The sequence below is a fragment of the Janthinobacterium sp. AD80 genome (assembly GCF_002878455.1).
Classification (GTDB): Bacteria; Pseudomonadota; Gammaproteobacteria; order Burkholderiales; family Burkholderiaceae_D; genus Janthinobacterium.
Window position 1 is genome coordinate 55843 of the sequence record NZ_NRDQ01000019.1, and the last position, 55503, is coordinate 111345.

The following is a 55503-nucleotide window of genomic DNA, read 5'->3' on the forward strand; positions in this document are numbered from 1 at the left end:
GATCACGCCCATGCGGGCGATCTGGGCCGGTTTGGCGGCCGTGATGTCTTTCCCATTGAACAGGATCTGTCCGGATGTGGGGACCAGGAATTTGGTGAGCAAGTTGAAACACGTGGTCTTGCCGGCGCCATTCGGGCCGATCAGGGCGTGGATATGGCCCCGTTCCACCTTCAAGTTGACGTCACTGACCGCCGTGAAACCCTTGAATTCCTTGGTCAAATTTCTTGTTTCCAAGATTACGTTTGACATCGTGTCTCCTAGTTGTACTTTTTGTACTACTTAGTCATTTTTATAATACACAACTTAAATTTAACGCACAATACAGTATAACTACGGTCATTTCTGGCCAGCCCGAATGGCGCAAACAGGCGCTTTTAGCCCGTCATTTCCAGGCCGCGTGTATCATTTGCGCCGCCTTTTCCGCGATCATCACGGTCGGCGAGTTGGTATTACCAGAAGTAATGTACGGCATGATGGAAGCGTCGACCACGCGCAAGCCGGCCACGCCCAGCACCCGCAGCTGGCTGTCGACGACGCTCAAGGGATCGCTGGCCAGGCCCATGCGGCAGGTGCCCACCGGGTGAAAAATGGTGGTGCCGATCTGGCTGGCCGCCTGCGCCAGTTCTTCCTCGCTCTGGAAGGCGATGCCGGGCTTGTATTCTTCAGGCGCAAATTTCTGCAGTGCCGGCGCGGCGGCGATGCTGCGCGTCAGGCGCAGGGCATCGGCCGCCACCTTGCGGTCCTGGCCGGTACTCAGGTAATTGGGCACGATCTTCGGCGCCGCATAGCTGTCGGCCGAGGCGATATCGACCCGTCCGCGCGAAGTGGGACGCAGATTGCAGACGCTGGCCGTAAACGCGGGAAACGCATGCAATGGCTCGCCGAACTTATCCAGCGACAAGGGCTGCACGTGGTACTGCAAATTCGGCGTCGCTTGCTGCGGGTCGGATTTCGCGAACGCGCCCAGCTGCGATGGCGCCATCGACATGGGCCCGCTCTGGAACAGCGCATATTGCAAGCCGATCTGCATCTTGCCGAACATATTGCTGGCCATCACATTCAAGGTTTTCACGCCCTGCACTTTAAAGACCATGCGCAGCTGCAAATGGTCTTGCAGATTGCCGCCCACGCCAGGGGCATCGCGCACGGGCTCGATGCCATGCTGACGCAGCAAGGCGGCCGGGCCGATGCCGGACAATTGCAGCAATTGCGGCGAACCGATGGCGCCCGCCGTGAGGATGGTTTCGCGTTTCGCCGTCGCCTGCCACTGCGTGCCGCCGCCCGTAAATACAATGCCCGCGCAGCGCGGTCCCGCTTCTGTCGTTTCCAGTAATAACCGTTCCACGTGGCAACCGATCATGATGGTCAGATTCGGGCGGCGCGCAGCCGGTTTCAAGAAGGCTTTCGAGGTATTCCAGCGAATGCCGCGGCGCTGGTTGACGTCGAAGTACGCGCTGCCGCTATTGTCGCCGCCATTGAAATCGCTGGTTTTAGGAATGCCGACTTGCTGCGCCGCATCGCGAAAGGCGTTCAGGATATCCCACGACAGGCGCTGTTTTTCCACGCGCCACTCACCACCGACGCCATGGTTTTCCGAGGCGCCGCCGTAGTAATCCTCGCTTTGCTTAAAGAGCGGCAAGACCTTGTCCCAGCGCCAGGAAGCATCGTCCGTCAGGTCGGCCCAATGGTCGTAATCGCCGGCCTGGCCGCGCATATAGATCATGCCATTGATGGAAGAACTGCCGCCCAGCACTTTTCCGCGTGGATAGATCAGGCTGCGTCCGCCCAGGCCCGCGTCCGCCTGCGTGGAATATAGCCAATCCGTGCGGGGATTGCCGATGCAATGCAGATAACCGACGGGGATGTGGATCCACACATAGTCGTCCTTGCCGCCCGCTTCCACCAGCAACACACTGGCGTCCTTGTCGCGCGTGAGCCGGTTGGCCAGCACGCAGCCTGCCGTGCCGCCGCCCACGATGATGTAGTCGTATTCGCCTGCCGATTCCAATGAAGCTCCTTTAGGTATGCCATCAAGCTGTCGCGCGGCGTGTCTCCCCGCCGCGTCCCGTTACCAGAGTCTGTATTCGTTCATGCATGCACGGCCGTGCGCTGTGAGTCGCTTGCGAGCCGCAAGCCAGAGTACCACCAGTGCCGTGCCAGGGCGACATTAATCGCATTGCCATGGTTTTGGCGCGACAACAAGGCTGCGGACAGGGAAAAAAAATCGTTTCAGATAAGGGCCATCAGCTGTGGATAACCGTATGGATATCCACAGGTACACAATGTGCGTAAACGAAAATTTTTTTACCTTACTTTTTTTTGTCCAGAAACGGTCCTATGGGCATACAACGCTTACTCAGCGTTTATCCGCGCGCCAAGCGATTGTTTACAAGGATAAATCCGTAGTTATCCACAGAAGTTGTCGGCGTTAACTACTATTACTATGCTTGTATACAAGCTTGTTAAGGTAAACCCGACAACGCTGCGCTTTGCCCTGCTTCGCGCCATGACCGGCTCCAACGTCAACACCACAAAAAAAAACAGCGCGTTGCAAAAAAAAAAATCGCGCCAACAACTGCGCCACGAAAACCGGCACGGCCAACGTCACGCGCACAGCACTGCAAAACCGTTTTGCAATCAAGCAGACGCAAACGGTTCCTGCCAGGCACAGGACTGGCAACAAGATAGGTGTCAAAAGGGGGTTTTTGAAACGATTGTGGATAACTTACTTGATATCCACAGGATGACTTGTGTGTAAACACGAAGTTATGCGCAGGCCCGCATTTTATACAATTTCGCTCCTCGTGTGATACAGCGATTATGCACGCTTTATTTTTCACGTAAACGTTTGATCCTGTTGAAAAAAGGTGACTTATCCACAGAAAAAAACGCGTTTACTATTACTACTATTTTTATATATAGATCTATTGTAAACCGACAAAAAAAGCGGAAGTCCGGGGATACTTGCAAAAAACAGGCATAGAACAGTAAAAAAAAAGTCAAAGGCGACAGCACGACGCACTGCCAAACCGTCTTCCAGGAATTACCTTGATGCCAGCGTCGGTGAAAGAACCGCGCCAGTGAACTGCCGACGTTCTTTGCACCAGCATGCGTATCGCGTCCCGGCAAGCGCCGAGTGGCCTGGATTGCAACAGAAACCCCGATTTTTGCTTGCCGTTGTGGATAAGTGCCTGCATATCCACAGGATGAGATGTGGGAAAAGTCGATCTTTGTCCACAAGCCGATTTTTATCCCAAACAAGTCCGGCGTGGATACAATGCTTGTGCGCCTACTTTTTTGGACGCCAAGTCGATGATTTTTATACGGTATACCGACTTATCCACAAAAAAATAGGCGTTTACTATCACTACTATTTTTATGTATACATCTTTATTTAAAACACAGAGACAAACGCGGACGGTGGAAAAGTCGCCCGAACGGCTGTTAAGCACGTGTTTTAAGTCTTGCAACCTGTAAAACCTGTAAAAACGGCATGTATCCACAAAAAAAAATGCGTTTAGGCATCATCAGTGCCTTGCACGAAGAACAGCAGGGGCTGGTAGAAGCCATGCAAGGCCCCCAGAGGCACTCGCACGGCATGCGCGACTACACCCTGGGAACACTCTGGAATATCGACGCTGTGTGCGTCCTGTCGCGTCTGGGCAAGGTTGCCGCTGCCATGACTGCTTCTATCCTTGTGGAAAAGTACGGAGTTACCCACATCGTCTTCACCGGCGTGGCCGGCAGTGGGGATAAACACGTGAAAGTGGGCGATATCGTGGTCGCGGAAGCGCTGCTGCAGCACGATATGGATGCGCGTCCCCTGTTTCCCCGCTTTGAAGTGCCGCTGACGGGTCTGCAGCGCTTTGCCACGGACCTGGAGCTGAGCACGCAACTGGCCGGCGCTGCGGAAGATTTCCTGCGTAACGACGCTTCCAGCGTGCTGCAGGCGGCCGATATCGCGCAATTTGGTCTGCAGCACGCCAAAGTACATCGCGGCATGATTGCCAGCGGCGACCAGTTCATCAGCAATGCCGCGCACATCCGTCAATTGAAACAGGATCTGCCCGATTTGCTGGCCGTCGAAATGGAAGGGGCCGCCGTGGCGCAAGTATGTTTTGAACTGGGCGTGCCGTTTACCGTCATGCGCACCATTTCCGACAACGCCAACGAAGAGGCGGCAGTCGACTTCATGCGTTTCGTGCAGAGCGTCGCCTCACCGTATGCGTTTACCGTGATCCAGCAACTGTGCCAGCGCCTGGCTTCCTGATTTTCATTCGGCGTGCATAAAAAAAGGGCAGAACCATTGGTTCTGCCCTTTCTATTTCAACACAAGGAAAACTGAAAAATGTTCAGGGTGAGGCGCCTTGCCGCAGGCAGTACGACTGTACGGCCAGGCCAGGCAACAACGCCTGGAGTTTTTCTCAGCGTCCTTTAAACACTCAGCATCATCAGGCTGGCGTTACCGCCGGCCGCCGTCGTATTCACGCACAGCGCCCGTTCGGCGACCAGGCGCCAAAGGGGGATGACACCCTCCTCCGTCGTCTCGATCGTGCCCACCAAGGCGCCTTCCCGGGCCGCCAGCAGCGGTTTGAGCTGGCTGTCGAGCACGGGTTCGATCATGGCGATCTGGAAATCATGCTTGACGGACTCCAGGCTGGTGACGACCTGGATGCGGTCTTTCAACGCCGCCGGCAAGTCGCCCGGGATCAATGCCGGCGATTGCGCCAGCACCAGCGCCTGGTTGCCCGTCGCCAGCACGGCCGCCAGCTGGTTCATCAGCACGCCCGTCGTGGCTGCCGCACACAGAATCGTGCCGCGCGCGGCAAAGCTCAGGGTATTGCGTTCGCCCGTCGGGCCTGGCAAGACGGTGGTGCTGCCCAGCAAGGTCGTACGCGTGTATTCCTGCGCCAGGTGCATGACCTTGTCGTGGCCATGCATCTTCGCCCACACGGTCAGCGCATCGAGCGCCGGTGCCGCCTGGCGCTGGTGCTGCGCGCCGGCCGGCGCATTGCGCTGCAGGCGTTTCAGGTACAGCGGGCCGCCGGCTTTCGGACCGGTGCCCGATTTGCCTTCGCCGCCGAACGGCTGCACGCCCACCACGGCACCGACGATGTTGCGGTTCACGTAGATATTGCCCACATGCGCGCGCTTGGTGATGAAGTCGATGGTTTCATCGATGCGCGTATGGATGCCCAGGGTCAAACCGTAACCGCTGTCATTGATCGATTGCACCAGTTGCGGCAATTCGGCACGCTTGTAGCGGATCACGTGCAGCACGGGGCCGAAGACTTCGTGCGTCAGTTGCGACAGCGACTTGATTTCCAGCACGGTCGGGGCGACAAACGTGCCTTTCACGGTGGGCAGGTCGAGCGAATAATGGTCGAGGGCCACGGTCTTCATCTTGTTGATGTGCGCCAGCAGATTGCCTTGCGCTTCCGCATCGATGACGGGGCCGATATCCGTTGCCAGGCGGTCAGGGTTGCCAACACGCAATTCCTGCATGGCGCCTTTCAGCATGTGGATGGTCTTGTCGGCGATTTCCGTCTGCAGGAACAGCACGCGCAAGGCCGAGCAGCGCTGGCCGGCGCTGTCGAAGGCGGACGACATCACGTCCTGCACCACCTGTTCCGGCAAGGCGGACGAATCGACGATCAGGGCATTCTGCCCGCCCGTCTCGGCGATCAGGGGAATGTCGATGCATTCCGCCACGGCACGCGCGGCCAGGTTGCGGTTGATCAGCTGCGCCACTTCCGTCGACCCTGTGAAAATCACGCCTTTTACGCGCGTGTCGTTGCACAGGCCGGCGCCAACCACTTCACCGCTGCCAGGCAAAAATTGCAGCGCGCCGCGCGGCACACCAGCCGCATGCAGCAATTGCACGGCGCGCCAGGCGATCAGCGGCGTTTGCTCGGCCGGCTTGGCCAGCACGACGTTGCCGGCGGCCAGGGCGGCGGCCAGCTGGCCCGTAAAGATGGCCAACGGGAAATTCCACGGGCTGATGCAGGTAACGGGACCGAGCGCCAGGGTGTTGGGCGCGTGTTCCACCTGCGCCGCGTAGTAGCGCAGGAAATCGACGGCTTCGCGGATCTCGGCGATCGCGTTCGGCAGGGACTTGCCCGCTTCGCGCACGGCCAGGGCCATCAGCTCGATATGGTGTTCCTCGAACAGGTCGGCCGCGCGCAGCAAGGCTTGCGCGCGGATCGACGGCTCCGTGGTCTGCCAGTCCATGGCGTAGGCGCTGGCGCTGGCCAGCGCCGTTTCCACATCCGCTGGGCCAGCTTCGGCGACCTTGCCGACGATATCATCGTGTTGCGCCGGGTTATGGATGACCTGCGTGGGCGCGTTCAGGCTGACGGCGCCATCAATCAGCGGCGTCGCCTGCCATTGCTGCTGCTGTGCCAGGCCGGCGGCCAGGGTGCGCAGGGTGTCTTCATTCGACAGGTCCAGGCCGGACGAGTTCTTGCGTTCGTTGCCAAACATGTCCAGCGGCAGCGGAATCGACGGGTGCGGCAAGCCGCCCTGCAGGCGCGCCAGTTCCAGCGGATCGCGGATCAGGCTATCGATGGCCACGCTTTCGTCGACGATCTGGTTGACGAACGAAGAGTTGGCGCCGTTTTCCAGCAGGCGGCGCACCAGGTAGGCCAGCAGGGTTTCATGCGAGCCGACAGGGGCGTAGATGCGGCATGGCTTGTCCAGGTTGGCCGGGCCGACGACCTGGTCGTACAGGGTCTCGCCCATGCCGTGCAGGCACTGGAATTCATAGTCGGTAATGCCGTCGCGCTTGGCCCAGGTGTAAATGGTCGACAGCGTTTGCGCATTGTGCGTGGCAAATTGCGGGTAGATATCCTTGCTGGCGGCCAGCAGTTTTTGCGCGCACACCAGGTAGGACACGTCCGTGTAGACCTTGCGCGTGTAGACGGGATAGCCTTCCTGGCCATCGACTTGCGCGCGTTTGATTTCCGCATCCCAATACGCGCCTTTCACCAGGCGCACCATGAACTTGCGGTTGCTGCGGCGCGCCAGGTCGATCAGGTAATCGATGGCAAACGGGCAGCGTTTTTGATACGCCTGCACCACATAGCCGATGCCTTCAAAGCCGGCCAGGTCGGGATCGAAGGCCAGCGCTTCCATCAGGTCGAGCGACAGTTCCAGGCGGTCGGTTTCTTCCGCATCGATATTGAAGCCGATGTTGTACTGCTTCGCCAGCAATAGCAGCGCTTTGACGCGTGGCAACAATTCGTCCATGACGCGGGCACGCTGGGCGCGGCTGTAGCGCGCGTGCAGGGCCGACAGTTTCACGGAAATGCCGGGGCCGTTCTTGATGCCGCGGCCATTCGAGGCCTTGCCGATGGCGTGGATCGCCGTTTCATACGAGGCATAGTAGTTGGCCGCGTCTTTTTCCGTCAGCGCCGCTTCGCCCAGCATGTCGTACGAGTAGCGGTAGCCGCGCGTTTCGTTCTCGCGGCTGTTTTTCAGCGCTTCCTCGATGGTTTGGCCCGTGACAAACTGGTTGCCCAGCATGCGCATGGCCAGATCGACGCCCTTGCGTATCAGCGGTTCGCCGCCCTTGGCGATGAGTTTGGTCATGGCCGAGCCCAGGCCCGATTCGCTGCCGGTACTGACCAATTTGCCCGTAATCAGCAAGCCCCAGGTGGCCGCGTTGACGAACAGCGAGGGCGATTCGCCCAGGTGCTTGCGCCAGTCGCCCTTGCTGATTTTGTCGGCGATCAGGCGATCGGCCGTTTGACTGTCGGGTATACGCAACAGCGCTTCGGCCAAACACATCAATGCAACACCCTCTTCCGAGGACAGCGAGAACTCATGCATCAGTGCATCGACGCCGGAGGCGCGTGTGCGTTTTTGGCGCACGGCGGAGACCAGACGGTGTGCCAGGGCCTGGCCTTCGGCCGTTGTTTCATCGCTGCTGGCGCGCACTTGCTGCAACAACCACTGCACGGCGGAAACCTCGTCGCGCCTATAGGCGGCCGTGATGGCAGCGCGTTGTGGCGTCGCTTCGGGCAGGATTTCCGCCTGGAGCGCGGCAAAGGGAATCGGGGTAAAAGCCGAGGGGCCAGCAGGGTGCATAGGAGCTCTTTACAAGGAAAAAGAAGACGAAACTTGCGGTAATTCTTGCCCTTTTTTGGTGCAAAAAAATACAGAAAGTCGAACGTTAAGATGATTCGATTGTAAAGGGGATTCTTATGGATTAATTCTGGTAATACACAGCACTAGCAATAGATAGTTTTTGATGCGACAATTTAACCAAATAATATTTATATGGGGGTGATTCGCATGCTGGACAAGATCAGTAAGAAAATCCTGATGGAATTGCAGAGTGATGGACGCATCAGCAACGTGGAGCTGGCCGCACGTGTGAACCTGTCGCCTGCCGCTTGCCTGGAGCGCGTGCGCAAGCTGCATGAATCGGGCTACATCATGGGCTACACGGCCCAGTTGAACCCGCAGTTGCTCGACGTCTCGTTGCTGGTCTTCATCGAAGTGGTGCTCGATCGCACGACACCGGAAGTGTTCGACGCCTTCAAGCATAGCGTACAAATCATTCCAGAGGTACTGGAATGTCATATGGTTGCCGGCGGTTTCGATTATCTGGTCAAGGCGCGCGTGAAGGATATGGCCGCTTACCGCGAATTCCTCGGCAAGACCCTGTTGCAAAAAGGTGTGCGGGAAACCCACACTTATGCCGTCATGGAAGAGGTCAAAAACACGACCAAATTGCCGATTAAGTGACCCGGGAGTAGTGTCGCCACTTTTGTGATTGAGCTATCGGAACAAATGTTGTAGGGTAGAACTACAATTCTGCTATCCGGTAGCCGCCTGAAACGACGCACAGACGCCAGTTCAGGGTGCAAGGCGGGCAATCGTGCCTCCCCGCATACGGTTACACCACGTCCCCGATGGGGGCGTGACGGTTTCGCGCAGCGGGGGACAAATGAAGCAGTTGCAGCATCAGCTGGTGCGTTTCTTTGTATTCACGATCCTGGCCATGGCCGTGGCCTGTTGCCTGGCCTATCTGCTGCTGCTGCTGTCGGGCGGCGACCATCCCTATCTGATTGCCTGCGTGGCCGCCGCCATCGGCGCCGCGTTGCTGGCGTTTGCCAGCCGTCCGCGCGGCGAGCCGGGCTTGCATCAGTTCGCCGATACGGTGGGCACGGCCATCGACGCCATCATGATCGGCGCGGCGGAAACCTCGTATTTCGTCGACTCCGTCAAACAGAAGGTGGAACTCGACGTGCAGACGGCCAGCGACATCGCCGACAGTTCGGAACAGAACGCGGTGATGACGGAAAAGATCGCCGCCAATGCGGAACGGGCCGCCAAGGTGGCTGCCGGCGTGCGCGTGGAAAGCGTGGCGGCGCGCGCCGAAGTGGACCAGGGCTTGCGGCGCATCAATAGCGCCCGCGAGGAAGCGCAGGGCGCTTCCAGCGCCATGCTGAGTCTGCAGGAAAAATCCAGGCGCATCACGGGCTTTACGGAAGCCATTTCCGATATTTCCGCGCGCACCAATCTGCTGGCGCTGAACGCCGCCATCGAGGCGGCGCGCGCCGGCGAACATGGCCGTGGCTTCGCCGTGGTGGCCGGGGAAGTGCGGCAGCTGGCGCAGCGCACCAAGGAAGCCTCCGATGAGATCAGCGTGATGGTGCGCGAAATCAATGAGCAGTCGGAAAAAGCCGCGCTCGGCATGAGCTCGCTGGCTGCCGGCGTGACGGAAGCGGCGCGCAATGTGGAAAGCGTGCACGCGTCTTTGAGCCATATCGAGGAATCGTCGGGCGTGTCGGAAGACGAGATCGGGCAGATCGCCCGTGCATCGCGCGAACACGTCGACACGACGCAGGTCATTGCCGACGCCATCTTGCAAATCCGTGACAGCATGCTGTCGACCAACGCCGAATTGCCGCGTGCCACGCAATCGGCCATGGCCCTGGCCGAGCGGGCCGAAGTGATCGCCGGCGCCCTCGGTGAATCGAGCGTGGCCACGCCGCACGATGAAATCCGCGCGGCCGCCCAGCGCGCCGCGCGCGACGTGGGCAAGCTGTTCGAGCAGGCGATCGCTTCGGGCCGCATCACGCGCGAAGCCCTGTTCGACCGCCATTACCGGCCCATTCCGAACACCAATCCGCCCAAGCACAACACCAAGTTCGACGCGTTTACGGACAAAGTCTTGCCGGACTTGCAGGAAGGCGTGCTGGCCGCCCTGCCCCACCTGGCGTATGCGGGCGCCGTCGACAACAATGGATACTTTCCAACGCATAACAAGAAATTTTCCCAGCCGCTGACGGGCGACTACGCCACCGATATCGTCAACAACCGGACCAAGCGCATCTTCAGCGACCGCACGGGTGCGCGCTGCGGCAGCAACACCAAACCGTTCCTGCTGCAGACGTATAAACGCGACACGGGCGAAGTCATGCACGATTTATCCGTTCCCATCCACGTCGATGGCAAGCACTGGGGCGGCTTCAGGGTGGGATATCGTTCCAGCAGCCACGCATGATGAACATCTGATTAACTCTACTGCGCGTCGTAATTTGCGGCCTGCGATGCTCACTGTGCCAGAGCACAGTTCCGCTTCTCGGGCCAACGGGGGCGCCGAGCCTTACTTCCGCTCGCCACGATTTTCTCAGACGTTCGTGCCGCTAATTTTGTCACTCTATATGGGGCTTCGGTGCCACGCCGCCGCCGGCCGCCGTGGCGGTGCGCAGGGTGGGCGTGTTCATGCTTTCCAGGTGATTGCGCAGCCATTTGTGGGCGGGGCTGCGCGCGTCGCGCTCGTGCCACAGCATGTCCAGGTGGACGGCAGGCAAGGTCAATGGCAAATCCTTGTACAGCAGCGATTCCGTCATGCCCGTCGAGGCGATCAGATGGCGCGGCAGGACGGTGATCAGGTCGGAATTGGCGACGACTCTGCCGGCCGTGAAGAACTGGTTCACCGTCAACAGGATGCGCCGCTCGCGGTGGATCTGCGACAGCGCCTCGTCGATCAAGCCATGCGCGCGGCCGGAAAAGCTCACCAGCAAATGGTTCGCCGCGCAGTAGTTATCCAAGGTCAATTCCTTGTCGGCCAGCGGATGGCCGCGCCGCATCACGCACACATACTTGCCGGAATACAGGCGTTCATGGCGGATGGGCGAACCCGTCTCGCTCGACAATTGCGCCGCCACGCCGGGAAAGAAGCCGACGGCCAGGTCGATGTCGCCGCGCAGCAGCATCGGGCGCGGTTCGCGCGTGGTCAGCGGCATCATGCGCACGTTGACGCCGGGCGCTTCGCGTTCGATCGAGCGCATCAGGGAAGGCAGCCAGAACGCTGCCGTGGCGTCGGCCATGGCCATGCGGAAGGTGGCGTGGGTTTTCGACACGTCAAAGGTTTCCGGCGTGACGGCCGCTTCCAGGCTGGCCAAGGCCGAACGCACGGAGGGCCACAGGGCTTCGGCGCGCGGCGTGGGTTTCACGCCATACGCGGTGCGGATCAGCAACTCGTCACCGAGGCTTTCGCGCAAGCGCTTGATGGCGTTCGATACCGCCGGCTGCGTCATCGCCAGGTGGCCGGCTGCGCGCGTCAGGTTTTGTTCCGTCATGACGGCGTCGAAAACCCGCAGCAAGTTCAGATCCAGCGTCAGAAAACTCATGGAAAGCCCAGATAAAAGTTGAATTCAAAGTAATGTGTCATGAGTGTAAACCGCGCCGGGCACGAATATTTTCACTCGTTAAAAAATATTACATCTTTCCATTCATGATTCATATAATTGGTATCAAGAAATGGAATTAGATTTATATGTTGCACTGCACTATAGTACCGTCAAATTCTATAATGCACTGGAACAGTATGTCTACCTTCGCCTCCGCCCTGTACGCAGTATCCGCACCCGTGCTGGAGATTTCCCTGCTCAACGCCCTGCAAATCGTACTGGTGATCGTGGCTGCGGGCGCTTTTGCCCTGCTGTTCAAGCCTTTGCTGGTAGGCATTGCCCGCGCCATGGTGCTGGTGGTGCGTCCCAAGCTGAGCCGCGAGCAGCGCCTGGCGCGCCAGCAGATGCGCGAAGCGCAGTCGCTCAAGCGTACCTTGGGCAAGATGGATGGCGTATCGCCAAGCAATGCGGCTGAACTGCGCGCCCTGTCGAGCCGCGCCTAAGTTCGCTATTGCAGCATGACAAGCCGGTGCGAACCGGCTTTTTTTTCGTCCGCGTTGTTGGCTATGCCGTGTCGCCCAGCAAGTGGGCGCGCAACTGGGTGTCGGCCGGATGGGCGCCGATCCAGATTTTCAGCAGCGCATTGTAGAAGGCCAGCTCGGGTACCTTGTCGCCCACCTGCTTGCCGTTCAGCCTGCACAAGGTGCCCTCTTCCGGCAGCCAGTCCACCGTCAGGATATCGCCCTTTTTCAAGCCCGGGACCATTTCGAACATGGCGCCGAACTGCATCGTCTGGCTCAGCAAACGGGTACGGTCGGCCTGGTCGGAACTACGGTTCAAGCCCTGCATGAAGGCCTTGCCCAGCTCGTCGGAGGTGATATCGCGCAACATGACGATTTCCAGGCGCCGCGGACCCGGCAGCGCCAGGATGTCGGCCAGCTGGGTTTTCTTTTCCGGCAGGTACAGGGCGATCGTGTAGACCTTGAAAATGACCTTGTAGCGCACGCCGGCGCCATTGAGTTTCAACTCGCGGCTGGCCAGCTGCACCGTATCGTCGAGCTTGACGCCGCCCACGTCGACGGCCAGGGCCGGCTGCGCCAGAGCGCCGCACAGGCTGGCGGCGGCCAGGCAGCGGGCCAGACGGGATGTGCTTATTTGCATCTTCTACCTCCGTGGATAACCAGGTGCTGCGGAACAGCCAGCACACAGTGTAGAACAGTTGGCAGAAGCTGGCGCCACGGACAGTGGCGTGGAGGAAAGGTTAAGGCTTGGCGGCAGGCAGCTCTGCCTGCAGGCGCTCGTACTTGGCCATCAATTGCTCCGGGCTTTCGCGCCAGGCGGGATTGAACGGGATGCAGCTGACGGGGCACACTTGCTGGCATTGCGGCTCGTCAAAGTGGCCCACGCATTCGGTACACTTGTTGGGATCGATTTCGTAGATTTCCGCGCCCATGTAGATCGCGTCATTCGGGCACTCGGGCTCGCAAATGTCGCAATTGATGCATTCGTCGGTGATCAGTAATGCCATGATTTCACTCTTACTTATTGCGATGAGGCCGCGTTGGCGGCAATCTTGTTTTGCAGCCAGCGGTTAACCGAGGGGAAGACAAACTTCGAGACGTCGCCGCCCAGCGCCGCGATTTCGCGCACGATGGTGCCGGAAATGAACTGGTACTGGTCGGATGGCGTCAGGAACATGGTTTCGACATCGGGCAGCAGGTAGCGGTTCATGCCCGCCATCTGGAATTCGTATTCGAAGTCGGAGACGGCGCGCAAGCCGCGCACGATGACCCGCGCTTCATGCTTGCGCACGAAATCCTTGAGCAGGCCGGAAAAGCTTTCCACTTGCACATTCGGGTAATGCCCCAGCACTTCGTTGGCGATTTCCAGGCGTTCGTCGAGCGAGAAAAACGGTTGCTTGTTCTTGCTGTCGGCCACACCGACGATCAGCTTGTCAAACAGACCCGATGCGCGGCGCACCAAATCTTCATGACCACGCGTGAGCGGATCGAATGTTCCTGGATAAACGGCTACAACCATTGCGGCTCCCTAACGATGCACCAATATAGACGCGCATTATGCCTGAAAATGGTGTCTACTTTGGTGCAGGGCCTCGGGCTGGGGGCTGTTTCTGCTCAATTAACAGGCAGATTCAGGCAGTTGCCGGTACTTTGTTGTAAGTTAGCAAATGATAGTAGACGGTGCCCGCCTTGTCGGCGCGGATGACTTCCCACGGCGCCATCCATTCCGGCATCTCCAGGGCGCTATTCTCGTCGAAGACCAGCGGCAAGCCCGATTCCGCGTAGACCATGCCGCCTTCCTTGAGCAGGTTGGCGCACAGCGGCAAGGCTTTCGCCAGGAAATCCTGCTGGTAGGGCGGATCGAGGAAGATCAGGTCGAAGCGCTGGCCCCGTGCCGCCAGGCCTTGCGCCGTCAGCAGGGCGTCGCCGCGCAGCAGCTGCACGTTCTCGGCGCGCAATTTCGTCTTGTTCTCTTCCAGCTGGCGGATCACGGGCGTATGCGTGTCGACCATGGTGACGGACGCGGCGCCGCGGCTGGCCGCTTCAAAGCCCAGTGCGCCGCTGCCGGCGAACAGATCCAGCACCTGGGCGCTGGACCAGTCGCCGTCGCGCAAGTGGTTGATCCAGTTGAACACGGTTTCGCGCACGCGGTCCGGTGTCGGGCGCAAGCCCAGTGCCTGCAACACAGGCAGCACGGAACGCTTCCACTGGCCGCCGATGATGCGCACCTGGTTCGGTGGCGGCGCGTGGTGGACGGGAACTTTGGCGGGTTTTTTAATCTTCTTTTGCATGGGGATTTCTTCAATTCAATGGCGGCCACTATAGCATATGGCCCCCTGGCCCAGCGCCCGCCCCCCGGCTGGCGCTGGCGTCCAGTTGGCCTTATTTGGGCTGGCTGGCGAGGGAATTGAAATCGTCGATCCAGCCCTGCATGCGCTTGATCGCATGCTCTTTTTGCGCCGGCGTGGCGATCTTGATCACCGTCAGGACCATCTGCGCCGTGCTGCTTTCGTAGGCATCAAAAAAGGCCTTGCGCTCGGAGTGCTCGAGGCGTTCGAAACTGTCCTTGACCAGGGTGTTGATCAGGGCCACGGTGGCGTCCTTGCCGAGCTTTTCCTGCTGCACCTTTTTTACCAGGTTGAGCACATTCTGCTGGCGCCGCATGCGTTCGTCGAGCCAGATCTCATTGTTCAGCGGGCGCGCGTCCGATGCCTTGCGAATCTGCGCTTCCTGCTCGCGGCTGAAACTGCCGAACCACAGCTCGAATTGCTCCATGGCTTTCTTGTAGCGCAGCTGCTGGCGCTTGTCCTGGTCGCCGCTCAGGTATTTCTTGCGGTAATCGTCATTATTTGATTTGAACTTCTTTTCCATCTGCGCGATCTGCTCGGGCTTGAGCGAACGGGCCAGGTCGGCCAGCTCGGGCGCCGCCTTCAACAGCAGCGCCTGGGTGCGGTGCTTGATCTCGCTGTAGTCCGCCATCAGGTCCGCCTGCGTGACGTTGCCCTGCAGCTGTTTCTGGCCCGTGCGCAGGATTTTCACGTAATCCTTCAATTGCGTCTTGCGGTGCCAGTCGAACAGCTTGTCGATATCCTCGCGCACCCAGCCCTTCTGGTCGCGGTCCAGGTCGACGTAGGCGTTGAGCCACCAGTACAGCACGGTGTCGCCATTGTTATACGCGAGGCGCAAGCCGCTGCAGCCGGCGACGATGATGAACAGCATGGCCAGCACGGCGTAACGAAAGCGGCTGGAGAATGGGGGCTGCGTGTTAAACTTTTTCATATTCTTAACTTAAAAAAATTACGGTCTATGAACGTTGTCATTCTCGCCGCCGGTATGGGGAAACGCATGCAGTCGGCACTGCCAAAAGTACTGCACCCGCTGGCTGGCAAGCCGCTGCTGTCGCATGTGATCGATACAGCGCGTAGCCTGGCGCCGTCCCGATTATGCGTGATTTACGGGCATGGGGGCGCAGCGGTGCTGAAGTTGCTCGACGGCTACAACGCCAGCCATGCCGTGCAGATACAAGCCGCGGAACAGGCGCAGCAGCTGGGTACGGGCCATGCGGTGCAGCAAGCCGTGTCCCTGCTCGACGACACGGTGCCCACCCTGGTGCTGTATGGCGACGTGCCGCTGACCAGTGCCGCTTCCCTGCAGCAACTGGTGCAGGCCGCCGGCAAGGACAAGCTGGCCATCCTGACCGTGGAACAGGACGATCCTTTCGGCCTGGGCCGCATCGTGCGCGAGCACGGCGCCATCGTGCGCATCGTCGAGGAAAAGGATGCCACGCCGGACGAGCGCGCCATCAGGGAGATCAACAGCGGCATCATGGTCGCGCCCACCGTTGCCCTGAAAAAATGGCTGGCGGCCCTGTCGAACAACAATGCGCAAGGGGAATACTATCTGACCGATATCGTTGCCCAGGCCGTTGCCGATGGCGTCGCCGTGACCTCCGCGCATCCTGCCGCCGTGTGGGAAGTGGCGGGCGTCAACAGCAAGGTGCAACTGGCCCAGCTGGAACGCATTCACCAGAACAATATCGCGCAAGCGCTGCTGGAACGGGGCGTGACCCTGCTCGACCCGGCGCGCATCGACGTGCGCGGCGAACTCATTTGCGGCCGCGACGTCAGCATTGACGTCGGCTGCGTGTTTGAAGGCCGGGTGGAACTGGGCGACGGCGTGCGCGTGGGACCCAACAACGTCATCATCAACGCCACCGTGGCGGCCGGCGCGTACATCAAGCCCTTCTGCCATATCGAAGATGCCGTCGTCGGCGCTGGCTCACTGATCGGCCCGTACGCGCGCCTGCGCCCGGGTACGGTCCTGGCCGAAGATGTGCATATCGGTAATTTCGTCGAAGTGAAAAACAGCCAGGTCGCCGCGCACAGCAAGGCCAACCACCTGGCTTACATCGGCGACGCCACCATCGGCTCGCGGGTCAACATCGGCGCTGGCACCATTACCTGCAACTACGATGGCGTGAACAAGTTCCGCACGGTGATTGAAGACGACGCTTTCATCGGCAGCGACAGCCAGCTGATCGCGCCCGTCACCGTCGGCAAGGGGGCCACCCTAGGCGCCGGCACGACCCTGTCGAAAGATGCGCCGGCCGGCAAGCTGACCGTCTCGCGCGCCCGCCAATTGACCATCGACGGCTGGACGCGTCCCGTGAAGATCAAGAAGTAAACCGTCACTGCAGTTCTTGCACACAGGCAGGCCATCGGCCTGCCTTTTTTCTTTCTGTGGATAACTATGTGGGTAAGCCCGTCGACAAGTACTGGATAAGCATGTGGGCAAGCTGCGCATAAGCTGTGTGCAAGTTCTCACTCGATGGCCTGGCCTGCGCCTGTCCCCGCTCTTTTCACGTTTCCTGCCAGGGTGTCGCTGCCAGCCATGTGTTTATTCCCGGAATGTGGACAAGTCTGTGTGTAAGCCTGCGGATAAGCGCTGCATAGCGCGGGGACAAGTGGGGATAACTCCTTCCGCACGCGGATGACGTTGACCGTGTATGTGGGTAAGTCTGTGGAAATGCCCGGGATAGGTGGTGGATAGCTGGTGGAAAACTTCGCTGTTTGATGCGCTGTCGTGATCATCCATTTGTTTTCGTGGAGTTCGCTTGCCTGGTGTGCGTCCATCATCGCTGCACGGGCCGCGCCGCCTGCATTGTGCGGCGCTCACGGGCCAGGTTTCGCTGTTGCAAGCGGGTCGAGGCGGGTATCTGTGGATAAGCCTGTCGATAAGTGCCATATAAACTGTTGGCAAGCTGTGTGGAAGTGGTGCACAAGCCCATCTATTTTTCTCTGGATACCGTGCAAGACCCGATAATCGGATGGGATGGGGATATTGCTGGCGCACGCAGGGGGCGGCGTCTGGTCTTGTGTGGCGAAGATCCCTGACAGGCACTGCCTGCCGCACGTACCTGCCCTGTGCATAAGCCTGTGCAGAAGCTGCGTATAGCCAGTGGGAAAGTACCGTATAAGCGGTGGGCAAGCGGTGGGTAACTTGGCCGCAGGAACTCAGACGGCGATGCGCGTTTCGAATTTGCTGCGGAAGGTGGAAAAATAGCTTTTCACGTTGCGTACATTCGCATGCGCGGTAAAGACGCGGTGCGCCAGCGCGTGATAGGCGGGCATGTCGGCCACCTGCACCATCAGCACGAAGTCAGGCCCCGGCGAGACGCGGTAGCACTGCAGCACGGCCGCCTCGTCGGCCACCAGCTGCTCGAATGCCGCCATGCGCTCGGCCGCCTGCACGTCGAGCGTGATCTCCACGATGGCCGTCAGGCGCGCGCCCACCAACTGCGGCGCGACGATGGCCACTTGGCGTTCGATCACGCCGCTTTCCCTCAACTGCTTGACCCGCCGCAAACAGGTGGGCGCCGAGACGTGCACCGCCTTGGCCAGCTCGCTGTTGGTTTGCGATGCATCAATTTGCAAGGCATTCAGGATGCGACGATCGATCTCGTCGAGGGTAATGTTGTGTTCGCTCATGATGGTGATGAATTGGAAAATAAATCCATTCTAAATGAAATAATATTTCACTATGAAATAGCGGTGAAATATTCAGTCAAAAATGCACGGATTTAGAAAGCATATTTCAATCACTCTGCATTAGCATGCGTGCATTGATTAAATTTTAGACAGAGGTTTCCATGTGCGGCATCGTCGGCGCGGTAGCGCAGCGTAATATCACTCCCATCCTGGTCGAAGGCTTGAAGCGCCTGGAATACCGCGGCTACGATTCCTGCGGCATCGCCCTGCACGCCGATGGCCGCTTGCAACGTTCGCGTTCCACCTCGCGCGTGGCCGAACTGGAAAAGCAGATCGCCGAAGAAGGCTTGAGCGGTTTTACGGGCATCGCCCACACGCGCTGGGCCACGCATGGCGCGCCTGTCAATTTCAATGCGCACCCGCACTTTTCCCCAACGGAAGAGAATGCGCGCGTGGCGCTGGTGCATAACGGCATCATTGAAAACCACGACGAGCTGCGCGCCGAACTGACGGCCCTCGGCTACGTTTTCCAGAGCCAGACGGATACGGAAGTGATCGCCCACCTGGTCGAGCACATGTACACCGGCGACCTGTTCGAGACCGTGCAGCAGGCCGTCAAACGCCTCGATGGCGCGTATGCGATTGCCGTGTTCTGCCGCGACGAACCGCACCGCGTGGTTGCCGCGCGCCAGGGTTCGCCCCTGATCGTGGGCCTGGGCAATGGTGAAAACTTTGTCGCGTCGGACGCCATGGCGCTGGCAGGCACGACCGACCAGATCATCTACCTGGAAGAAGGCGACGTGGTCGACCTGCAACTGTCGCGCTGCTGGATCGTTGATGTTGACGGCAAGCCCGTCGAGCGCGAAGTGAAAACCGTGCATGCGCACACGGGCGCGGCCGAGCTGGGCCCGTACCGCCATTACATGCAGAAGGAAATCTTCGAGCAGCCGCGCGCCATCGGCGACACCCTCGAAGGCGTCACCAGCATCATGCCGGAACTGTTTGGCGACGGCGCCTATAAAATCTTCAAGCAGATCGACCGCGTCTTGATCCTCGCCTGCGGCACCAGCTCGTATGCGGGCATGACGGCCAAATACTGGATCGAATCGATCGCCAAGGTGCCCGTCAGCGTGGAAGTGGCCAGCGAATACCGCTACCGCGACAGCGTGCCGCACCCGAACACCCTGGTCGTCACCATTTCGCAAAGCGGCGAGACGGCCGACACCCTGGCCGCCCTGAAACACGCGCGCAGCCTGGGCATGCAGCACACCTTGACCATCTGCAACGTGGCCACCAGCGCCATGGTGCGCGAATGCGCCTTGGCCTACATCACGCGCGCCGGCGTCGAAGTGGGCGTGGCCTCCACCAAGGCTTTCACGACACAGCTGGCGGGCCTGTTCCTGCTGACCCTGTGCCTGGCGCAAGTGAACGGCCGCCTCTCCGAAGAACAGGAAGCGGCGCACCTGAAAGCCATGCGCCACCTGCCCGTCGCCATCGCTTCCGTGCTGGCGCTGGAGCCGCAGATCATCGCCTGGTCGGAAGAATTCGCGCGCAAGGAAAACGCCCTTTTCCTGGGCCGTGGCATGCACTACCCGATCGCCCTGGAAGGCGCGTTAAAACTGAAGGAAATCTCGTACATCCACGCCGAAGCGTATCCGGCCGGCGAACTCAAGCACGGCCCGCTGGCCCTGGTGACGAATGAAATGCCGGTCGTCACCATCGCGCCGAACGATGCCTTGATCGAAAAGCTGAAATCGAACATGCAGGAAGTGCGTGCGCGCGGCGGCCAATTGTATGTGTTTGCCGACGTCGATTCGCGCATCAGTTCCGGCGAAGGCTTGCACGTCATCCGCCTGCCCGAGCATTACGGCGACCTGTCACCGATCCTGCACGTGGTGGCGCTGCAATTGCTGGCCTACCACACGGCGCTGGCGCGCGGCACGGATGTGGACAAGCCACGCAATCTGGCCAAGTCGGTGACGGTGGAGTAAGCTGGCTGGACTGCGCTTTCTCCGGTGGCGCGCTGCTGCCGGAGAGGCGGTCGTCATACAAGGGCTTCAAGCCGCCAGGGCGGTGCGGGCACGATATTGTTCTACCCACTTCACCGACTGCGCAATGCCGCCAAACGGAAAGAAGTGCAGGCTGACCTCGCCGTGTGCCGCTGTCAGGCCGGCGGCCAGGCGATCAACAAACACATCCGGTCCCGCCGTGCCGAACAGCTTGCCGATGGAGACGCCGTACTTCGACCACATCGAGGCGCAGGCGCCCACGCCGCACACTGCGGCGTAGCGCGCCAGCACGGCGATGCTGGCCGGGCCCGGCACACCCACGCGCACGCGATGGTGCATGCCACGCGCGCGCAGCGCTGTCAGCCACGTCAACACGATGTCGGCATCAAACGCGAATTGCGTGACGATCAGGGGCGCCATGCCGCGCGCGCTGATGCTGCGGCACTTGCGTTCAAGTACATCCCACTGTTCTGCCTTGCTCATCACCGGATGGCCTTCCGGGTGGCCCCCCACGCCGATCACCCGCATGCCCGGGCGCTCGAAAACGCCGGTGTCGATCAGCGATGCGCTGTCGCAAAACGGCCCCACCGGGGTGGATGGATCGCCGGCGATGACGAAGCAGCGCTCGACGCCCGCTTCGGCGGCCGCGCGCTTGACGAATGACTCAAACCCGGCGCGCGAAGCGATACGGCGCGCCGACAAGTGCGGCATGGGCTCAAAGCCGAGTTTGCGCACGGCCCGCGCCGCAGCCAGCCGCGCGTCGTCGTCCTCGCGTGGCAGGTAGGGAATGGCGATGGTGGATCCGGGCAATATCCGCGACGCCGCCGCGCTCAAGGCCGCAATATCCTTCGTGCTGACTTCCAGCGAACAGGCGTGCGTGATGTCGCGCGCGGGCCAGGGCTGAGCGGGAGGCATCAAGGGGCTGAGCATCGCTTTACTGCGCAGTAGCGCTGGCAGGCTGGCGCGCCAGCGCGATGAAGGCCTTCACGTAGTCTATGGCCGTGTCCGTCTCGCGTGCTCCCAGGTAGATCTGCTTGGCGATGCCGTGCAGACCCAGCCGCACAGGCACCACGTCCATCTTGGCCGCATATTCCTCGACCAGCCAGCGCGGCAGGGCGGCCACGCCACGGCCGCTGGCCACCATCTGCAGCATGATGTCCGTGGTTTCGATGGCTTTGTGGCGCTTGGGCGTGACACCGGCCGGCAACAGAAACTGGTTGTAGATGTCCAGGCGCTCGATGTCCACGGGGTAGCTGATCAGCACTTCCTGCGTCAGTTGCTGGGGCTTCACATAGGCGGTCGACGCCAGCGCATGGCCCTTGGCCACCACCAGTACCTGCTCGTAATCGAACACGGGTTCAAACTTCAGACCCGGCTTGTACAGCGGGTCGGGCGTGACCAGCAGGTCGATCTCGTAGCCGAACAGCGCGCCGATCCCGCCGAACTGGAACTTCTGCTTGACGTCCACATCCACGTCGGGCCAGGCGGCCAGATAGGGCGACACCACTTTCAGCAGCCACTGGTAGCACGGGTGACATTCCATGCCGATACGCAGCGCACCGCGCTCGCCCTGCGCGAACTGGCCCAGGCGCTCTTCGGCCAGGTCCAGCTGCGGCAGCACCCGGTTCGCCACCGCCAGCAAATACTGGCCGGCCTGCGTCAGGCGCAGGTTGCGTCCTTCGCGCAGCCAGACGTCGGTTCCCAGTTGCTGTTCCAGCTTCTTCATGCTGTGGCTCAGGGCCGACTGGGTCAGGTGCAGCACGCTGGCCGCGGCCGTCAACGACCCTTGTTTCTCGACTTGCTGGACGATGCTGAGGTGGATGCGTTCAAGCATTTGAATGAGCCATATTCATGGATGTATGAAATAAGACCATTATACTTCATCGATCCCCGCCGCTATCATGCACTTCCTTGCTGTCGGCAATTCCCGCCCTCGCGCATCCATCGATATGAAAGCAACAATGACACGTCCCTTGCGTTTAGTCGCGGTATCCGGCGGGCTGCAACGCCCTTCCAAGGCAGCCGCCCTGGCAGAGCACCTGATGGGGCTGATCGCCGACGCCGTCCCGTGCGAGCAGCGCCTGGTCGAACTGGGGCCGCTCGCGCCGCAGCTGGCCGGCGCCGTGTGGCGCTCCCAGCTGCCCGCCACGGTGGAGCGGGAACTCGCCGCCGTCGAGCAAGCGGACATCCTGGTGGTGGCAACGCCCGTCTACCGCGGCGCGTACACAGGGCTGTTCAAGCACTTCTTCGACTTCATCGACCAGGATGCCTTGATCGACACGCCGATCTTGCTGGCTGCCACCGGCGGCAGCGAGCGCCATGCGCTGATGATCGACCACCAGTTGCGGCCGCTGTTCAGCTTTTTCCAGGCCCGCACATTGCCGCTGGGGGTCTATGCGACGGACAAGGATTTCTTCGATTACCGTCTGCAGGACGCGGCCCTGCTCGAGCGCGCCACGCTGGCGGTCCAGCGCGCCTTGCCGCTGCTCGCCTTGCCGCGCCATGCAAGCGCTGCCACCGCCGAGGAATTGCTCGCGGCTTAGTCCGCATTTTTAACACGCGCAATACGCACTATTCATCTATTCGCAGAAATCAGGACACCCGATCACCATGAGCAAAGATTTTGTATTCAGCATCAAGAGCATTGTTTTCGATGAAAACTATCATCCATCGGACAGCACGCGCCTGACGACCAACTTCGCCAATCTGGCCAGAGGAGCGAGCCGCCAGGAGAACTTGCGCAATACCCTGCGGATGATCGACAACCGTTTCAACAGCCTGGCGCACTGGGACAATCCGAAGGGCGACCGCTACGCTGTCGAGCTTGAAATCATTTCCGTCGAATTGAATATCGATGTCGAAGGCGGCAATATCCCGCTGATCGAGATATTGAAGCCAAATATCATCGACAAAAAAACCGGCGAACGCATCGACGGCATCGCGGGGAATAACTTCTCCTCGTACGTGCGCGATTACGACTTCAGCGTGCTGCTGCCAGAGCACAACAATAATCAATCCACGTTTGGCACACCCGAGGATTTCGGCGATTTCCATGGCAAGCTGTTCAAGCACTTCGTCAAGTCGCCTGCCTACCAACAGCGCTTCAGCAAGCCGCCGGTCATCTGCATCAGCGCCTCGAGCAGCAAGGTCTATCACCGGACTGAAAATCAGCACCCCGTACTGGGCGTCGAGTATCAGCAAAATGAATTTTCGCCGACGGATCAATATTTCGAGAAGATGGGGCTGCAGGTGCGCTACTTCATGCCGCCGGACAGTTCCGCACCGCTGGCCTTTTATTTTATCGGCGACCTGCTGGCCGACTACACGAATCTTGAGCTGATCGGCACCATCAGCACGATGGAGACATTTCAAAAGATTTATCGGCCCGAGATTTACAACGCCAATTCCGCCGCAGGGAAATGCTATCAGCCTAGCCTGAAGCACCAGGATTACTCGTTGACGCGAATTGTCTATGACCGGGAAGAGCGCAGCCAGCTAGCTGTCAAGCAGGGCAAATATACGGAAGAGCATTTCATCAAGCCATACAAGAAAATTCTTGAGCAATGGGCTGCGAATTACGCTCTCTGATTCACCTACCTACACGACATCATTCATCATGAAAAAATTATTGCCTACTTCAACCGCCGGCAGCTTGCCCAAACCTTCCTGGCTGGCCCAGCCTGAAAAACTCTGGTCGCCGTGGAAATTACAGGACGAGGAATTAATCGAGGGCAAACAGGATGCCTTGCGTTTGTCACTGCAGGAGCAGCAGCACGCAGGCATCGATATCGTCAGCGACGGCGAGCAGACCCGCCAGCATTTTGTCACCACCTTCATCGAGCATCTGAGCGGCGTGGATTTTGATAAACGCGAGACCGTCAGGATTCGTGACCGCTATGATGCGAGCGTGCCGACAGTTGTCGGCGCCGTAAGCCGCCCGAAGCCGGTGTTTGTCGACGACGCCAAATTTTTACGCCAGCAAACCAGCCAGCCGATCAAATGGGCGCTGCCCGGTCCCATGACGATGATCGATACGCTGTATGACAGCCATTACAAGAGCCGCGAAAAACTGGCCTGGGAATTTGCCAAGATCCTGAACCAGGAAGCCCGCGAACTGGAGGCGGCCGGCGTCGACATCATCCAGTTTGACGAACCCGCCTTCAATGTATTCTTTGACGAGGTCAATGACTGGGGCATTGCCACCCTGGAACGGGCAATCGAAGGGTTGAAATGCGAAACGGCCGTGCACATTTGCTATGGCTACGGCATCAAGGCCAATACGGACTGGAAAAACACGCTGGGCTCCGAGTGGCGTCAATATGAAGAGTCTTTCCCGAAGCTGCAGAAATCGAATATCGACATCATTTCGCTGGAATGCCACAACTCGCGCGTGCCCATCGACCTGATTGAACTGATTCGTGGAAAAAAAGTGATGGTGGGGGCGATTGACGTGGCCAGCAATACCGTTGAAACTCCGGAGCAAGTGGCCGACACCCTGCGCAAAGCGCTGCGCTTTGTCGATGCCGACAAGCTCTATCCTTCCACCAACTGCGGCATGGCGCCCTTGTCGCGTCAGGTAGCACGCGGCAAGTTGAATGCGCTCAGCGCCGGCGCGGACATCATCCGACGAGAGCTTTCCTAGCAGGCCGCTGACATGCCGTCCCGGTGCGTCGTCCGGGGCGGCGTGCCAACTGCGATTCTGATACCCCCCCACATTTTCAGATCCACGATCGTGGCGCCGACAAGTTTACAGAAAACGTGTTTTCCTGGCGAAAGCTGGATTGCTTTCGGTTCTTCATTTCCGCTTAGAACTTGCAGGTTTCTATGGTAAAGGTGTATCCGTTTTCACCGCGTCGCGCAACGGATACATTCCCGTCATCCATGTATACGACTGGTACAGTCTTGTCGAGATTCTTACAAGCGCTACCTGATCGATATTCCATTTCCACTAATACGGTTTTAAGCCATGGCGTCATGACTGGAACAGATGTTGTAGCCGCTTCGACCCCGTACGCTAGCATCCATGCGAGGAGAATCTTTGAAAGTGGCGACATCAGCATCGCGATGTCGAACTCCGAGAGAACCTTTGGAAGTGGAAGGATATTTCCCGGAGGCCGTTTGCCCTTGCTAAGCCTGTACCAGAACATGCGCCGCTTGCTCATCCAGTTTTCACCAAACAATGTGCGTGACTGAAACATCAGAGTACTGCTGGCTGCGAAAATTACTAAAACCAATAGGTGACAGCATGCATATAACGCCATCCCAGCGCCAATGGCAGCGATAAACATCATGGGTGAGTAAAATGCAGTCACAAGTGTGGTGAATTCGACCACATACTTTGTATCTATTGGTGACAATGAATGCACCAGTTGTTTAGCACGTGAAAGAGCAACCATGGTAAGCGCAACGCCAACAGAGATTGCCAGCACTTTGCCAAGGAGCGGACTCCATGCTTTCTGCAGTAATCTTGTCGTCTGCGTCATCATTTCACAAATGCCTGCCGTCGCCAGAATGGCACCGCTCACCCATAAAACTGGCATGGCGTCGCTGACATCGACTACGACGCCCACTGCGGCACTCAGACAGAGGAATGCGAACGCAAGCAAATGGAAAGCCTTGACGATTGGGCTTAAATGAAAGAATTCGCGCCACGCTTTTATGACATACATCTCGTTACGCATCAGTTGGAACCTTAAAGCTTTCCAATGACCCCAGAACCTCCAAAACAACGAGAAGCTGAAAGCAGCGGCAAGCAGACCAACAATCCGTCCTTGCCAGATGGTCCCTTGCGCAAGCTTCATTGCAATCAAGATACCAATCACTGCTGTGACAGTAAATAGCCACTGACTACGTGAGGTGGGCAACCAATTATTTAGTATATTCAAAGTAGGTAACTCCAGTTCAGGGAAATTGCATTTTCCTTGGTCAAGGCCGTTGACGGCGATTAAATTTCACGCAGCGGCTACGTTCCATGCCGCTTCAAACGACTCCCGGAAAATATCGCGCCGGCCCCTCTAGTCATACCGCTCATCGCCACACCCTGGTTAGACGCGGATAGCGTTTGACACCCTAATACGCAATAGGTTCTAAGCCTGCTTCGGCAGCGGCGCTACCTGCCTGAACGCTTTGCTCGCATTAAGGTGGAGCATCGGCGTCAAATACCTTGCCGCACGAAAATATCCGTCATCCATCGCAGGAGTGCGCTAGTCTGTCATTGTTTGCCGTACAGTTAAGCAACTCCCGTACTTCCCATCGTTCCGGCCGTGTGCCGGCATTGCACCGCCGCGCCCGCCGCTACGATGGCGTCTGGATACCACCGTCTCACCTGGCCCATAGGACTGCATGATTTCTTTTCGTACCCCCCTTCCCCGCGCCGCGCGCCCGCACTGGCGCGGCTGGCTGCTGCCGCTGCTATTGAGCCTGCTGCTGGCTTGTTCCTTATCCACCCCCTCCGCCTGGTCGCAACCCGTCGACGATGCGGCCACGGCCGACCAGCGCCTCGATGGCTTGCGCAAGCAAATTACCACCATCCAGAAGGCGCTCGATGGCGAGGCGGAACTCGATGACGCGACCCTGTCGCAGATGAAGGCCGACGCGCTGGCGGCCAGCGCCGAGGCGGACAAGGTGGCCGAGTCGCTGGCGCCCACGCTCACCAGCGTGCAGGCGCGGCTGGCCGAGCTGGGAGCGCCAGCGGCGGGGACGAAAGATGCGCCCGATGTGGCGGCGCAGCGCAGCCAGCTGGACCGCACCAGCAGCGCGCTCGATGCGCAGGTGAAACTGGCGCGCCTGCTGGCCGTGGAAGCGACGCAGGCCTCGGAGCAAGTGTCGACCGTGCGCCGCGCGCAATTGCAGGCGCGCCTGGGCGAACGCACGCCGTCGATACTTGCCGGTTCCTTCTGGAAACAGCTGCATGGCGAATTGCCGCAGAATTTGCAGCGCCTGCGGGCGCTGGAGCTGGAATTGGCGAACGCGGCGCGCGCCACGCCGTCGTCGGCCTGGGGCGGCTTGCTGGCCGCCATCGTGGCTGTCATCGGCATCAGCATCTGGGCTTCGCGCTACCTGCTGGTGGTGACGTCCACGCGCGTACCGCATGGCCGCCTGCGCCGTTCGCTGCATGCGCTGGCCGTCATCGTGCTGGCGCTGGCCACGCCGGGGCTGGTGGCCGAATTGCTGGCCATGGGGCTGCGCTGGGATGGCAGCCTGTCGGAGAAGACCTCGACTTTCCTCAGCAGCTTGATCGGCATCATCTGCTTTGCCGGTTTTACGGCCGGGCTGGGCCACGCGCTGCTGTCGCCGCGCCGCGTCTCGTGGCGTTTGCTGCCGCTGCCCGATGCGCTGGCGCACCGCATGCGCAATTTCCCCACCATGTTTTCCTTCATCGTCGTGCTGGTCTGGGCGACGGAGCGCGTCACCATCGTCATCAACGCGGGCCTGTCGACGGCCGTGGCCGTCAATTGCATCGTCGCCCTGGTAATGAGCACGACGATCGCCTATGGCCTGATGCGCGCCGAGCGCTGCTGGCGCCAGTTGCGCGAGGCCGATCCCGCCAATCTGATCACGCCGCTGTGGCTGCGTTGCGTCACGGTGCTGCTGTGGCTGGCGCTGGCGTCGAGCGTCATCAGCTTGCTGATCGGCTACGTGGCCTTCGGTAGCTTTGTCGCCAAGCAGATCGCCTGGGTCATCGTGGTGCTCTGCAGCACCTATCTGCTGACGGTGCTGGTCGATGATATCTGCATGCTGCTGGCCTCGACGCCACCGCCGCCGGACGCGGCCCATCCCGTGCTGGCCACGCCGAAGGCGCGCGACCAGGCGGCCGTGCTGCTGTCGGGCATCGGCCGCGCCATCGTCGTGCTGCTGGCCCTGATGCTGCTGCTGGCGCCGTTTGGCGAAGGTCCGGGCGAGCTGTTCCAGCGCGTCGGCAAGCTGCAGGATGGCCTGGCCATCGGCGAAGTGGCGATCCGCCCGGCCGCCATGATCCAGGCGCTGCTGGTGCTGGTGGTGGGCTTTATCGCGCTGGGCCTGTTCAAGCGCTGGCTGCAAAACAGTTATTTGCCGACCACCAATCTCGACACGGGCATGCAAGTGTCGTTCATCACCCTGTTCGGCTATATCGGCGGCGTGCTGGCCGTGGCGCTGGCCCTGTCGGCGGCCGGCATCGGTCTCGAACGCATCGCGTGGGTGGCGTCGGCCTTGTCAGTGGGTATCGGTTTTGGCTTGCAGGCCGTGGTGCAGAACTTCGTTTCCGGCCTGATCCTGCTGGCCGAGCGCCCCGTCAAGGTGGGTGACTGGGTGTCATTGGGCGGCGTGGAAGGCGACATTCGCCGCATCAATGTGCGCGCCACGGAAATTCAATTGGGCGACCGCTCGACGGTGATCGTGCCGAACTCGGAATTCATTACCAAGACGGTGCGCAACGTGACCCTGGCCAATCCGCTGGGCCTGGTGCAAGTCAAGCTGCCGCTGCCGCTGGGCACGGATGCGCAGGCGGCGCGCGCGCTGATCCTGTCCGCCTTTGTCGACAATCCCGACGTGCTCGACACGCCGGCGCCCAGCGTGCAGCTGGACGGCATCGACAATGGCTTGTTGCTGTTTAACGCCACCGGCTATGCGTCGTCGCCGCGCCTGACGTCGGGCATCCGCAGCGCCCTGCTGTTCGAGCTGCTCAAGCGCCTCGATGACGCGCATATCTCGATCGCCAAGCCCAGCACGATGGTGCTGAGCACTGTGCCGGCGCAGCCCGAGGCGCCGGTCATGTCGGCCGTGGCGCCGGCCCCCACGGCGGCACCGACGCCTGTGCCGCCGCTGACGAGCTAGTTAGCAGCAAGTCAGCGGATAGTCGACCACAGCAGCGCCGCCAGGTACAGGCCGATGCCGAACGCCGTGTGCGCCATCAGGCTGCGCACACGGGCGGCGCTCGGGTGCGGCGTCTTGCTGGCGGCCAGGCCGGCGCCCATGCCCGGCTGCAAGATGCAGAACGGCGCCGCCACACTCAGCACACCGGCCAGCAGGGCCGGCGCGAAGGTCGGCGCCTCTACCCACTCCTGCCCTGCCAGCGCCAGCAGCACGGCCGCGAACAGCACGCCGATCGCATAGTGCGCCGTCCAGCCCAGCACGGCTTCATCGCGCACGGGCGCCGCCTGGCCGATGGCCGTGTGGCTGAACGTGCCGCGCGGCAGATGGCCGAGCCAGCGCCCCACCATCGCGTAATTCAGCGAGGGGATGCACCAGAAGCGCTTCAAGGCCACGGCCCACACATCCATCACTGCCGTGGCGCCCACGCCGATGGCCAGCGCGTCGATCCATAGTGCTTGCATTGCTACTCCCGTCTTCATTCAAGTAATTGCTTGAATGTTATAAGGGTGCTAGCATCGTGTCAATGAAAACCGCTGCTATCGATCTCCTCACCGGCCCCGCCGAGTTTGCCCAAATTTTAGGCAGCGCACCCCGCTTGCGCCTGCTCGGCCAGATCGCGCACGGCGAACATGCGGTGGAGCAATTGGTCGAGTTGACGGGCTTGTCCGTGGCCAACACCTCCCAGCATTTGCAGCAGCTGCGGCGCGCCGGTTTCGTGCAGGCCCGGCGCGACGGCAAGCGCGTGCTGTACCGCCTGGGTAGCGGCCCCATCGTGCAGTTGCTGGCTGCGCTGGACGTGTATGCGCAGCACCAGCGCAGCGAATTGCAGGCGCTGAGCCGGGGCGACCATGTGGAAGCCATCTCGGGCGACGAATTGTTCGCGCGCATGCACGAGGCCAGCATCACCGTGCTCGACGTGCGGCCCGCACAGGAGTTTGCCGCCGGCCACTTGCCCGGCGCGATCAATATTCCCCTCGACGACTTGCAGCGCCGCCTGGCGGAATTGCCCATCGACCAGGAGATCGCCGCTTACTGCCGTGGACCGTATTGCGTGCTGTCCGTGCAGGCTGTGGCGGCCCTGCGCCAGCACGGCTTGCCGGCGCGCCGTCTCGACAGCGGCTACGACCACTGGCAGGCGGCGGGCCGGCCTGTCAAGGAAGGGGCCTGATGGCCATTCCCAACAGCAAGCAGGAACTCATCGACGCCATCGACGGCAGCTACGCCAAGCTGCTGCAGGAACTGGCGCAGGTGCCACCCTCTCTGGCGCGGGCGCCCGTGCTGGAAGGCCACGTCAAGGGCACGCGCATGAGCGTGTGCGATCTGCTGGCGTATCTGCTGGGCTGGAATGTGCTGGTCTTGCACTGGCACGCGCAGTTGCGTGACGGGCGACGCATCGAGGACATTGCCTTTCCCGCCGAAGGTTTCACGTGGAACGCTCTGGGAAAACTGGCGCAGCGCTTCTATGCCGACTATGCTGAGCTGGGCATGGACGCCCTGCTGCAGCGCCTGGACGTGGCCAAGAATCAGCTGCTGGCGCTGGTCGAAGCGCACGATGATGCGCAACTGTATGGCCAGCCCTGGTACACGCATTACACGATGGGACGCATGATCCAGTTCAATACGTCGTCGCCGTATGCGAATGCGCGCACGCGCTTGCGGGCCTGGCGCAAGACGCGGTAGTCCGCAACTGAAGCACCCGACAACGGCTTGCACGATTGCATCAGTACGATTGGGCATATTTCAGGCAGGATAGTGGTTTCAAGCGTAACCAATGAAGGAACACCATGCTGACCATCGCCCTCGCCCAGCTCAACCCCACCGTGGGCGACTTCGACGGCAATGTCGCCGCCATCACCGCGCGCATGCAACGCGCCAGCGAGGACGGTGCGGATCTGCTGGTGTGTCCGGAACTGTCGCTGTGCGCCTACTACCCGGGCGACCTGTTCGAGGACGCCGCCTTCCTGCGCGGCCTGCAGCGGGCGCTGGACACCTTGCTGCAGGCCTCCACGCGCTGGCCGGCGCTGGTCACCGTGATCGGCACGGCGCGGCCCAATCCCGGCATCGGCAAGCCCCTGTACAACGCCCTGCTGGCCATCCGCGACGGGCGCATCGTGGCCGAATACTACAAGCAGCTGCTGCCCACCTACGGCATCTTTGACGAGGGCCGGCATTTCGAGCCGGGCCCGCCCGGCGCCTGCACCTTGACCATCGCCGGCTGCAAGGTCGGCTTCATGATTTGCGAGGATGGCTGGAACGACGATGGCCGCGCCTACGCCGTCAACCCTTTCGAGACCCTGCACGCGGCGCGCCCCGACCTGGTGGTCAGCATCAATGCCAGCCCGTCCGACATTGGCAAGCGCGCGCAGCGCCACGCCGTGTTTGGCGCCGCCTGCGCGCGCGTCAACTTGCCCCTGCTGTTCGTCAACCAGGTGGGCGGCCAGGATCAACTCGTATTTGACGGTGCCTCGTTTGCCATGTCGCCGCACCACGGCCTGCAGTTCGAGGCGGCCCGCTTCGTCGAAGATTTTCAATTGCTGCGCTTTGCCGAGGGCCGCTTTACGCGTACCGATGGCGCCGCCTTTCCCGTGCCCGACCCCGCAGGCATCCCCGCCGTGGAATTCGCCCGGCGCCAGATCGTGCTGGGCTTGCGCGACTACGCGCGCCGCTGCCGTTTCACGCAAGTCGTCGTCGGCTGCTCGGGCGGCATTGATTCGGCGCTGACCCTGGCCCTGGCCGTCGAAGCGCTGGGTGCCGATAACGTCGTGGCGATCACCATGCCGTCCGTGTTCTCCAGCGCCGGCTCCGTCACCGATTCCGTGGCCCTGTGCGCCAACCTGGGCATCGCCCTGCACACGCACCCGATCCGCGACATCGTGGCGCAGTACGAGACCGGTTACGCGGCCGCTTTCGACGCCAAGCTGCAAGGGCTGCCGCTGGAAAACCTGCAGGCGCGCGTGCGCGGCACGATACTGATGGAATACTCGAACGCGTTTGGCGCCCTGCTGCTCACCACCGGCAACAAGAGCGAAATCTCGGTGGGCTACTGCACCCTGTATGGCGACACGAACGGCGGCCTGGGACTGATCGGCGACTTGTACAAGACCGAGGTGTTCGCCCTGTCGCGCCATCTCAACGCCAGTGCCGGGCGCGAACTGATTCCCGTCGCCGTGCTCGATAAACCGCCATCGGCGGAACTGGCGCCGGGCCAGCGCGACACGGACAGCTTGCCGCCGTATCCCGTGCTCGATGAAATCTTAAAGTGGCATATCGAAGGGCGCCGCCTGCCGCTGGCGGAGAGCGCGCAGGCGTCGGCCTTTGTCGCACAGCTGCGCCAGCAGGAGGACGGCAAGCAGCTGGTCACGCGCATCCTTGGCATGGTCGCCCGCAATGAATACAAACGGCGCCAAGCGGCGCCCATCATCCGCGTGCGTTCGCGCGCCTTTGGCAGCGGCCGTCAATTGCCGATCGCCGCCCACTACCCCACCGGAGACGACGCATGACACTCGCCTATTCCGCCGACGCGGCCATCCTGATTGGCCGCTTCCAGCCTTTTCATAACGGCCATGCGGGCTTGCTGCAAAAGGCGCTGGCCACCGCCGCCCACGTGGTGGTGGTGCTCGGTTCGGCCTTCCATGCGCGCAGCCCGAAAAATCCATTCACGTGGCAGGAACGCGCCGCCATGATCGCCGCGACCTTGCCCGAGGCGCAGCGCGAGCGCGTGCATTATGTGGCCGTGCGCGACTACTACGATGACGGCCTGTGGGCCGACGCCGTGCGGCATGCCGTGGCGGGCGCCGTGCCGAAGGCGCAGCGCGTGATGCTGGTGGCCTGCTTCAAGGACGCCACCAGCTACTATCTGCACCACTTCCCCCACTGGCAGCTCTTCAATCTGGAGATCGATGCGGGCGCGCCCATCGGCGCCACGGCGATCCGCAACGTGCTGTTCGAGGCCGAGGATGTGGCGGTATCGCTGAGCGCCGTGGCGCAGCTGCTGCCCGTGGCCATCAGCCAGTATGTGAAAGCGTGGACCCTGCTGCCGTGGTACGCGCCGCTGGTGCAGGAATACCGCGCCATCGAAGCGTATAAAGCGCGCTGGCGCGTGGCGCCGTATCCGCCCATCTTCACCACCGTCGACGCGCTGGTGCAGACGGGCGGCCACGTGCTGCTGGTGCGCCGTGGCGGCTATCCGGGCAAGGGATTGTGGGCGCTGCCCGGCGGCTTCCTGGAGCCGCGCGAACGCCTGCTGCAGGGCGCCATCCGCGAACTGGCGGAAGAGACCCAGCTGGGCGTGCTGGCGCCCACCCTGGTCGAGGCGCTGGTCGGCGTGGCCGTGTTCGACCATCCGGACCGCAGCCAGCGCGGGCGCACCATCACGCATGCGCATTATTTTGACTTGAAGACGCGCCAGCTGCCGGCCGTGACGGCGGCCGACGACGCGGCGCTGGCGCAGTGGGTGCCGGTGGCAGCGCTGCCGGCCATGGAAGAGGAATTCTTTGAAGACCACTTCCACATCCTCAACCACTTCCTCAAGCTCACGCACGAGGGGCGCTGAGAGGCGCTGAGGAGCGCCAGGCACGCGCCAGCGCGCCGCTGACGCTCAGGACGTGATGCGCTCCCAGCCATGCCTGACGGCCGCCTTGAAGTCGTCCCAGGCCGATTGCGGATACGTGTGCTCCCAGTTGCTGCGCAGCTCGGGCTCCACCTGCTCCCAGTTTTGCCCCTCGTAGCTGGCGCTGCGCGCCATCGAGTGGCCATAGCGGTAGGCGGGATCGTAGTCCTCGAAGCGCGTGCCGGTGGCTGCGTACTGGCTGCTCCAGTGGCTGCGGTAGTACTGCTCCTCGTCGTAGCTGGTGCCCGGCAGGTTGTCGGCGCCGGGGTAGCGGCGCACGGTGGCGCCCGCGTTCGGGGCCAGGTTCGTCTCCATGCCGGCCGTCGGCATGCCGCCGGCGAACTGCTGCGATGCCGCCGTCTCGTTCAGGTTCCCGGCGTTACCGGCGTAGCTGCCCTGCTGCGATGGCGCGCCCGACTGCATGCTGGCGCCCTGGCGCGGCGTAGTGTCTTGCGGCGGCGCGCTGGCGCCTTGCCAGCCGCCGGCGCGCCAGTGCTCCGCGTGCGCGTCGATATCGATGGGCGCGTAGCGTTCGACGAGGTCGGTGGCGCGCTGGATGTCGGCGTCGCTGGCCTCTGCCAGTGTCAGCACGATATGCCCGCGCCGCACGGCTTCCGCGTACACGTGGCGGTCGGCATGGCTGCCGAACAGGTCGGAAAAGAAATGCTTGATGCTGTCGAGCAGATTGTCGCCGTCGTGGCTGGCCTCCTGCGCCGCCATGCCGTCGCTGCCCGCATCGTGCAGGCGGATGTTGGCGCTGGAAAAGCCAGCGTTGATCAAGTCTTGCCGCGCATGCTCGGCCATGTCGCGCTGCGCGAAAACTGCTGCCAATGTATGTGCCATGATGGTCTCCATTCGATGAACAACGTCCCTGCAGTGTAGGCCGTGCAAATCGAAACGGGCGCGCGTTTGCCCCTTGGAAACCGTTGTCATTTCAACTGTTTGCAGGCTGATATGGCTGTCAGGGCGCCAGGGCGCCACGTGAAACCTCAGTCCGCCGTACCGACGAAGGCGCGCAGGAAGTCGATAAAGGCGCGCACCTTTTCCGGGATATGCTGGGTGTTCGCATACACGGCATACACGCCCTGCTGTGGAAAGACCACGTGCGGCAGCAGATGGCGCAAACGTCCCGCGCGCACCTCGCCTTCCACCTGCCATTGCGGCAGCAGGGCCACGCCGCAGCCGCCCAGGGCAAAGCCCAGCAGGGCCGAGGCGGAGTCGGACTGGATGACGGCGTCGTCCTGCGCGGCGAAGGCGGCCGGGCCATCCTGTGTCTGCACTTCCCAGCGCAGGGGCGACGCCAGGCGGCTGTGCGCCAGCCAGCGTGCGCGCTGCAAGTCGTCCAGGCTGGCGACGCCTTTGCCGGGCAGGCTGGCAAGGTAGGCGGGCGACGCCACGGGCCAGATCGCGTACGGCTCGATCAGCGCGGCGCGGTAGCTCGAATCGTTGAGTGAACCCATGCGGATGGCGACGTCGTAGCGCCCGGCGATCAGGTCTTCATGCGAGGACGACGACGCATGCTGGATCTGCAGCTGCGGGTGGGCGGCCGCAAAGGCGATCAGCGCGGGGACCACGGTGCGGCTGCCGTATTCGACAGTAGTGGTCAGGCGCAGAGTGCCGCGCAAGCCCTGGTGGCCCTGGCGCGCCGTCTCGATGGCGCCATGCGCTTCGCTCAGCACGCGCTGGCAATCCTCATAAAAACGCCGTCCCACGTCCGTCAGCGCCAGGCTGCGCGTGCTGCGCGTCAGCAGCGACACGCCCAGTTCGGCCTCCAGCTGTTTCAAGTTAAAACTCACCACGGCCTTGCTCTGGCCCAGCACGGCGGCGGCCGCCGTCAGTGAACCGGCGTCGACGATGGCGATGAAAATACCTAAACGGTCAAGACTGATCATGGATAAGAATGAGAAGGCATGCGGATGAGGGATGTTTGTCAAAATTACTTTGACAGTGTAATCGGGGCTGGCCCGTTACGCAACTGGCCTGCGGCGCTTAAGCTGGCCGTTTGCCATTCGGAGCACCATGGACTACCGCAAAAAGGTCGCAGCCATCTATCTGCTGGGGTTTTTCGTTGACCTGATCAACATGTTCATCACCAGCGTGGCCTTTCCCGACATCGGCCATGGCTTGCACGCCTCGGTGGCGCAGCTGGGCTGGATCAGCACCGCCTACATCCTCGGGCTGACCATCGTGATTCCCGCCAGCGCCTGGCTGGCTGCCTATTATGGCAGCAAAACCGTGTTCGTGGCCTCGTTGCTAACTTTTTTATTCGCCAGCGTGGGCGCCGGCCTGGCACCGACGATCGAGGCGCTGATCGCCTGGCGCTGCGTGCAGGGCCTGGGCGGCGGGCTGCTGATCCCGCTGGGGCAGAGCATGACGTATCAACTGTACCCGCCTGCGGAGCGCCCGGGCCTGTCGTCCGTCATCATGCTGGTGGGCTTGCTGGCGCCGGCCCTCTCGCCCGCGCTGGGCGGCGTGATTGTCGACAGCCTGTCCTGGCGCTGGATTTTCTACCTGAACGTGCCGTTCGCCGCGCTGGCGCTGCTGCTGGCCGTTTGCTGGCTGCGCCCTGATCCGCCCCGTGCGCACGTCCCGCGGCTCGACGTGGCCGGCCTGCTGGCGGGCTGCGTGGCGATCCTGCTGCTGTTGCTGGGCCTGACCATGCTGGGCACGCCGGGCGATGCCCTGGCGGGCGCCGGCGTGCTGGCGCTGGGTGCCGTCTGCGCCTGGGGCTATGTGCGCGGCGCGCTGCGCAAGTCCACGCCGCTGCTCAACCTGCGCCTGGCCAGCGAACCGCTGCTGCGCATCTCCATGCTGATGTACCTGCTGGTGCCCGGCGTCTTCATGGGCGTGAGCCTGCTGGCCATGCTGTATCTGCAGGGCGTGCTGGGCATGTCCGCCTCGACGGCGGGCGCGCTGATGCTGCCGTGGGCCGTGGCCTCGTTCGGCGCCATCGCGCTGACGGGAAAAACGTATCGCCGCGTGGGACCGAAACCGCTGTTCATCGCTGGTGCGCTGCTGCAGGCGGCAGGCATGCTGATGCTGCTGCGGGTGCAGGCGGCGGATCAGCTGTTCTGGCTGGCCGGCGCCTACGCCGTGATGGGTTTTGGCGGCGGCTTGTGCAGCAGCACGGCACAAAGCACGGCCTTTTTGCGCACGCCCGACAGCCAGCTGAGCCAGGCCAGCGCCGTGTGGAACATCAACCGCCAATTGGGCTTTTGCCTGGGCGTCGCGCTGCTCAGCGTATTGCTCAACAGCCTGCTGGCGGCGCACGGCATGGCTTCGCCGGACGACCCCACCCAGCATGCCCGCGCGGCGCAGGTTTTCCACTGCTGCTTCGCCCTCGCCGCCGCCTCGTGCGTACTGCCCTTGATGCTGTGCTTGCGCATCGACAACCGCGCCGTGCTCAGTCTTTTTTCTTACCCTCAGGAACGCAAAAAATGAACGCTACCAACCCCTATTTTGACGATGTGCTGTCCACCCATGTGCTGATCCGCGAATGGCTCGGCGGCGAGGCCACGGCAGCCGGACATTGCACCGATCTGCTCGCGCGTTTTTCGCCCGCTTTCACGATGATTTCGCCCGGTGGCAAGCAGCTCGATGCCGCCGGTCTGGCGACGTTTTTCCAGGCTGCCGGCGGCAGCCGTCCGGGCTTGCAGATGCATATTGCGGACCTGATGCTGATTCAGGAAAATGCTGCCGGCGCCACAGTGTCCTACCGCGAGTTCCAGTCGCTGCCGGGCGCTGAAAACACGCAGCGATTGTCCACCGTCGTGTATGAAAAAACGCCGCACGGCAAGCTGCTGTGGCGCCATCTGCACGAGACGTGGGTGGTTTTGGCGGCATGATCCTACAAGGTGGCGGCGGGCGCGCCGATGGCCAATGGCGCCGCGGCGGCTAGGCTGAAAGTATTGAGGCGCGCATCGGGAGAGCAGCATGCACAAGCAAAAATCGCAGGCGGGCCAGAACCGCCAGTCGGCCACCGCCACGGAAGAAAAATCCGCTACCGAAAATGATAGTGCCAAGCGCGGCAAGGAGGCGGCCAGCCACACGAAAGCCGGTGCCGGCAAGGGTGCCGGCGGCGGCAAGAAGCAGGGCCGCAAACACTGACGAGAACACTGACGAAACACTGACGCAAGCAGAGCTTAAACGGGCTTGGCCGTCATCAGATAAAACACGATGATGAGGGCGAAGAAGGCGGGCACCCCCAGTGCCGCCCAGATGCGCAGGTAGCGCCAGTACAGCGTGGGCAAGGCCAGGCCGTCGCGCGCGCTGGCGTGCGCCATGTCGCGCATGCGCATTTGCAGCCAGACGACGGGCAGCCAGCAGGCGCCGGCCACCAGGTACAGCACCACGGACCAGACGATCCAGCGGCTGCTCAAGGGATAGCCGGCCAGGTGGGCCAGGTAAAAGCCGCTCAGCGGCTGGAACACCACCGTGGTGGCCGTAAACAGCCAGTCGGCGCGCACCACGTGGCGGCTGACGACGGCGATGGCGCGCACGTCGCGACTCAGGCTGGTGAACAGCATGTAGAAGGCCGAGCCGATGCCGGTGCCGGAAAGCAGGGTCGACGAGACGATGTGCAGCCATTTGATGACCAGGTATTCCATTATTTTTCCTCCAGTTGGTACAGCAGCCACAGGGCCGCCAGTATGGGCAGGTTTTTCGTCAGCGGGCCGTACGGATGCCAGAGGAATTCCGGCAGGCGCACGGCGATCCAGACGGTGTAGAAAAGGATCAGCAGGGCCTGCGCCGGCCACAGCCAGCGCCGCCACGGCGGGCGCAGCGCCAGGGTGGCCATGCCCAGCAGCAGATCAAGCAGGCAGGCGCCCGCCAGCAGCGGCGGCGCCCAGGCGGGCGGCACGCCGCTGCGCGTAAGCAGGCCATAGCTGTCTTCAAGCGGATACACGCCGGCCCAGTCCCATGGCCGCGCGCAGGGCCGCCAGATAGGCCGTCAACGGCAGCGCCTGCGGACCGACGGCGGGCACGCGGCGCGTCTTCTGGCCACCCACGGCGCCGGCGCGCGCAGCAGCGCCACGATGAGGTCGCTCAAGTCATCCACATGCACGGGCTGCACCAGCTGCGGCGCGCGGCCGAAGCGCGGATACACGGGCAGGCTGGCCAGCATGCGGAACAGGCGCGCGCTGGCGCCGTCGTCGCCATACACGAGCGAGGGCTGCACGATGACGGCGCGCAGCGGCAGGCTGGCAAGAAAGTCGTCGGCCGCCTTCTTGCTCAGGTGATACGGCGACACGGCGCCTTCGTCCGCGCCCAGGGCCGACAGCTGGATCACCAGTTGCACCTCGCTCTCGGCGCAGGCGGCGAACAGGGCGCACGGCGTCTGCGTGTGCAGGGCGGCGAAGGTCTGCGCGCCATGCTCGGCGATGATGCCGACGCAGTTGATGACGACGTCGATGCCGGCCAGGCGCGGCAGCCACGCAGCCTTGGCCGTGTCATGCGCAAAATCGGCTTCGACCAGGCGCACGCGCTGCCCGTCGCCGACGTAGGCGTGGCGCCGCGCGTGGTGCACCGTGCACACCAGCTGGAAACCTTCGGCCAGCAGCGCGGTCGAAACATGCGTGCCGATGAATCCACTCGCTCCCGTCAGCAGTATGCGCATCGATGTCCTCCTGATGAGGGTTGGATTCGCCTTTTGCATTTCAGTTCATTGCCGCATCCACCACGGAGACCAACCATGCCAGCCTTGCCCTCTTTTGCCCTCTCTCTGCGTCATGGCGCCCTGTCGGGCAGCCTTGCCTCCCTGCTATCCGCCGCCGCGCTGGCCCTGTGCGGGCGGCGCGAAACGGGCAGCGCATTTGCCGCCGTCAACGTCGTCAGCCACTGGCTGTGGGGCGACCAGGCGGCGCGCCGCGACGACGCCACGCTCAGGCATACCCTGGTCGGCTACGTTATCCACCATTGCAGCGCCATCTTCTGGGGCGTGCTGTTCGAACGCTATGCGGCGCGCATCCTCGATCGGCGGCGCGTGGCGTCCACCGTGGCGGCGGCGGCCGGCGCCACGGCCGTGGCCTGCTTTACCGACTACCAGCTGACGCCGCACCGTTTGCAGCCCGGCTACGAGATGCGCCTGTCGCGCCCTTCGCTGCTGCTGGTGTACGGCGCCTTCGGCATCGGCCTGGCGGCCGGCGCGCTGTGGCTGCGGCGGCGCTGAGCCGCTGTATCGGGCGCTGCACGAGGCACTTTCCTACATGCCGGCCCGCCGCGCGCCTATCTTGCCGGCGGCCGCGCGCCAGTAGCATGGAACTTCATCCACCCACCGAGGAGAAACGCATGCAGGAAAAACACGGCAATACACCGCAGCATCCCGCCGACCAGGGCCGCAACACACGCATGGACAAGAGCGATGTGAACCGGACGCAGGGCGATGCCTACGCCAACCAGGGCGGCGGCAAGCAGGCCAGCGGCAATGCCAACAGCGGCCACTGGGCCAACGACGTCATCACGCCGCAGGGCGGGCCTGACCCGGTGGAACAGGAAAACCTGCGCAACTTGAATCAGCCCGATGACAACGCGCACGTCAAGGGCGCGGCGCAGCGGCCGCAGAGCGAAGCGGGCAAGCTGGCCGACGACCGGCCGGGGCGCAACGAGTCGAAGGACATCCACAGATCACTGAATCAGCACGAGTAGACCGGCGTGCTGCGAACGAGGAGAACACCATGTTTGCACACAACAAGCGACTGCAATACACGGTCAGGGTGGAGCAGCCCAATCCCGGGCTGGCCAACCTGATGCTGGAACAATTCGGCGGCCCGCAGGGCGAGCTGGCCGCCGCCTGCCGCTATTTCACGCAAGCCTTGTCGGAGGACGATCCGGGCCGCAAGGACATGCTGTTCGATATCGCGACAGAAGAACTGAGCCACCTGGAAGTGATCGGCAATATCGTCGTCATGCTCAACAAGGGCGCCAAGGGCCGGCTGGCCGAGGGTGTCGACCAGGCGGGCGAGCTGTATCGCAATATCACGGGGGCGGGCAACGACAGCCACGTGACGCAAGTGCTGTACGGCGGCGGCGCGCCGCTGGTCAATTCGGCCGGCGTGCCGTGGACGGCCGCCTACATCGACACCATCGGCGAACCGACGGCCGACCTGCGCTCGAACATCGCCGCCGAGGCGCGTGCCAAGATCGTCTACGAACGCCTGATCAACCTGACGGATGACCCGGGCGTGAAGGAAGCGCTGGGTTTCCTGATGACGCGCGAAGTGGCGCACCAGAAGTCGTTTGAAAAAGCCCTGTACTCGATCGAGCCGAATTTCCCGCCGGGCAAACTGCCGGGCGACCCGCAGTATGCCGATGTGTATTTCAATATGTCGCAGGGACCGGGCGAGGAACGCGGGCCGTGGAACCAGGGCGGCAAGTGGCAGTATGTGTCCGATCCGCGCCAGCAGATGGCCGTCGACGGCGGCACGGGCGAGGCCGAAGTGAAACTGCCGCAGGACGAATTGGCGACAGTGCAGCAGATGGCGGCGCGCACGGCATCGAATCCCGACGCCGATCCGCTGACGGGTGCCGAACTGGGCATGCGCGCCAACGGCCGCGATGGCAGCACCTCGTCCATGCCCCTGTAGCGCAGCAGGCCGGGCGCCACCAGCGTGAATACGCCCCGAGCGCTGCTGGCCCTGGCCAGGCACTGGTCCTGGCCCCGCGCACTGGGCTTTGCCCTGTGCGGCGGCGCCTCGCTGCTACTGCTGTACGCGTTGGCGGCCCAGCTGGCGCTGCGCAATGTCCATCTGGCGCCGGTCCTGATCGGCGGCGGCATGGCGGCGGCCGCGACGGCGCTGGGAACCGTGCCGGTGCTGCTGTCGCACACCTTTTCGCAGCGCGGCTACGATGCATTTCTTGGCTTCGGCGCCGGCGTGATGCTGGCGGCGACGGCATTTTCCCTCGTGTTGCCGGCCCTGGGCGCGGCGCGCCTGCATGCGGCCACGCCGCTGGCGGCCAGCCTGCTGGTGGCGCTGGCCATGGCGGCGGGCGTCGTGTTGATCATTGCGCTCAACCTGGCCGTGCGCGTGCGCGTGCCAGCCGGCGTGACCGATAGCATCGTGGCCAGCAGCTTGAAACGGGTGTGGATTTTTGTCTTCGCCATCACCTTGCATAACGTGCCCGAGGGATTGGCGATTGGCGTGGGCTATGCCGGCATCGACCTGGACAAGGCCAATGCGCTGGCGGCCGGCATCGCCATCCAGGACGTGCCGGAAGGCTTGGTGGTGGCGCTGGCGCTGCGCAGCGTCGGCTACGGCCGGCGTCTGTCGGTGGCCATGGGCGCCGCCTCCGGCCTGGTCGAGCCGGTGGCGGCGCTGGCGGGCCTGGCCGTGATCGGTCTTTCGTCCGCCTTGCTGCCGTGGGGCTTGGCGGCCGCCGCTGGCGCCATGCTGTTCGTCATCGTGCACGACGCCATTCCCGAGGCGCAGCGCAGCGGCAATGGCGGTGTTTCCAGCACCGCGCTGGTGTGCGGCTTTCTCCTGATGATGGTGCTCGATACGGCGCTCAGCTAAGTGGCGCTAGCTGAGATCGTGCAAATCCTTTTGCAGCGCGGGGCCATGGCTGAAGTGCGAAAAAACCACCTCCAGGCCACCGCGTTCCGGGGTGCAGCACATGGGCCCTGCCAGGTAGCGCGCGGCGACGGGAAATGGCGCCAGGCGCAGCAGCGGCCACAGTTTGCCATCGGTGGAATACTGCACGCGGATCACGCCTTGCGCCACCGTCACGCGCAGCCAGAAACCATCGGGCATGGGCGGCGCCACACTGACGGCCCAGTCGGATTTATCCACCGTCAGCACGGTGCTGAGCAGCAGCTGGCCGTCGGAGAATTCGACGCCGCACTTGATCCAGTTTTCCGCATCGATGCGCACCATCAAACCGGCCTGGTCGTACAGCGATGCGTACTGCGCCGATACCTGCACTTGCGCCGTAAAATCGCCATCGATCTGCGTGCCGAAAAAGTGGCCGCTGTCGCGGATAAAACCGTATGAGGTCTTGCGCCAGAAATCCGTGTTCGCGTCCGTCGTCACGCGCAATTGCGCGCCATCGGCGGACCAGTTTTCAGGTGGATTCAGCCAGCTGCCTTGTGTGAACATCGTCTCTCCTTTTGATCGAAAATACTACATAGTTTGCCCCCATCCCAGCGCCTTGTACAGGGCGATCGCATCGATGTAGGACGCCGTTTCCGCCAGCAGCGCTTCGCGCCGGATATGGTACAGGGCGCGCTGGTTTTCCAGCACCGCCTGGTAGCTGCCGGAACCGCCCGCATAACGCGTGCTGGCGATGCCGAGGGCCGCGTTGCCATGGCGTGCCGATTCCAGCAATGCGGCCAATCGCGTCTGGTTTTCCGCCAGTTGCGTGACGGCGTTTTCCACATCTTCCTGCGCGATCAGCAAGGCCTGTGCATAGCGCGCCAGCGCGCCCTGCGCCTCGGCCTGCGTGCCGCGCAAACGTGCCTTGACGCTGCCCAGGCGGAAGGCCGGATAACTGACGGAGGGCGCCACCTCGAAAGCGCGCGCACCGCCGTCGAACACGCCGCTGCCGCGCAGCGCAAAAAAGCCCAAAAAGCCGCCCAGGCTCAGGCGCGGATACAGGTCCGCCGTGGCGGCCCCCACGTCTTCGCTGGAGGCGGCCAGCAGGCGTTCGGCGCGCACCACGTCGGGCCGCTGTTTGATCAGCTGGTTGACGTCGCCCAGCGGCAGCTGGCCCGCCAGCGGCGCCTGCTGGCGCGGCGTGGTGGCCAGCGCGACGGCCCCTGGCGCTTGGCCGCTCAAGACGTCGAGCCGGTACTGCGCCTGGCGCAAGCCCGCCTGCAGGGGAGGGATGGCAGCCTCGCTGCGCGCCAGGTTGGCCAGCGCGTTATGCCGCTCTTCCGGCAAGCCACCGCCGGCGCGGATGCGCGCGTCGGTCAAGTCCACCGTAGCGCGCCAGCTGCGCACCTGCGCCTGCGTCAGCGCCAGGTTGTGCTGGTAGCCCAGCGCCTCGTAGTAATTGCGCGCCACCTCGGCGGCAATCGTCAGCTGCACTTGCCGCAAATCGGCCTGCGCCGCGTCGGCGCGCGCCTGTGCCGAGCGGCTGATATGCGCGAGGCGGCCGAACAGGTCGATCTCCCATTGCGCATCAAAACCCACGCGCGTGCTGGCGCTGGCGGCGCGGCTGTCTGGCGTGTCTTGCTTGACTGCCCGCTGCCAGCCTGCCTGGCCCGTGACGGCGGGCAGTTCATCGAGGCGGCGCTCGTCGAAAACGGCGCGCGCCGCCAGCAGACTGGCTTGCGCCTGCGCGATATCAAGGTTGTATTCGAGCGCGCTGGCGATCAGCTGCGACAGGCGCGCATCGTCGAAAAACGTCCACCAGTTGGCCTGCGCAGACTGGCTGGCGCCGGGCGCGAATTGCGTGTGCTGCGGGCTGGCCAAATGAATGTCGGGCGTGCCTGGCGTGACGTAGGCGGGGCTGACGGCGCAGCCGGCCAGGATGGGGAAAAGGGCGGCACAAAGGGAGGCTAGATAGCGGTAATTTTTCATACGGATTCCTTCAGCGCCTGCGACAGATCGCGCGCGCGCGGCGTGGCATGGTCGGCCGTGTGGCGGCGGGCCAGAAAGGTGTACACGGTGGGCAGCACGAACAGGGTAAAGAAGGTGCCGATCAACATGCCCGAGACGATCACCACGCCCAGGCCGAAGCGGCTGTTGGCACCGGCGCCCGAGGCGAACAGCAGCGGCACCAGGCCCACCACCATGGCGGCCGTCGTCATCAAAATCGGACGCAAGCGGATCTGCGCCGCCTTGCGGATGGCGCTGATGCGGTCGAGCTGTTCATGCACCTGCAATGCATTGGCAAATTCCACCATCAGGATGCCGTGCTTGCTGATCAAGCCGATCAGGGTCACCAGGCCGATCTGCGTGTAGATATTGACGGTGGCGTAGCCGAGCGCCAGCGGAATCAGCGCGCCGCAGATCGACAGCGGCACCGTGATCAGGATGATCAGCGGGTCCGTCAGGCTTTCATACTGCGCCGCCAGCACCAGGTAGATGACGACGACGGCTGCCAGGAAGGCCAGCAGCAGCGCATTGCCTTCCGTGGCGAACTGGCGCGCGTCCGATTGCCAGTCGTAGCTGAAACCCGGCGGCAGGGTTTTCGCCACGCCATCGAGGAAGGCCACGGCGTCGCCCAGGGTCACGCCCGGCGCCGGCACGCCCTGGAAGGTGGCCGCGTTTTGCTGGTTGAACTGGGTCAGCATGTTCGGCTCGATCTGTTCGCTCACCGACACGACGGCGGACAGGGGCAGCAGGCTGCCATCGTCGGCGCGCACGTACTGCTGCGTCAGGGATTGCGCCGTCAATCGCTGTTCGCGCGGGCTTTGCGCGATGACGTCGTAGGCACGGCCATCCATGCCGAAGCGGTTCAGGTAATTTTCGCCCACCAGCACGGCCAGCGATTCGCCGATGTCCTGCATGCGGATGCCCAGGCTGTTCGCCTTGGAGCGGTCCACTGTTACCTTGACGACGGGGTTGTTGTAATCGAGGTCGCTGTCGACGACGGCAAACAGGCCGCTTGCGCGCGCGCGCTGCTTGACGTCTTCCATGGTGCGGAACAGGGTGGCGTAATCCTGCGCGCTGCGCAAGACCATCTGCACGGGCAAGCCGCCGCTCGATCCCGGCAAGGGCGCCAGCTGGAAGGCGAAGATGCTGGTGCCTTCCACGTCGCCCACGGCATGCTGCAATTCGGCCTGGATGACGGCCGCGTTGCGCGCGCGTTCGGCCCACGGCGTCAGGTTGATGCCGCCGATGCTCGACGCCGGACCTTCACCGCCGTTGATGATCCAGCGGGAGGCCGTTTCCGGCACGTTTTTATAAATTTCATCGAGCTTGTAGGAAAAACGTTCGACGTAATCGAGGTTCGCATGCTGCGGCGCCTTGATGGCCGTCAGCACGCTGGCCTGGTCTTCGGCCGGCGCCAGTTCGCGCTGCGGCAGCAGGTATAAAAACGGCAGGCTGACCATCACCAGCGCGGCGAAACCGGCACTCAGCCAGCGGTGGTGCAGGGAGCGGTCCAGCAGGCGCGCATAGCGGCTGGTGAGACCTTCGAAGAAATGCTCGGCGGCGCGCGCCATGCGTCCTTCCGATTGTTTCGGCTGCAGCAGCAATGAACTCATCACGGGCGACAAGGTCAAGGCCACCACGCCCGACACCACCACGGCGCCGGCCAGGGTCAGCGCGAATTCCTTGAACAGCGCGCCTGTCAGCCCCCCCATCATGCCGATCGGCGCATACACGGCGGCCAGGGTGATGGTCATGGCGATCACGGGGCCGGCCACTTCGCGCGCCCCCACCAGCGCGGCCGCCACGGGCGTCTTGCCTTCCTCGATATGCCGGTGCACGTTTTCCACCACGACGATGGCGTCATCGACCACCAGGCCCACGGCCAGCACCATCGCCAGCAAGGTCAATAAATTGATGCTGAAGCCGAAGGCCAGCATCAGCGCCGCCGCGCCCAGCATCGACAGCGGGATCGTCACGACGGGGATCAGCACCGAGCGCAAGGAGCCCATGCACAGGTAGATGACGATGACGACGATCAGCAGCGCTTCAAGCAAGGTGTGCGCCACCTCGTCGATGGAGGACTGGATGAAGCGCGCCGTCTCGAACGCCAGCTCGACTTTCACGCCCGGCGGCAGGGTTTTCTGGATCTCCGGCAGCAGCTTCTTGATGCCGTCGACGATCACCAAAGGGTTGCCGCCGGGCGTGGGCGACAGGCCCAGGTAAACGGCCGGCACGCCGTCCATGATGCCGCTCGTCTCCGTGGCGGCCGCACCCAGTTCCACCGTGCCCACATCCTTCAGGCGCACGAGCGCCGCGCCGTCATCGCCGGCCTTGCGGACGACCATGTCGCGGAACTGCTCCACGCTGGTCAGATCCGTGTTGACGCTGATGTTGGAGACGACGAACTGCCCTTTGACTTTGCCGGGTGCCGCCTGGTAGTTATTGCGCCGCACGCTATCGGCCACGTCGGCGGCCGTCAATCCCCGCGCCGCCAGTTTCGCCGGGTCGATCCACAGGCGCATGGCCAGCTGCTGGCCGCCGTACACGTCGACTTTCGCCACGCCGTCGATGGTGGCGAACATCGGCTGCACCACGCGCGCCAGGTAGTCCGTCAGTGCGGGCGCGGACACGCCCTCGCTGGCAAAGCCCACATAGGCGACAGCCGAGGAGTCGCCGGCCGAGCGCTCGATGACGGGGTCAAACGCCCCTTCGGGCAGCTTGTAGCGCACCTGGTTGACCTTGGCCATGACTTCCGTCAGCGCCTGGGTGGAGTCGCGGTTCAGCTCCATGCGCACGGTGACCGTGCTGCTGCCCTGCACCGACGACGACGTCAGGTAATCGATGCCTTCCACCGACGATACGGCTTGCGCGATCGGCTGCGTGACAAAGCCCTGCATCAGTTCCGCCGAAGCGCCCGGATACGTGGTTTTCACCGTGATGGTGGACGATTCCAGCATCGGATACTGGCGGATCGGCAGTTGCAGGAGGGCGATCACGCCCAGCATCAGGATCAAGGTGCTGATGACCAGCGCCAGCACGGGGCGGCGTACAAATAAATCCGTGAATTTCATGTTCGTGTGCTCCTTACGAACCGGCCTTGGGCGCGGCGCGTTTCGCCTCGTCCAGGGTGTTGGCCACGGCTTGCACGGCCATGCCGTCGGCCAGTTTCAGCTGGCCCGAGGCGACCACGCGCTGGCCTTCGCGCAAGCCGTCGACAATGGCCACGCGGCCCCCTGCCCGCTCGCCCACTTTGACGCCCACGCGCTTGACGGTGAGCGGCTGTTTTCCTTCCTGCTGCGCGACGAACACCGTGTCGCCATACGCGCTGTAGGTCACGGCCGTTTCCGGCACCGTCAACTGCCGGCCCGCTTGGCGCGCCACGCGCACGTTCGCATACATGCCCGGCCTCAAGGCGCTGCGGGGATTGGTCAGCGCCGCCTGCACCTGCACCATGCGCGAGCGGGCGACCAGCGGGTCGATGGCGTTGATCTTCGCCGTGAAGATGTCATCGGGATAGGCGTCCACCAGCACTTGCACGGCTTGCCCCGGCGCCAGCTTGGCGCTGCTCTGTTCATCGAGGGCGAAGTTCACCAGCAGCGATTTCGTGTCGATCAGACTGGCCACCGTGTCGGCCGCGTGCAGGTACTGGCCCGCATGCACCTTGCGGATGCCCAGTTGCCCGGCGAACGGCGCGCGTATGGTCTTTTGCGCGATCAGCGCCTGCGTCTGGCGCACGTCACCCAGGGCCGCATCGCGCGCGGCCAGCGCGCTATCCAACTGCTCCTGCGTGGCCGCCTTTTCCTTCACCATCTGCGCCGTGCGGGCATGGCTGCTTTCCGCGTTTTTCAGCTGCGCGCGCTGGCGCAGCAGCATTGCCTGTTCTTGGGCGTCGTTCAGCTGTACCAGCACTGCGCCGGCGGCTACCTGCTGGCCCGATTCGAAGCGGATTTGCGTGATGCGTCCGCCCGTTTCGGCCGCCACCTGCACCTGGCGCGATGCTTCCAGTTCGCCCACGCCGGCGAAAAAGCGTTCCTGCGTGCCCAGCACGACGGGCACCAGCGCCACCTTGGTGGCGGGATAGGCGGCGGCATCGGCCGCATGCGAGGCCGCGCGCGGATAGAGCGCGGCACCGGCGATGGCCAGGGTGATGGCCAGCGCGGAGGCGCCGACGAGTTTCGTATGCATGATGAAGTCCTTATTACAGCGGGAAGAAGAGGCGCAGCGGAGGCTGATCAGGTCCGCTGCGCGTTGAAAAGAAAGAACAGACCCAGGGTCCACAGCAGCAGTACCAGGTGCGTCGTCTGCAAGCCTTCCTGCGCGATCCAGTAGCCGAACCACAGGCCGCCCAGGTGCATCAGCAGCAAAAAGGCGGCCATGGCGCACAGGGCCAGGTTCAACCAGGGCAGCGCCTGCGTCAGCGACGCGTCAAAAAACAGCGCCACGCCCGTCCAGGCGGCAATGGCGGCCAGCAGCTGCAAGGCCAGCACCACGCCCAGCGCCAGCCGGTGCAGGGTCAACGAGGTGAGGGCGCGGCGCAGCAGCGGCGTCTGGATGGTCGGGGCCTGGCGCAGCGGGTCCATGCGCATGGTGTTGCCGATGGCCCAGACGGCGCCGTGGAAGGCGTGCAGGTTGTTGATGGCGGCCAGGGTCAGCCAGGTGGCAAGGCCGGTGGCGAGAATGGCGTGAAACAGCCAGATGGAGTGCGTCAGCTGCATGGGAGTCCAGTCGAAGAAAGTGTCTTGCCGGCATGCGGACGTGGAAACTCCTCGACAGCGGGGAGCTACCGGCCTATTATGCAAGCAATTAGTTGGTTAACTGAGCCCATGATAGTTGAGTGAAATGAATTACACAAGTAAACGTTTGGATAATAGCGAGGCGCCGCAAACGACGGAGCGCATCCTGTATTTCATCAAGACCAAGGGGCCCGTCTCCACGGCCACCCTGGCCAAGACCCTGGACATGACGGGCGAGGCGGCGCGCCAGCAAGTGCAGAAGCTGGTGGCGGCGGGCTTGATCGAGGGGCGCCAGGAAGCCCAGGCGGGCGCCGGCCGGCCGCGCCAGAACTGGGTCTTGACGGAGGCGGGCAATGCGCGCTTTCCCGACACGCATGCGCAGCTGACGGTCAAGCTGATCGGCTCGGTGCGCCAGCTGTTCGGCGAGGTAGGGCTGGATAAACTCATCACCCAGCGCGAAGAGGAAAGCCGCAGCGCGTATGCACTGGCGTGCTCGGCGCCGGACTTGCCCACGCGCCTGCGCCAGCTGGCGGCCGTGCGCGATGAAGAGGGCTATATGGCGCGCGTGGAAGAAGACGGCGGCGACTGGCTGCTGATCGAGGATCACTGCCCCATCTGCGCCGCCGCGCGCACCTGCCAGGGCTTTTGCCGCTCCGAATTGCAGCTGTTCCAGGAAGTGGTGGGACCGGGCGCCAGCATCGTGCGCGAGCAGCACGTGCTGGCCAACGCGATGCGCTGCGTCTACAGGATTTCGCCGCTTTCTTAAGGCTTCGGAAACAGGGGCCGGGCGGCCAGCGCCACCAGTCCCGCCAGCCACCACACGACGGGCCAGCTGCTGGCCGCCAGCAAGTGCGGGATGGCGATCGGCGTGAGGAACAGTCCCACGTAGACAGCCGTGTTCGCCATGCCCAGGGCCGTGCCCGCGTTGGCGCCGCCCGCTTCCGTCGCCAGTTCCGTGTAAGCCACGCCATGCCAGGCGGAGACGGCAATGCCGGCCACCACCACGGCCGTCATCAACACCCAGCCCGGCGCATGGCCGCTGGCGGCAATCCCCAGCAGCACGAAGCTGGCCAGCGCTACCCAGGCCGAGCCGCGCAGCCAGGCGGGCCGGTTCGCGCGGCGGTCCGTGTGGCGTCCGCTCCAGATGCGCATCACCATGGCGCCCGCCTGCAGGGCCACCATCACGGCAGTGATGGCCGCCAGACCCAGGTGGCCATGGTCGTGCAGGAAGACGGTCGCATAGCTGAGAATGGCAAACTGCGGCACGCACAGCAAGCCGATGGCGGCCACCATGCGCCAGACCTTGCGGTTCTGCAGCGGCGGTGGCGGCTTGATCGCAGACACGCCCGTGGACGCGTTGTGCGGCCCCGTGGCGGCCTCGGCAGAAAAATCGGGCTCATGCATCCAGCGCCACGTAAAAAACGCCGACAGCGCGCATGCGCAGGCCAGGGCGCCAAACACGGGCATGAAGCCGTAGCGTGATGCCAAACTGGGCAGGACAAGGGCGCCGAGCCCGCCGCCCAGCGGCACGGCTGTCTGGCGGATGCTCATGGCGAAACCGCGTTCGCCGGCGCCGAACCAGCGCATCACGGCGCGGCCGCTGGCGCCATTCACGCTGCCGCCCAGCACGCCCACCGCCGCCAGCCCCGCCGCAAGCGCCCACAGGGGCGGCACCGTGCCGCTGGCGGGGGTGATCCACAGCAACAGGGCCAGCAAGGCCAGCATGGTGCCCAGCAAGCCGGTCAGCAGCACGGGCCGGTCGCCCCAACGGTCGGTGGCTATGCCCCATGGCAATTCAGACAGGGCCACGCCCAGGCCCATGGCGCCCAGCGCCACGCCCAGTTGCGTATTGCTCAGGTGATAGCCGCTGCGCAGCCAGATGGCCGTGGTGGGCATGCCGTTGGCGGCGGCGGAAAACGTGGCGTTGGCCGCCACGCCGACGGCCAGCACTTTCCAGCGGTGGCTGGCAGCATGGGCAGGCGCGGCGACGGGTGTGGTGCTAGGGCAGATGGTATGCATGGCAAGCAGGGAAAGTGGTTGACCCTGACAGTGTTGCGCAGTACGATCGTTCTGAATATCAGATAATTTAATTTGCACCATCCCATAAAACCGGATGATATACAGGGCGCCATGAACCCACTCAATTTTGACATCGCCTTTCTGCGCAGCTATGTGGCCGGTATCGAGCTGGGCAGCTTTGCCCGCGCGGCCGGCAAGGTGGGCCGCTCCACCTCGGCCGTCAGCGCGCAGCTGAAAAAACTCGAGGAACAGGCGGGCCTGCCCTTGTTCCGCAAGGATGGCCGGGGCCTGGCGCTGACGCAGGCGGGCGAAGTGCTGCTTGGCTATGCGCGCCGCCTGCTGGAGCTCAATGACGAGGCCGCTGTCGCCTTGCGCGGCGTGGAACTGGAAGGCTGGATCAGGCTGGGCTTGCAGGAAGACTTTGGCGAGGCGCTGCTGCCCGAGGTGCTGGGGCGCTTTGCGCGCGCCCATCCGAAAGTGCGCATCGAGGCACACGTGGCGTGCAACACGGCCTTGCTGGAGCGCCTCGCGGTGGACCAGCTGGACCTGGCCCTGCTGTGGGGCGGCGCGGGCATCGTCGGCCTCGATGGCTATCCGCTGCACCAGCGCCAGCGCATTGCCGAGCCGGCTATGCGCTGGGTCGGTTCGTCCAGCGTGGAATGGCAGCCCCAGGTGGGAGAAGCGCTGCCGCTGATCATGTTCGACCGCGAATGCCTGTTCCAGCGCTGCGCCACGCAGGCATTGGACCGCGCCGGCATCGCCTGGCGCATCGCGTTTACCAGTCCCAGCCTGGCTGGCCTGTGGGCGGCGGCGGCGGCCGGGCTCGGTGTGACGGTGCGTACGGGCCACGGCTTGCCGCCGTCCGTGCGCGTGCTGGACGAGGCCGAGGCAGGCTTGCCCGCCCTGCCCTCGCTGTCGCTGGAATTGCTGCGCGCCGCCTCACCAGCCAGGCCGCCAGTGGAACGGCTGGCGGCCCTGATCATCGAGTCGCTGCAGGCCGGTGCCGCTTAAAACTCTTGCACCGTGGGGCGCAGCACGATTTCATTGATATCCACGCCATCGGGCTGCTCGATCGCATACGCCACGGCGCGCGCCACGGCATCGGCGGGAATGGCCTGCTTGTAGAATTCCTTCAAGCCGGCCGCGCTTTCCGCATGGCTGCTGCCGCTCGGCAACTCCGTGGCCACGGCGCCCGGCAGGATGGTGGTGGTGCGGATGGCGCCGCCCACTTCATGGCGCAAGCCTTCCGAGATGGCGCGCACGGCGAATTTCGTGCCGCTGTACACCGTGCCGCCCGGGCTGAAGACCTTTGCGCCCGCCACCGAGGAAATATTGATGAAGTGGCCGCTGCCCTGCGCGCGGAAGAGCGGCAACGCTGCCGCGATACCGTACAGCACGCCCTTGATATTGATATCGATCATGCGTTCCCACTCTTCCACCTTCAGCGCATCGATGGGGGCGATGGCCATCAGGCCCGCATTGTTGACCAGCACATCGACCTTGCCGAAGACGCGCGCGCCGTCATCGACCAGGTTTTGCACCTCGCTGGCCTGGGTCACGTCGGTTTGGACGATGGCTGCCTGTCCGCCGGCCGCCGTGATTTCCTCGGCGATGGCGTTGAGCAGATCCATGCGCCGCGCGGCGAGCACGACAGAGGCGCCCAGCGCGGCCAGGTGCCGCGCCGTGGCTTCGCCCAGGCCACTGCTGGCGCCGGTGATGATGACGACTTTCCCTGCAATTGCTTGATTCATGATGGTTTCCTTATGGAAGCAGCATGCTGCTGCGGATGACATCGATGGAGGATACAAACGCCCTGTGGGGTCGCGCGCGCAGTGTGGCGGTGCTGGCGCATGCAGCAAGGTCCGGTAGTGGCCACGCGGCAGGCATAGCTTAGCGTATTTGCCGGCCTGTTTGCTGCAATATTGATAATTATTAAGTGTACGCGATCAGTACCTGCACGGGCGCCATGGGGAAATCGCTGGCGCTGTATTGCTCCACCTGCCGCCATCCGGCCGCGCGCAGCAGTTGCGCCAGTTCCCCCTGCCGCGTCACCGCGCGGCCCAGCATGCGCATCGGCAAATAGTAGGGCAGCACGCGCGCCGCGTCCTCGGGCGCGGTGGCGATTTCCGCCTGCACGCAGACGAGTACGCCACCGGGTTTCAGGGCCGCGTGCATCTTGCGCAGGGCGGCGGGCACATCGGGCACGAAGTGCAGCACGGATGAGCACCAGATCAGGTCGTAATCGCTGCCGATATCGTCGCTGTCCAGATCGCCGCCCAGGGTTTCCAGGCGCTCGGATAGTTGCGCGTGGGCGATGTTCGCGGCCGCCACGGCCACCGTTTCCGGCCAGTCAAACACGCAGCCGTGCAATCCCGCGTGGGCTTGCGCCAGCGCAATGGCGACCCAGCCGGGACCGCCGCCCAGGTCCAGCAAGCGCAAGGGCGTGTTGCACGCGGCGAATGGCGCGACGCGCTGCATCACGGACAGGGCCGCGCGCATGGTGACGGCGCGCTGCTCCTGGCCAATCTGCTGCTGCGCGGCGGCCGCCCAGTTGACGCCATTTGCCGTGTTATATGGCGACGGCGCGGCCTTGCCGCCCTCGCGCACGAGCGTGCTCAACTGCGTGGCGAAGTGGCGCAGCGCATGCAGCCGGTACAGCCAGGCATCGCCGCAAAAGGCAACGGAATCGCGGCAGAAATACTGCAGGGTGGTGGCCGTGCAGCGGTAGCGTTGTGCTTGCGTGTCGGCATGCGCCTCGGCCGCATCGCGTTCCAGCACCTGCATGCTCCACAGCAGTTCCAGCAGCAGCGCCGTGTGCGGCGCATGCAGCGACAGGATGTCGGCCAGTTGCGCCGGCGTGTGCGGCGTGGCCAGCACCTCGAAAATGCCCAGTTCCAGGGCGGCGGCCAGACCATCGGCCTGGACCGGGGCGACGGCCAGGTTCCAGTACGGTTGCAAGGGGTGCGAGGTGGTAAACGGCATGGTGCTTCCTTTCGGCGAAGTAAATAGCGAGGTGCATGGCGCGGTGTGCTGCAAGGTATTTTATGGAATAATGAGAATAATTATCATTTGCATTTGTATGCGCGGCGGTGCATTTCGTATGCGCGACGGTGCGCGAGAAAAGAGGGGAAGCGAAGATGGAATACGACAGGGAAGCGGCAGGCTGGACGCGGCGCCAGCTGGGTCACGGGATGGACGATTGCCGCGCCGACCAGCGCCAGGTGGACCAGGGCTTGCTGCTCGTGCATTCCGATTACCGCCCACGGCACGCGCTTGTCGAGCAGTCGAACCACGATGATGCGGGCGGCATGGTGATCACCATCGGCCTGGAAGGAGCTTCCGGCTACACCACGCGCGATGGCGGGCAGTTGCGTTTCCAGGGCGGCCATACGACAGTGACGGTGTTTCGCCATACCAGCGGCGAACGGCGTTTCGAGGCGCAGCAGCGGGCGGCGCAATTGCGCGTGCTGGTCGACGAGCAGGCACTGGCGCGCTATGGGCAGCCGGGGCTGTCGTCCTTGCTGCCCCACGATGGCGCGCGCCAGCTGGCGCATGCCGCTACTACGGCAGCGTCCGCCCTGCATGCGCGCGCGCTGCTGCGCGCGACGGACCCGTTGGCCGTGCATATTGGCGTGCTCAGTCTGCTGGCGGAACAGTTGCGCGGCTTGCAGCCGGCGCCCGTGCCCGTACCGCGCTGGACCGATGCCGATATCGCCAGGCTCGAACGCGCGCATGCGCTGATGCAGGAGCAGATGGCGCAGGCGCTGACGCTCGATTACCTGTGCGCGCAAGTGGGCTTGAGCCTGTTCAAGTTCAAGCAGGGCTGGAAGTACCGTTATGGCGACAGTCCGCAGCGCACCCTGCTGGCGCTGCGCATGCACCGGGCAAAGTTACTGCTGGAAAATGGTTGCCAGGTGGCGCAGGCGGGATGGCAAACGGGCTACCGCCACCCGTCCAATTTCAGCGCCGCCTTTACCCGCTATTTCGGCCATGTGCCGAAGAGCGTGGGGCGCGCGGGCGCGTAAACAGCCGGTGTAGAATCGGCGGGCAGCATTCATTGATACGACCCACAAGGAGACATGATGGCCCGCAAAATCTTTGTCAATCTGCCCGTCCAGTCGCTGGAACGTTCCGTCGCATTCTTCACGGCGCTGGGCTTCAGCTTCAATGCCCATTTCACCGATGAAACGGCAACTTGCATGATCGTCGCCGACGACATCTTCGTCATGCTGCTCACGCACGACAAATTCAGGCAGTTCACGCCCAAGCAGTTGTGCGATACCACGGTGGCGACGGAAGTGCTGGTATGCCTGTCGGCCGAGAGCCGTGGCGAAGTCGACGAGCTGGTGGCCAAGGCCGTCAAGGCGGGCGGCAGCATCTACAAGGAGCCGATGGATTTCGGCTTCATGTACGGGCATAGTTTCCAGGACCCGGACGGGCATCAGTGGGAGCTGATGTTCATGGAGCCGAACGCCGTATCTGGAAACGCCTGACCAAACCTACTGCGCGTCGCGCTTTGCGGCCGGCGATGCTCACCGTACTAGAGTACGGTTGCGCTTCTCGGCCACAAATCACTGCCGCTCGCTACG

At 63.0% G+C, this 55503-nt stretch carries 53 protein-coding genes (1 of these 53 only partly in view); 26 read left to right on the forward strand and 27 right to left on the reverse strand.

Annotated features, from left to right (window positions below; genetic code table 11):
* On the reverse strand, window positions 1-249 hold the start of the coding sequence (locus JaAD80_RS04275; RefSeq protein ID WP_102293030.1) for an ABC transporter ATP-binding protein. The gene continues 522 nt to the left of window position 1, outside the view; the window shows 249 of its 771 coding nt (coding positions 1-249); the start codon lies at window positions 247-249; the stop codon falls past the left edge of the window.
* A gap of 133 nt (window positions 250-382) precedes the next feature.
* Window positions 383-2008, reverse strand: a complete 1626-nt coding sequence (locus JaAD80_RS04280; RefSeq protein WP_102293031.1) for a GMC family oxidoreductase — start codon at window positions 2006-2008, stop codon at window positions 383-385.
* A 498-nt stretch (window positions 2009-2506) separates the two neighbouring features.
* Here JaAD80_RS04280 and JaAD80_RS30105 point away from each other — a divergent pair, with 498 nt between their 5' ends.
* On the forward strand, window positions 2507-2758 hold the full coding sequence (locus JaAD80_RS30105; RefSeq protein WP_180979296.1) for a hypothetical protein: 252 nt from the start codon (window positions 2507-2509) through the stop codon (window positions 2756-2758).
* A gap of 753 nt (window positions 2759-3511) precedes the next feature.
* The gene (locus JaAD80_RS04285; RefSeq protein WP_180979297.1) at window positions 3512-4270 is read left to right on the forward strand and encodes a 5'-methylthioadenosine/adenosylhomocysteine nucleosidase; all 759 of its coding nucleotides are present in this window, start codon (window positions 3512-3514) and stop codon (window positions 4268-4270) included.
* 164 nt (window positions 4271-4434) lie between these two features.
* Here JaAD80_RS04285 and putA read toward each other — a convergent pair whose 3' ends face one another.
* Entirely contained in the window at window positions 4435-8088 is a 3654-nt protein-coding gene (gene putA / locus JaAD80_RS04290; RefSeq protein ID WP_102293033.1) for a trifunctional transcriptional regulator/proline dehydrogenase/L-glutamate gamma-semialdehyde dehydrogenase, read from the reverse strand.
* A gap of 207 nt (window positions 8089-8295) precedes the next feature.
* Between putA and JaAD80_RS04295 the strand changes: the two genes are divergently transcribed.
* Both JaAD80_RS04295 and JaAD80_RS04300 read left to right on the forward strand, forming a co-directional pair.
* Window positions 8296-8751, forward strand: a complete 456-nt coding sequence (locus tag JaAD80_RS04295) for an Lrp/AsnC ligand binding domain-containing protein (protein ID WP_010393827.1) — start codon at window positions 8296-8298, stop codon at window positions 8749-8751.
* A 202-nt stretch (window positions 8752-8953) separates the two neighbouring features.
* Window positions 8954-10516: a methyl-accepting chemotaxis protein gene (locus tag JaAD80_RS04300; protein WP_102293034.1), complete on the forward strand. Its 1563-nt coding sequence runs from the start codon at window positions 8954-8956 to the stop codon at window positions 10514-10516.
* 151 nt (window positions 10517-10667) lie between these two features.
* Here JaAD80_RS04300 and JaAD80_RS04305 read toward each other — a convergent pair whose 3' ends face one another.
* Window positions 10668-11648, reverse strand: coding sequence for a LysR family transcriptional regulator (locus tag JaAD80_RS04305; protein WP_034752642.1), 981 nt, complete (start codon window positions 11646-11648; stop codon window positions 10668-10670).
* A gap of 197 nt (window positions 11649-11845) precedes the next feature.
* Here JaAD80_RS04305 and JaAD80_RS04310 point away from each other — a divergent pair, with 197 nt between their 5' ends.
* Complete coding sequence (locus JaAD80_RS04310) at window positions 11846-12151, forward strand: hypothetical protein (protein ID WP_102293035.1); 306 nt, start codon at window positions 11846-11848, stop codon at window positions 12149-12151.
* A gap of 61 nt (window positions 12152-12212) precedes the next feature.
* On the opposite strand, the gene JaAD80_RS04315 is transcribed toward JaAD80_RS04310, so the two are convergent.
* The 5 genes from JaAD80_RS04315 to JaAD80_RS04335 form a co-directional block, all read right to left on the reverse strand.
* Window positions 12213-12809, reverse strand: a complete 597-nt coding sequence (locus JaAD80_RS04315; protein WP_102293036.1) for a chalcone isomerase family protein — start codon at window positions 12807-12809, stop codon at window positions 12213-12215.
* A gap of 100 nt (window positions 12810-12909) precedes the next feature.
* Window positions 12910-13176, reverse strand: coding sequence for a YfhL family 4Fe-4S dicluster ferredoxin (locus JaAD80_RS04320; protein ID WP_070218911.1), 267 nt, complete (start codon window positions 13174-13176; stop codon window positions 12910-12912).
* A 14-nt stretch (window positions 13177-13190) separates the two neighbouring features.
* Window positions 13191-13688, reverse strand: a complete 498-nt coding sequence (gene coaD / locus JaAD80_RS04325) for a pantetheine-phosphate adenylyltransferase (RefSeq protein ID WP_034752633.1) — start codon at window positions 13686-13688, stop codon at window positions 13191-13193.
* A 112-nt stretch (window positions 13689-13800) separates the two neighbouring features.
* Window positions 13801-14460, reverse strand: coding sequence for a 16S rRNA (guanine(966)-N(2))-methyltransferase RsmD (gene rsmD / locus JaAD80_RS04330; RefSeq protein WP_102293037.1), 660 nt, complete (start codon window positions 14458-14460; stop codon window positions 13801-13803).
* Window positions 14461-14551: 91 nt separating this feature from the next.
* Window positions 14552-15448, reverse strand: a complete 897-nt coding sequence (locus tag JaAD80_RS04335; protein ID WP_219726781.1) for a DUF6279 family lipoprotein — start codon at window positions 15446-15448, stop codon at window positions 14552-14554.
* Between the two features lie 27 nt (window positions 15449-15475).
* On the opposite strand from JaAD80_RS04335, the gene glmU reads away from it, so the two are divergent.
* Window positions 15476-16852, forward strand: a complete 1377-nt coding sequence (glmU, locus tag JaAD80_RS04340; RefSeq protein ID WP_102293038.1) for a bifunctional UDP-N-acetylglucosamine diphosphorylase/glucosamine-1-phosphate N-acetyltransferase GlmU — start codon at window positions 15476-15478, stop codon at window positions 16850-16852.
* Window positions 16853-17682: 830 nt separating this feature from the next.
* Here the strand turns inward: glmU and JaAD80_RS04345 are convergent.
* Window positions 17683-18156, reverse strand: a complete 474-nt coding sequence (locus tag JaAD80_RS04345) for an Lrp/AsnC family transcriptional regulator (protein WP_102293039.1) — start codon at window positions 18154-18156, stop codon at window positions 17683-17685.
* Window positions 18157-18317: 161 nt separating this feature from the next.
* Between JaAD80_RS04345 and glmS the strand changes: the two genes are divergently transcribed.
* Window positions 18318-20147, forward strand: a complete 1830-nt coding sequence (gene glmS / locus JaAD80_RS04350) for a glutamine--fructose-6-phosphate transaminase (isomerizing) (protein ID WP_102293040.1) — start codon at window positions 18318-18320, stop codon at window positions 20145-20147.
* Between the two features lie 66 nt (window positions 20148-20213).
* Here glmS and JaAD80_RS04355 read toward each other — a convergent pair whose 3' ends face one another.
* Together JaAD80_RS04355 and JaAD80_RS04360 are read right to left on the reverse strand one after the other, a co-directional pair.
* Window positions 20214-21095: a methylenetetrahydrofolate reductase gene (locus JaAD80_RS04355; protein ID WP_102293041.1), complete on the reverse strand. Its 882-nt coding sequence runs from the start codon at window positions 21093-21095 to the stop codon at window positions 20214-20216.
* A 4-nt stretch (window positions 21096-21099) separates the two neighbouring features.
* Window positions 21100-21999 (reverse strand): LysR family transcriptional regulator, encoded by a 900-nt coding sequence (locus JaAD80_RS04360; RefSeq protein ID WP_102293042.1) that lies wholly within the window; start codon window positions 21997-21999, stop codon window positions 21100-21102.
* 127 nt (window positions 22000-22126) lie between these two features.
* Here JaAD80_RS04360 and msuE point away from each other — a divergent pair, with 127 nt between their 5' ends.
* From msuE to JaAD80_RS04375, 3 genes are all read left to right on the forward strand, one after another.
* Entirely contained in the window at window positions 22127-22708 is a 582-nt protein-coding gene (gene msuE / locus JaAD80_RS04365; protein ID WP_102293043.1) for an FMN reductase, read from the forward strand.
* Between the two features lie 67 nt (window positions 22709-22775).
* Window positions 22776-23753, forward strand: a complete 978-nt coding sequence (locus JaAD80_RS04370) for a DUF1852 domain-containing protein (protein ID WP_102293044.1) — start codon at window positions 22776-22778, stop codon at window positions 23751-23753.
* A 28-nt stretch (window positions 23754-23781) separates the two neighbouring features.
* Complete coding sequence (locus JaAD80_RS04375; protein ID WP_102293045.1) at window positions 23782-24807, forward strand: methionine synthase; 1026 nt, start codon at window positions 23782-23784, stop codon at window positions 24805-24807.
* Window positions 24808-24970: 163 nt separating this feature from the next.
* Here JaAD80_RS04375 and JaAD80_RS04380 read toward each other — a convergent pair whose 3' ends face one another.
* On the reverse strand, window positions 24971-26050 hold the full coding sequence (locus JaAD80_RS04380; protein ID WP_146012250.1) for a hypothetical protein: 1080 nt from the start codon (window positions 26048-26050) through the stop codon (window positions 24971-24973).
* 457 nt (window positions 26051-26507) lie between these two features.
* Here JaAD80_RS04380 and JaAD80_RS04385 point away from each other — a divergent pair, with 457 nt between their 5' ends.
* Window positions 26508-28979, forward strand: coding sequence for a DUF3772 domain-containing protein (locus JaAD80_RS04385; RefSeq protein WP_258002802.1), 2472 nt, complete (start codon window positions 26508-26510; stop codon window positions 28977-28979).
* An 11-nt stretch (window positions 28980-28990) separates the two neighbouring features.
* Here JaAD80_RS04385 and JaAD80_RS04390 read toward each other — a convergent pair whose 3' ends face one another.
* Window positions 28991-29479: a DUF2938 domain-containing protein gene (locus JaAD80_RS04390; RefSeq protein WP_102293047.1), complete on the reverse strand. Its 489-nt coding sequence runs from the start codon at window positions 29477-29479 to the stop codon at window positions 28991-28993.
* A gap of 62 nt (window positions 29480-29541) precedes the next feature.
* Between JaAD80_RS04390 and JaAD80_RS04395 the strand changes: the two genes are divergently transcribed.
* From JaAD80_RS04395 to JaAD80_RS04410, 4 genes are all read left to right on the forward strand, one after another.
* Complete coding sequence (locus JaAD80_RS04395) at window positions 29542-30186, forward strand: metalloregulator ArsR/SmtB family transcription factor (RefSeq protein ID WP_102293048.1); 645 nt, start codon at window positions 29542-29544, stop codon at window positions 30184-30186.
* On the forward strand, window positions 30186-30698 hold the full coding sequence (locus tag JaAD80_RS04400) for a ClbS/DfsB family four-helix bundle protein (protein ID WP_102293049.1): 513 nt from the start codon (window positions 30186-30188) through the stop codon (window positions 30696-30698). Before JaAD80_RS04395 ends, JaAD80_RS04400 begins: the two co-directional genes overlap by 1 nt.
* Window positions 30699-30802: 104 nt before the next feature.
* Entirely contained in the window at window positions 30803-32518 is a 1716-nt protein-coding gene (locus JaAD80_RS04405) for an NAD+ synthase (protein ID WP_102293050.1), read from the forward strand.
* On the forward strand, window positions 32515-33570 hold the full coding sequence (locus JaAD80_RS04410) for a bifunctional nicotinamide-nucleotide adenylyltransferase/Nudix hydroxylase (RefSeq protein ID WP_102293051.1): 1056 nt from the start codon (window positions 32515-32517) through the stop codon (window positions 33568-33570). Before JaAD80_RS04405 ends, JaAD80_RS04410 begins: the two co-directional genes overlap by 4 nt.
* A gap of 45 nt (window positions 33571-33615) precedes the next feature.
* Here the strand turns inward: JaAD80_RS04410 and JaAD80_RS04415 are convergent, their stop codons facing one another.
* Window positions 33616-34470, reverse strand: coding sequence for a hypothetical protein (locus tag JaAD80_RS04415; protein WP_146012251.1), 855 nt, complete (start codon window positions 34468-34470; stop codon window positions 33616-33618).
* A gap of 146 nt (window positions 34471-34616) precedes the next feature.
* Complete coding sequence (locus JaAD80_RS04420; protein ID WP_102293053.1) at window positions 34617-35519, reverse strand: LysR family transcriptional regulator; 903 nt, start codon at window positions 35517-35519, stop codon at window positions 34617-34619.
* 127 nt (window positions 35520-35646) lie between these two features.
* Here JaAD80_RS04420 and JaAD80_RS04425 point away from each other — a divergent pair, with 127 nt between their 5' ends.
* From JaAD80_RS04425 to JaAD80_RS30550, 3 genes are all read left to right on the forward strand, one after another.
* On the forward strand, window positions 35647-37068 hold the full coding sequence (locus JaAD80_RS04425; RefSeq protein WP_102293054.1) for an MFS transporter: 1422 nt from the start codon (window positions 35647-35649) through the stop codon (window positions 37066-37068).
* A complete protein-coding gene (locus JaAD80_RS04430) occupies window positions 37065-37472 on the forward strand; it encodes a DUF4440 domain-containing protein (protein ID WP_102293055.1) in 408 nt (135 codons plus the stop codon). Before JaAD80_RS04425 ends, JaAD80_RS04430 begins: the two co-directional genes overlap by 4 nt.
* A gap of 88 nt (window positions 37473-37560) precedes the next feature.
* Complete coding sequence (locus JaAD80_RS30550; RefSeq protein ID WP_180979298.1) at window positions 37561-37734, forward strand: hypothetical protein; 174 nt, start codon at window positions 37561-37563, stop codon at window positions 37732-37734.
* A gap of 35 nt (window positions 37735-37769) precedes the next feature.
* On the opposite strand, the gene JaAD80_RS04435 is transcribed toward JaAD80_RS30550, so the two are convergent.
* The 3 genes from JaAD80_RS04435 to JaAD80_RS04440 are packed head-to-tail and all read right to left on the reverse strand — an operon-like array spanning window position 37770 to window position 39244.
* Window positions 37770-38234, reverse strand: a complete 465-nt coding sequence (locus JaAD80_RS04435; RefSeq protein ID WP_102293056.1) for a DUF2269 domain-containing protein — start codon at window positions 38232-38234, stop codon at window positions 37770-37772.
* A complete protein-coding gene (locus JaAD80_RS31335; RefSeq protein ID WP_258002804.1) occupies window positions 38234-38533 on the reverse strand; it encodes a DoxX-like family protein in 300 nt (99 codons plus the stop codon). Before JaAD80_RS31335 ends, JaAD80_RS04435 begins: the two co-directional genes overlap by 1 nt.
* 45 nt (window positions 38534-38578) lie before the next feature.
* Window positions 38579-39244 carry an NAD-dependent epimerase/dehydratase family protein gene (locus JaAD80_RS04440; protein ID WP_258002805.1) on the reverse strand — a complete coding sequence of 222 codons (666 nt, stop codon included), beginning with the start codon at window positions 39242-39244 and terminating at the stop codon, window positions 38579-38581.
* 75 nt (window positions 39245-39319) lie between these two features.
* On the opposite strand from JaAD80_RS04440, the gene JaAD80_RS04445 reads away from it, so the two are divergent.
* From JaAD80_RS04445 to JaAD80_RS04460, 4 genes are all read left to right on the forward strand, one after another.
* Complete coding sequence (locus tag JaAD80_RS04445; RefSeq protein WP_102293057.1) at window positions 39320-39796, forward strand: hypothetical protein; 477 nt, start codon at window positions 39320-39322, stop codon at window positions 39794-39796.
* 119 nt (window positions 39797-39915) lie between these two features.
* Complete coding sequence (locus JaAD80_RS04450; protein ID WP_102293058.1) at window positions 39916-40272, forward strand: hypothetical protein; 357 nt, start codon at window positions 39916-39918, stop codon at window positions 40270-40272.
* A 29-nt stretch (window positions 40273-40301) separates the two neighbouring features.
* The gene (locus tag JaAD80_RS04455) at window positions 40302-41210 is read left to right on the forward strand and encodes a manganese catalase family protein (RefSeq protein WP_102293059.1); all 909 of its coding nucleotides are present in this window, start codon (window positions 40302-40304) and stop codon (window positions 41208-41210) included.
* Between the two features lie 24 nt (window positions 41211-41234).
* Window positions 41235-42137 (forward strand): ZIP family metal transporter, encoded by a 903-nt coding sequence (locus JaAD80_RS04460; RefSeq protein ID WP_102293060.1) that lies wholly within the window; start codon window positions 41235-41237, stop codon window positions 42135-42137.
* A 6-nt stretch (window positions 42138-42143) separates the two neighbouring features.
* Here JaAD80_RS04460 and JaAD80_RS04465 read toward each other — a convergent pair whose 3' ends face one another.
* The 5 genes from JaAD80_RS04465 to JaAD80_RS04485 are packed head-to-tail and all read right to left on the reverse strand — an operon-like array spanning window position 42144 to window position 48877.
* Window positions 42144-42719 (reverse strand): DUF1349 domain-containing protein, encoded by a 576-nt coding sequence (locus JaAD80_RS04465; RefSeq protein WP_102293061.1) that lies wholly within the window; start codon window positions 42717-42719, stop codon window positions 42144-42146.
* Window positions 42720-42743: 24 nt separating this feature from the next.
* Entirely contained in the window at window positions 42744-44144 is a 1401-nt protein-coding gene (locus tag JaAD80_RS04470) for an efflux transporter outer membrane subunit (protein ID WP_102293062.1), read from the reverse strand.
* The gene (locus JaAD80_RS04475; protein WP_102293063.1) at window positions 44141-47233 is read right to left on the reverse strand and encodes a MexW/MexI family multidrug efflux RND transporter permease subunit; all 3093 of its coding nucleotides are present in this window, start codon (window positions 47231-47233) and stop codon (window positions 44141-44143) included. Before JaAD80_RS04475 ends, JaAD80_RS04470 begins: the two co-directional genes overlap by 4 nt.
* 13 nt (window positions 47234-47246) lie before the next feature.
* On the reverse strand, window positions 47247-48347 hold the full coding sequence (locus JaAD80_RS04480) for an efflux RND transporter periplasmic adaptor subunit (protein ID WP_102293064.1): 1101 nt from the start codon (window positions 48345-48347) through the stop codon (window positions 47247-47249).
* A gap of 47 nt (window positions 48348-48394) precedes the next feature.
* Complete coding sequence (locus tag JaAD80_RS04485; RefSeq protein ID WP_102293065.1) at window positions 48395-48877, reverse strand: DUF2165 family protein; 483 nt, start codon at window positions 48875-48877, stop codon at window positions 48395-48397.
* Window positions 48878-49001: 124 nt separating this feature from the next.
* On the opposite strand from JaAD80_RS04485, the gene JaAD80_RS04490 reads away from it, so the two are divergent.
* The gene (locus tag JaAD80_RS04490; protein WP_102293066.1) at window positions 49002-49661 is read left to right on the forward strand and encodes a metalloregulator ArsR/SmtB family transcription factor; all 660 of its coding nucleotides are present in this window, start codon (window positions 49002-49004) and stop codon (window positions 49659-49661) included.
* On the opposite strand, the gene JaAD80_RS04495 is transcribed toward JaAD80_RS04490, so the two are convergent.
* On the reverse strand, window positions 49658-50914 hold the full coding sequence (locus tag JaAD80_RS04495; protein WP_102293067.1) for an MFS transporter: 1257 nt from the start codon (window positions 50912-50914) through the stop codon (window positions 49658-49660). The genes JaAD80_RS04490 and JaAD80_RS04495 overlap by 4 nt on opposite strands.
* Window positions 50915-51025: 111 nt before the next feature.
* Between JaAD80_RS04495 and JaAD80_RS04500 the strand changes: the two genes are divergently transcribed.
* Window positions 51026-51925, forward strand: coding sequence for a LysR substrate-binding domain-containing protein (locus JaAD80_RS04500; protein ID WP_102293068.1), 900 nt, complete (start codon window positions 51026-51028; stop codon window positions 51923-51925).
* On the opposite strand, the gene JaAD80_RS04505 is transcribed toward JaAD80_RS04500, so the two are convergent.
* A complete protein-coding gene (locus JaAD80_RS04505) occupies window positions 51922-52665 on the reverse strand; it encodes an SDR family oxidoreductase (RefSeq protein WP_102293069.1) in 744 nt (247 codons plus the stop codon). The genes JaAD80_RS04500 and JaAD80_RS04505 overlap by 4 nt on opposite strands.
* Window positions 52666-52846: 181 nt before the next feature.
* Window positions 52847-53896, reverse strand: a complete 1050-nt coding sequence (locus JaAD80_RS04510; protein ID WP_102293070.1) for a methyltransferase domain-containing protein — start codon at window positions 53894-53896, stop codon at window positions 52847-52849.
* A gap of 155 nt (window positions 53897-54051) precedes the next feature.
* Between JaAD80_RS04510 and JaAD80_RS04515 the strand changes: the two genes are divergently transcribed.
* A complete protein-coding gene (locus JaAD80_RS04515) occupies window positions 54052-54939 on the forward strand; it encodes an AraC family transcriptional regulator (protein ID WP_102293071.1) in 888 nt (295 codons plus the stop codon).
* Between the two features lie 57 nt (window positions 54940-54996).
* Window positions 54997-55407 (forward strand): VOC family protein, encoded by a 411-nt coding sequence (locus JaAD80_RS04520; RefSeq protein WP_102293097.1) that lies wholly within the window; start codon window positions 54997-54999, stop codon window positions 55405-55407.
* The last annotated feature ends 96 nt before the right edge of the window (window positions 55408-55503 follow it).

Coding starts and splice junctions, on each gene's coding strand:
- JaAD80_RS30105 (WP_180979296.1), top strand. CDS start 2,507: ATGACCGGCTCCAACGTCAACACCACAAAAAAAAACAGCGCGTTGCAA.
- JaAD80_RS04285 (WP_180979297.1), top strand. CDS start 3,512: ATGCGTTTAGGCATCATCAGTGCCTTGCACGAAGAACAGCAGGGGCTG.
- putA (WP_102293033.1), bottom strand. CDS start 8,088: ATGCACCCTGCTGGCCCCTCGGCTTTTACCCCGATTCCCTTTGCCGCG.
- JaAD80_RS04295 (WP_010393827.1), top strand. CDS start 8,296: ATGCTGGACAAGATCAGTAAGAAAATCCTGATGGAATTGCAGAGTGAT.
- JaAD80_RS04300 (WP_102293034.1), top strand. CDS start 8,954: ATGAAGCAGTTGCAGCATCAGCTGGTGCGTTTCTTTGTATTCACGATC.
- JaAD80_RS04305 (WP_034752642.1), bottom strand. CDS start 11,648: ATGAGTTTTCTGACGCTGGATCTGAACTTGCTGCGGGTTTTCGACGCC.
- JaAD80_RS04310 (WP_102293035.1), top strand. CDS start 11,846: ATGTCTACCTTCGCCTCCGCCCTGTACGCAGTATCCGCACCCGTGCTG.
- JaAD80_RS04315 (WP_102293036.1), bottom strand. CDS start 12,809: ATGCAAATAAGCACATCCCGTCTGGCCCGCTGCCTGGCCGCCGCCAGC.
- JaAD80_RS04320 (WP_070218911.1), bottom strand. CDS start 13,176: ATGGCATTACTGATCACCGACGAATGCATCAATTGCGACATTTGCGAG.
- coaD (WP_034752633.1), bottom strand. CDS start 13,688: ATGGTTGTAGCCGTTTATCCAGGAACATTCGATCCGCTCACGCGTGGT.
- rsmD (WP_102293037.1), bottom strand. CDS start 14,460: ATGCAAAAGAAGATTAAAAAACCCGCCAAAGTTCCCGTCCACCACGCG.
- JaAD80_RS04335 (WP_219726781.1), bottom strand. CDS start 15,448: ATGAAAAAGTTTAACACGCAGCCCCCATTCTCCAGCCGCTTTCGTTAC.
- glmU (WP_102293038.1), top strand. CDS start 15,476: ATGAACGTTGTCATTCTCGCCGCCGGTATGGGGAAACGCATGCAGTCG.
- JaAD80_RS04345 (WP_102293039.1), bottom strand. CDS start 18,156: ATGAGCGAACACAACATTACCCTCGACGAGATCGATCGTCGCATCCTG.
- glmS (WP_102293040.1), top strand. CDS start 18,318: ATGTGCGGCATCGTCGGCGCGGTAGCGCAGCGTAATATCACTCCCATC.
- JaAD80_RS04355 (WP_102293041.1), bottom strand. CDS start 21,095: ATGCTCAGCCCCTTGATGCCTCCCGCTCAGCCCTGGCCCGCGCGCGAC.
- JaAD80_RS04360 (WP_102293042.1), bottom strand. CDS start 21,999: ATGCTTGAACGCATCCACCTCAGCATCGTCCAGCAAGTCGAGAAACAA.
- msuE (WP_102293043.1), top strand. CDS start 22,127: ATGACACGTCCCTTGCGTTTAGTCGCGGTATCCGGCGGGCTGCAACGC.
- JaAD80_RS04370 (WP_102293044.1), top strand. CDS start 22,776: ATGAGCAAAGATTTTGTATTCAGCATCAAGAGCATTGTTTTCGATGAA.
- JaAD80_RS04375 (WP_102293045.1), top strand. CDS start 23,782: ATGAAAAAATTATTGCCTACTTCAACCGCCGGCAGCTTGCCCAAACCT.
- JaAD80_RS04385 (WP_258002802.1), top strand. CDS start 26,508: ATGATTTCTTTTCGTACCCCCCTTCCCCGCGCCGCGCGCCCGCACTGG.
- JaAD80_RS04390 (WP_102293047.1), bottom strand. CDS start 29,479: ATGCAAGCACTATGGATCGACGCGCTGGCCATCGGCGTGGGCGCCACG.
- JaAD80_RS04395 (WP_102293048.1), top strand. CDS start 29,542: ATGAAAACCGCTGCTATCGATCTCCTCACCGGCCCCGCCGAGTTTGCC.
- JaAD80_RS04400 (WP_102293049.1), top strand. CDS start 30,186: ATGGCCATTCCCAACAGCAAGCAGGAACTCATCGACGCCATCGACGGC.
- JaAD80_RS04405 (WP_102293050.1), top strand. CDS start 30,803: ATGCTGACCATCGCCCTCGCCCAGCTCAACCCCACCGTGGGCGACTTC.
- JaAD80_RS04410 (WP_102293051.1), top strand. CDS start 32,515: ATGACACTCGCCTATTCCGCCGACGCGGCCATCCTGATTGGCCGCTTC.
- JaAD80_RS04415 (WP_146012251.1), bottom strand. CDS start 34,470: ATGGCACATACATTGGCAGCAGTTTTCGCGCAGCGCGACATGGCCGAG.
- JaAD80_RS04420 (WP_102293053.1), bottom strand. CDS start 35,519: ATGATCAGTCTTGACCGTTTAGGTATTTTCATCGCCATCGTCGACGCC.
- JaAD80_RS04425 (WP_102293054.1), top strand. CDS start 35,647: ATGGACTACCGCAAAAAGGTCGCAGCCATCTATCTGCTGGGGTTTTTC.
- JaAD80_RS04430 (WP_102293055.1), top strand. CDS start 37,065: ATGAACGCTACCAACCCCTATTTTGACGATGTGCTGTCCACCCATGTG.
- JaAD80_RS30550 (WP_180979298.1), top strand. CDS start 37,561: ATGCACAAGCAAAAATCGCAGGCGGGCCAGAACCGCCAGTCGGCCACC.
- JaAD80_RS04435 (WP_102293056.1), bottom strand. CDS start 38,234: ATGGAATACCTGGTCATCAAATGGCTGCACATCGTCTCGTCGACCCTG.
- JaAD80_RS04440 (WP_258002805.1), bottom strand. CDS start 39,244: ATGCGCATACTGCTGACGGGAGCGAGTGGATTCATCGGCACGCATGTT.
- JaAD80_RS04445 (WP_102293057.1), top strand. CDS start 39,320: ATGCCAGCCTTGCCCTCTTTTGCCCTCTCTCTGCGTCATGGCGCCCTG.
- JaAD80_RS04450 (WP_102293058.1), top strand. CDS start 39,916: ATGCAGGAAAAACACGGCAATACACCGCAGCATCCCGCCGACCAGGGC.
- JaAD80_RS04455 (WP_102293059.1), top strand. CDS start 40,302: ATGTTTGCACACAACAAGCGACTGCAATACACGGTCAGGGTGGAGCAG.
- JaAD80_RS04465 (WP_102293061.1), bottom strand. CDS start 42,719: ATGTTCACACAAGGCAGCTGGCTGAATCCACCTGAAAACTGGTCCGCC.
- JaAD80_RS04470 (WP_102293062.1), bottom strand. CDS start 44,144: ATGAAAAATTACCGCTATCTAGCCTCCCTTTGTGCCGCCCTTTTCCCC.
- JaAD80_RS04475 (WP_102293063.1), bottom strand. CDS start 47,233: ATGAAATTCACGGATTTATTTGTACGCCGCCCCGTGCTGGCGCTGGTC.
- JaAD80_RS04480 (WP_102293064.1), bottom strand. CDS start 48,347: ATGCATACGAAACTCGTCGGCGCCTCCGCGCTGGCCATCACCCTGGCC.
- JaAD80_RS04485 (WP_102293065.1), bottom strand. CDS start 48,877: ATGCAGCTGACGCACTCCATCTGGCTGTTTCACGCCATTCTCGCCACC.
- JaAD80_RS04490 (WP_102293066.1), top strand. CDS start 49,002: ATGAATTACACAAGTAAACGTTTGGATAATAGCGAGGCGCCGCAAACG.
- JaAD80_RS04495 (WP_102293067.1), bottom strand. CDS start 50,914: ATGCATACCATCTGCCCTAGCACCACACCCGTCGCCGCGCCTGCCCAT.
- JaAD80_RS04500 (WP_102293068.1), top strand. CDS start 51,026: ATGAACCCACTCAATTTTGACATCGCCTTTCTGCGCAGCTATGTGGCC.
- JaAD80_RS04505 (WP_102293069.1), bottom strand. CDS start 52,665: ATGAATCAAGCAATTGCAGGGAAAGTCGTCATCATCACCGGCGCCAGC.
- JaAD80_RS04510 (WP_102293070.1), bottom strand. CDS start 53,896: ATGCCGTTTACCACCTCGCACCCCTTGCAACCGTACTGGAACCTGGCC.
- JaAD80_RS04515 (WP_102293071.1), top strand. CDS start 54,052: ATGGAATACGACAGGGAAGCGGCAGGCTGGACGCGGCGCCAGCTGGGT.
- JaAD80_RS04520 (WP_102293097.1), top strand. CDS start 54,997: ATGGCCCGCAAAATCTTTGTCAATCTGCCCGTCCAGTCGCTGGAACGT.